60 protein-coding genes, 2 tRNA genes, 1 pseudogene and 1 riboswitch (1 of these 64 cut by a window edge) are annotated in these 55,345 nt (G+C 70.2%); of the genes and pseudogenes, 34 read left to right on the top strand and 29 right to left on the bottom strand.

What is annotated here, in order from left to right; translation table 11 throughout:
* Positions 1 to 226 (bottom strand): annotated as a pseudogene (locus tag G569_RS52030) (IS110 family transposase); the annotation flags it as partial.
* 1,002 nt (positions 227 to 1,228) lie between these two features.
* Positions 1,229 to 1,801, bottom strand: coding sequence for a TetR/AcrR family transcriptional regulator (locus G569_RS0127625; protein WP_028065837.1), 573 nt, complete (start codon positions 1,799 to 1,801; stop codon positions 1,229 to 1,231).
* Positions 1,802 to 1,931: 130 nt separating this feature from the next.
* On the opposite strand from G569_RS0127625, the gene G569_RS0127630 reads away from it, so the two are divergent.
* The 4 genes from G569_RS0127630 (at position 1,932) to G569_RS66100 (ending at position 5,404) form a co-directional block, all read left to right on the top strand.
* Positions 1,932 to 2,795 (top strand): alpha/beta fold hydrolase, encoded by an 864-nt coding sequence (locus G569_RS0127630; RefSeq protein ID WP_053227062.1) that lies wholly within the window; start codon positions 1,932 to 1,934, stop codon positions 2,793 to 2,795.
* Between the two features lie 93 nt (positions 2,796 to 2,888).
* Positions 2,889 to 3,770 (top strand): alpha/beta fold hydrolase, encoded by an 882-nt coding sequence (locus G569_RS0127635; protein WP_053227063.1) that lies wholly within the window; start codon positions 2,889 to 2,891, stop codon positions 3,768 to 3,770.
* A gap of 25 nt (positions 3,771 to 3,795) precedes the next feature.
* A complete protein-coding gene (locus G569_RS0127640; RefSeq protein ID WP_028065840.1) occupies positions 3,796 to 4,791 on the top strand; it encodes an NADP-dependent oxidoreductase in 996 nt (331 codons plus the stop codon).
* 490 nt (positions 4,792 to 5,281) lie between these two features.
* Entirely contained in the window at positions 5,282 to 5,404 is a 123-nt protein-coding gene (locus G569_RS66100) for a hypothetical protein (protein WP_306765235.1), read from the top strand.
* Between the two features lie 146 nt (positions 5,405 to 5,550).
* Here the strand turns inward: G569_RS66100 and G569_RS63060 are convergent, their stop codons facing one another.
* From G569_RS63060 to G569_RS52035, 7 genes are all read right to left on the bottom strand, one after another.
* Entirely contained in the window at positions 5,551 to 5,727 is a 177-nt protein-coding gene (locus tag G569_RS63060; protein WP_157592357.1) for a hypothetical protein, read from the bottom strand.
* Between the two features lie 31 nt (positions 5,728 to 5,758).
* Positions 5,759 to 7,273 (bottom strand): tyrosine-type recombinase/integrase, encoded by a 1,515-nt coding sequence (locus G569_RS0127655; protein ID WP_157592358.1) that lies wholly within the window; start codon positions 7,271 to 7,273, stop codon positions 5,759 to 5,761.
* Positions 7,250 to 7,323: transfer RNA gene (locus G569_RS0127660), tRNA-Arg, on the bottom strand. The genes G569_RS0127655 and G569_RS0127660 overlap by 24 nt, the downstream gene beginning before the upstream one ends.
* Positions 7,324 to 7,369: 46 nt before the next feature.
* Entirely contained in the window at positions 7,370 to 8,881 is a 1,512-nt protein-coding gene (locus tag G569_RS0127665; protein ID WP_157592359.1) for a carboxypeptidase-like regulatory domain-containing protein, read from the bottom strand.
* Positions 8,882 to 8,952: 71 nt separating this feature from the next.
* Positions 8,953 to 10,407, bottom strand: coding sequence for a MopE-related protein (locus G569_RS0127670; protein WP_028065844.1), 1,455 nt, complete (start codon positions 10,405 to 10,407; stop codon positions 8,953 to 8,955).
* A gap of 15 nt (positions 10,408 to 10,422) precedes the next feature.
* Positions 10,423 to 11,694: an Ig-like domain-containing protein gene (locus G569_RS0127675; protein WP_028065845.1), complete on the bottom strand. Its 1,272-nt coding sequence runs from the start codon at positions 11,692 to 11,694 to the stop codon at positions 10,423 to 10,425.
* Positions 11,695 to 11,743: 49 nt separating this feature from the next.
* Complete coding sequence (locus G569_RS52035; protein ID WP_157592360.1) at positions 11,744 to 12,412, bottom strand: NUDIX hydrolase; 669 nt, start codon at positions 12,410 to 12,412, stop codon at positions 11,744 to 11,746.
* Between the two features lie 18 nt (positions 12,413 to 12,430).
* Between G569_RS52035 and G569_RS0127685 the strand changes: the two genes are divergently transcribed.
* Positions 12,431 to 12,808, top strand: a complete 378-nt coding sequence (locus G569_RS0127685) for a DUF1801 domain-containing protein (RefSeq protein ID WP_037499629.1) — start codon at positions 12,431 to 12,433, stop codon at positions 12,806 to 12,808.
* Here the strand turns inward: G569_RS0127685 and G569_RS52040 are convergent.
* On the bottom strand, positions 12,786 to 13,814 hold the full coding sequence (locus G569_RS52040) for a threonine aldolase family protein (RefSeq protein ID WP_037499632.1): 1,029 nt from the start codon (positions 13,812 to 13,814) through the stop codon (positions 12,786 to 12,788). The two genes, G569_RS0127685 and G569_RS52040, sit on opposite strands and share 23 nt — an antisense overlap.
* An 18-nt stretch (positions 13,815 to 13,832) precedes the next feature.
* Here G569_RS52040 and G569_RS59065 point away from each other — a divergent pair, with 18 nt between their 5' ends.
* Entirely contained in the window at positions 13,833 to 14,534 is a 702-nt protein-coding gene (locus tag G569_RS59065; RefSeq protein WP_157592361.1) for an aminoacyl-tRNA hydrolase, read from the top strand.
* Positions 14,535 to 14,739: 205 nt separating this feature from the next.
* On the opposite strand, the gene G569_RS52050 is transcribed toward G569_RS59065, so the two are convergent.
* Positions 14,740 to 15,294 (bottom strand): TlpA family protein disulfide reductase, encoded by a 555-nt coding sequence (locus G569_RS52050; protein ID WP_169542258.1) that lies wholly within the window; start codon positions 15,292 to 15,294, stop codon positions 14,740 to 14,742.
* 36 nt (positions 15,295 to 15,330) lie between these two features.
* Positions 15,331 to 16,467: a PucR family transcriptional regulator gene (locus G569_RS0127705; RefSeq protein WP_157592362.1), complete on the bottom strand. Its 1,137-nt coding sequence runs from the start codon at positions 16,465 to 16,467 to the stop codon at positions 15,331 to 15,333.
* An 86-nt stretch (positions 16,468 to 16,553) separates the two neighbouring features.
* Between G569_RS0127705 and G569_RS52055 the strand changes: the two genes are divergently transcribed.
* Complete coding sequence (locus G569_RS52055; RefSeq protein WP_037499635.1) at positions 16,554 to 17,933, top strand: flavin monoamine oxidase family protein; 1,380 nt, start codon at positions 16,554 to 16,556, stop codon at positions 17,931 to 17,933.
* 69 nt (positions 17,934 to 18,002) lie between these two features.
* Positions 18,003 to 18,935: a class I SAM-dependent methyltransferase gene (locus tag G569_RS59070; protein WP_211233099.1), complete on the top strand. Its 933-nt coding sequence runs from the start codon at positions 18,003 to 18,005 to the stop codon at positions 18,933 to 18,935.
* A 44-nt stretch (positions 18,936 to 18,979) separates the two neighbouring features.
* Here G569_RS59070 and G569_RS0127720 read toward each other — a convergent pair.
* Positions 18,980 to 19,053, bottom strand: a tRNA-Pro gene (locus G569_RS0127720).
* A gap of 81 nt (positions 19,054 to 19,134) precedes the next feature.
* Positions 19,135 to 19,209, top strand: a riboswitch (cyclic di-GMP riboswitch).
* Positions 19,210 to 19,313: 104 nt separating this feature from the next.
* Between G569_RS0127720 and G569_RS59075 the strand changes: the two genes are divergently transcribed.
* Genes G569_RS59075 through G569_RS0127740 form a run of 4 tightly spaced genes read left to right on the top strand, consistent with a single transcriptional unit; the run spans position 19,314 to position 22,170 of the window.
* Entirely contained in the window at positions 19,314 to 19,955 is a 642-nt protein-coding gene (locus G569_RS59075; protein ID WP_053227066.1) for a CAP domain-containing protein, read from the top strand.
* A gap of 18 nt (positions 19,956 to 19,973) precedes the next feature.
* Positions 19,974 to 21,185, top strand: coding sequence for a DUF1015 domain-containing protein (locus G569_RS0127730; RefSeq protein ID WP_028065848.1), 1,212 nt, complete (start codon positions 19,974 to 19,976; stop codon positions 21,183 to 21,185).
* 29 nt (positions 21,186 to 21,214) lie between these two features.
* The gene (locus tag G569_RS0127735) at positions 21,215 to 21,607 is read left to right on the top strand and encodes an OsmC family protein (RefSeq protein WP_028065849.1); all 393 of its coding nucleotides are present in this window, start codon (positions 21,215 to 21,217) and stop codon (positions 21,605 to 21,607) included.
* A gap of 53 nt (positions 21,608 to 21,660) precedes the next feature.
* Positions 21,661 to 22,170, top strand: a complete 510-nt coding sequence (locus tag G569_RS0127740; RefSeq protein ID WP_084285666.1) for an NUDIX hydrolase — start codon at positions 21,661 to 21,663, stop codon at positions 22,168 to 22,170.
* Between the two features lie 130 nt (positions 22,171 to 22,300).
* Here G569_RS0127740 and G569_RS0127745 read toward each other — a convergent pair whose 3' ends face one another.
* Positions 22,301 to 22,753, bottom strand: a complete 453-nt coding sequence (locus G569_RS0127745) for a Rossmann-fold NAD(P)-binding domain-containing protein (protein WP_028065851.1) — start codon at positions 22,751 to 22,753, stop codon at positions 22,301 to 22,303.
* The gene (locus G569_RS0127750) at positions 22,738 to 22,992 is read right to left on the bottom strand and encodes a hypothetical protein (RefSeq protein ID WP_028065852.1); all 255 of its coding nucleotides are present in this window, start codon (positions 22,990 to 22,992) and stop codon (positions 22,738 to 22,740) included. Before G569_RS0127750 ends, G569_RS0127745 begins: the two co-directional genes overlap by 16 nt.
* Before the next feature lie 140 nt (positions 22,993 to 23,132).
* On the opposite strand from G569_RS0127750, the gene G569_RS59080 reads away from it, so the two are divergent.
* The gene (locus G569_RS59080) at positions 23,133 to 24,686 is read left to right on the top strand and encodes a S8 family peptidase (protein WP_157592363.1); all 1,554 of its coding nucleotides are present in this window, start codon (positions 23,133 to 23,135) and stop codon (positions 24,684 to 24,686) included.
* On the opposite strand, the gene G569_RS0127760 is transcribed toward G569_RS59080, so the two are convergent.
* From G569_RS0127760 to G569_RS0127780, 5 genes are all read right to left on the bottom strand, one after another.
* Positions 24,683 to 25,201 (bottom strand): YbhB/YbcL family Raf kinase inhibitor-like protein, encoded by a 519-nt coding sequence (locus tag G569_RS0127760; protein WP_053227068.1) that lies wholly within the window; start codon positions 25,199 to 25,201, stop codon positions 24,683 to 24,685. The genes G569_RS59080 and G569_RS0127760 overlap by 4 nt on opposite strands.
* A 17-nt stretch (positions 25,202 to 25,218) precedes the next feature.
* On the bottom strand, positions 25,219 to 26,229 hold the full coding sequence (gene trxB / locus G569_RS52075; protein ID WP_053227069.1) for a thioredoxin-disulfide reductase: 1,011 nt from the start codon (positions 26,227 to 26,229) through the stop codon (positions 25,219 to 25,221).
* Positions 26,230 to 26,243: 14 nt separating this feature from the next.
* Positions 26,244 to 27,353, bottom strand: a complete 1,110-nt coding sequence (locus G569_RS0127770) for a lysylphosphatidylglycerol synthase transmembrane domain-containing protein (protein ID WP_028065854.1) — start codon at positions 27,351 to 27,353, stop codon at positions 26,244 to 26,246.
* On the bottom strand, positions 27,350 to 28,279 hold the full coding sequence (locus G569_RS0127775; protein WP_245602567.1) for a phosphatase PAP2 family protein: 930 nt from the start codon (positions 28,277 to 28,279) through the stop codon (positions 27,350 to 27,352). The genes G569_RS0127770 and G569_RS0127775 overlap by 4 nt, the downstream gene beginning before the upstream one ends.
* 83 nt (positions 28,280 to 28,362) lie before the next feature.
* Positions 28,363 to 29,103, bottom strand: coding sequence for a gamma-glutamyl-gamma-aminobutyrate hydrolase family protein (locus G569_RS0127780; RefSeq protein WP_028065856.1), 741 nt, complete (start codon positions 29,101 to 29,103; stop codon positions 28,363 to 28,365).
* Positions 29,104 to 29,140: 37 nt separating this feature from the next.
* Here G569_RS0127780 and G569_RS0127785 point away from each other — a divergent pair, with 37 nt between their 5' ends.
* The 15 genes from G569_RS0127785 to G569_RS0127860 all read left to right on the top strand — a co-directional run bounded on the left by G569_RS0127785 (position 29,141) and on the right by G569_RS0127860 (position 42,730).
* Positions 29,141 to 29,923 carry an enoyl-CoA hydratase-related protein gene (locus G569_RS0127785; RefSeq protein WP_028065857.1) on the top strand — a complete coding sequence of 261 codons (783 nt, stop codon included), beginning with the start codon at positions 29,141 to 29,143 and terminating at the stop codon, positions 29,921 to 29,923.
* A gap of 50 nt (positions 29,924 to 29,973) precedes the next feature.
* On the top strand, positions 29,974 to 30,870 hold the full coding sequence (coxB, locus tag G569_RS52080; RefSeq protein WP_169542259.1) for a cytochrome c oxidase subunit II: 897 nt from the start codon (positions 29,974 to 29,976) through the stop codon (positions 30,868 to 30,870).
* Between the two features lie 14 nt (positions 30,871 to 30,884).
* Positions 30,885 to 32,594, top strand: a complete 1,710-nt coding sequence (gene ctaD, locus G569_RS52085) for a cytochrome c oxidase subunit I (protein ID WP_245602568.1) — start codon at positions 30,885 to 30,887, stop codon at positions 32,592 to 32,594.
* Positions 32,594 to 33,484 carry a heme o synthase gene (locus G569_RS52090; RefSeq protein WP_037499640.1) on the top strand — a complete coding sequence of 297 codons (891 nt, stop codon included), beginning with the start codon at positions 32,594 to 32,596 and terminating at the stop codon, positions 33,482 to 33,484. Before ctaD (G569_RS52085) ends, G569_RS52090 begins: the two co-directional genes overlap by 1 nt.
* A 120-nt stretch (positions 33,485 to 33,604) precedes the next feature.
* Complete coding sequence (locus tag G569_RS0127810) at positions 33,605 to 33,847, top strand: hypothetical protein (protein WP_028065858.1); 243 nt, start codon at positions 33,605 to 33,607, stop codon at positions 33,845 to 33,847.
* Between the two features lie 22 nt (positions 33,848 to 33,869).
* On the top strand, positions 33,870 to 35,297 hold the full coding sequence (locus G569_RS59085; RefSeq protein WP_053227071.1) for a PP2C family protein-serine/threonine phosphatase: 1,428 nt from the start codon (positions 33,870 to 33,872) through the stop codon (positions 35,295 to 35,297).
* A complete protein-coding gene (locus G569_RS0127820) occupies positions 35,294 to 36,181 on the top strand; it encodes an STAS domain-containing protein (protein ID WP_028065859.1) in 888 nt (295 codons plus the stop codon). The genes G569_RS59085 and G569_RS0127820 overlap by 4 nt, the downstream gene beginning before the upstream one ends.
* Before the next feature lie 55 nt (positions 36,182 to 36,236).
* Complete coding sequence (locus tag G569_RS0127825; RefSeq protein WP_028065860.1) at positions 36,237 to 36,593, top strand: STAS domain-containing protein; 357 nt, start codon at positions 36,237 to 36,239, stop codon at positions 36,591 to 36,593.
* Complete coding sequence (locus G569_RS0127830) at positions 36,586 to 37,008, top strand: ATP-binding protein (RefSeq protein WP_157592364.1); 423 nt, start codon at positions 36,586 to 36,588, stop codon at positions 37,006 to 37,008. Before G569_RS0127825 ends, G569_RS0127830 begins: the two co-directional genes overlap by 8 nt.
* Positions 37,001 to 37,600 carry a SpoIIE family protein phosphatase gene (locus G569_RS0127835; RefSeq protein WP_053227072.1) on the top strand — a complete coding sequence of 200 codons (600 nt, stop codon included), beginning with the start codon at positions 37,001 to 37,003 and terminating at the stop codon, positions 37,598 to 37,600. Before G569_RS0127830 ends, G569_RS0127835 begins: the two co-directional genes overlap by 8 nt.
* Before the next feature lie 97 nt (positions 37,601 to 37,697).
* On the top strand, positions 37,698 to 38,108 hold the full coding sequence (locus G569_RS52100; RefSeq protein WP_053227073.1) for a helix-turn-helix transcriptional regulator: 411 nt from the start codon (positions 37,698 to 37,700) through the stop codon (positions 38,106 to 38,108).
* 231 nt (positions 38,109 to 38,339) lie between these two features.
* A complete protein-coding gene (coxB, locus tag G569_RS0127845) occupies positions 38,340 to 39,353 on the top strand; it encodes a cytochrome c oxidase subunit II (protein ID WP_028065863.1) in 1,014 nt (337 codons plus the stop codon).
* The gene (gene ctaD / locus G569_RS0127850) at positions 39,353 to 41,290 is read left to right on the top strand and encodes a cytochrome c oxidase subunit I (RefSeq protein WP_028065864.1); all 1,938 of its coding nucleotides are present in this window, start codon (positions 39,353 to 39,355) and stop codon (positions 41,288 to 41,290) included. Before coxB (G569_RS0127845) ends, ctaD (G569_RS0127850) begins: the two co-directional genes overlap by 1 nt.
* A gap of 3 nt (positions 41,291 to 41,293) precedes the next feature.
* Positions 41,294 to 42,112, top strand: coding sequence for a hypothetical protein (locus tag G569_RS0127855; RefSeq protein ID WP_028065865.1), 819 nt, complete (start codon positions 41,294 to 41,296; stop codon positions 42,110 to 42,112).
* Complete coding sequence (locus tag G569_RS0127860) at positions 42,113 to 42,730, top strand: cytochrome c oxidase subunit 3 (protein WP_028065866.1); 618 nt, start codon at positions 42,113 to 42,115, stop codon at positions 42,728 to 42,730.
* 89 nt (positions 42,731 to 42,819) lie between these two features.
* Here G569_RS0127860 and G569_RS52105 read toward each other — a convergent pair whose 3' ends face one another.
* Both G569_RS52105 and G569_RS0127875 read right to left on the bottom strand, forming a co-directional pair.
* Entirely contained in the window at positions 42,820 to 43,332 is a 513-nt protein-coding gene (locus G569_RS52105; protein WP_211233100.1) for an eCIS core domain-containing protein, read from the bottom strand.
* 90 nt (positions 43,333 to 43,422) lie between these two features.
* Positions 43,423 to 44,160, bottom strand: a complete 738-nt coding sequence (locus G569_RS0127875) for a c-type cytochrome (protein ID WP_028065867.1) — start codon at positions 44,158 to 44,160, stop codon at positions 43,423 to 43,425.
* 57 nt (positions 44,161 to 44,217) lie between these two features.
* Between G569_RS0127875 and G569_RS52110 the strand changes: the two genes are divergently transcribed.
* The gene (locus G569_RS52110) at positions 44,218 to 45,405 is read left to right on the top strand and encodes an MFS transporter (protein WP_053227075.1); all 1,188 of its coding nucleotides are present in this window, start codon (positions 44,218 to 44,220) and stop codon (positions 45,403 to 45,405) included.
* On the opposite strand, the gene G569_RS66105 is transcribed toward G569_RS52110, so the two are convergent.
* Positions 45,392 to 47,152 carry a glycosyltransferase gene (locus tag G569_RS66105; RefSeq protein WP_028065868.1) on the bottom strand — a complete coding sequence of 587 codons (1,761 nt, stop codon included), beginning with the start codon at positions 47,150 to 47,152 and terminating at the stop codon, positions 45,392 to 45,394. The two genes, G569_RS52110 and G569_RS66105, sit on opposite strands and share 14 nt — an antisense overlap.
* Before the next feature lie 48 nt (positions 47,153 to 47,200).
* Between G569_RS66105 and G569_RS0127890 the strand changes: the two genes are divergently transcribed.
* Genes G569_RS0127890 through G569_RS0127900 form a run of 3 tightly spaced genes read left to right on the top strand, consistent with a single transcriptional unit; the run spans position 47,201 to position 50,035 of the window.
* Positions 47,201 to 47,470 carry a hypothetical protein gene (locus tag G569_RS0127890; protein ID WP_037499645.1) on the top strand — a complete coding sequence of 90 codons (270 nt, stop codon included), beginning with the start codon at positions 47,201 to 47,203 and terminating at the stop codon, positions 47,468 to 47,470.
* A 14-nt stretch (positions 47,471 to 47,484) separates the two neighbouring features.
* On the top strand, positions 47,485 to 47,883 hold the full coding sequence (locus G569_RS0127895; protein ID WP_028065870.1) for a hypothetical protein: 399 nt from the start codon (positions 47,485 to 47,487) through the stop codon (positions 47,881 to 47,883).
* Positions 47,884 to 47,935: 52 nt separating this feature from the next.
* On the top strand, positions 47,936 to 50,035 hold the full coding sequence (locus G569_RS0127900) for a diguanylate cyclase (protein ID WP_028065871.1): 2,100 nt from the start codon (positions 47,936 to 47,938) through the stop codon (positions 50,033 to 50,035).
* Here the strand turns inward: G569_RS0127900 and G569_RS0127905 are convergent.
* The 6 genes from G569_RS0127905 to G569_RS0127930 form a co-directional block, all read right to left on the bottom strand.
* Positions 49,989 to 50,663 carry a hypothetical protein gene (locus G569_RS0127905; RefSeq protein ID WP_028065872.1) on the bottom strand — a complete coding sequence of 225 codons (675 nt, stop codon included), beginning with the start codon at positions 50,661 to 50,663 and terminating at the stop codon, positions 49,989 to 49,991. The two genes, G569_RS0127900 and G569_RS0127905, sit on opposite strands and share 47 nt — an antisense overlap.
* A 65-nt stretch (positions 50,664 to 50,728) precedes the next feature.
* A complete protein-coding gene (locus G569_RS0127910) occupies positions 50,729 to 50,932 on the bottom strand; it encodes a cold-shock protein (RefSeq protein WP_028065873.1) in 204 nt (67 codons plus the stop codon).
* Between the two features lie 147 nt (positions 50,933 to 51,079).
* Positions 51,080 to 51,490 carry an HIT family protein gene (locus G569_RS0127915; protein ID WP_028065874.1) on the bottom strand — a complete coding sequence of 137 codons (411 nt, stop codon included), beginning with the start codon at positions 51,488 to 51,490 and terminating at the stop codon, positions 51,080 to 51,082.
* Positions 51,483 to 51,860: an SRPBCC family protein gene (locus G569_RS64060; protein WP_053227076.1), complete on the bottom strand. Its 378-nt coding sequence runs from the start codon at positions 51,858 to 51,860 to the stop codon at positions 51,483 to 51,485. The genes G569_RS0127915 and G569_RS64060 overlap by 8 nt, the downstream gene beginning before the upstream one ends.
* Positions 51,857 to 52,546: a type 1 glutamine amidotransferase gene (locus tag G569_RS52120; RefSeq protein WP_053227077.1), complete on the bottom strand. Its 690-nt coding sequence runs from the start codon at positions 52,544 to 52,546 to the stop codon at positions 51,857 to 51,859. The genes G569_RS64060 and G569_RS52120 overlap by 4 nt, the downstream gene beginning before the upstream one ends.
* Positions 52,546 to 53,796, bottom strand: coding sequence for a sulfatase family protein (locus tag G569_RS0127930; protein ID WP_037499651.1), 1,251 nt, complete (start codon positions 53,794 to 53,796; stop codon positions 52,546 to 52,548). Before G569_RS0127930 ends, G569_RS52120 begins: the two co-directional genes overlap by 1 nt.
* A gap of 15 nt (positions 53,797 to 53,811) precedes the next feature.
* Between G569_RS0127930 and G569_RS0127935 the strand changes: the two genes are divergently transcribed.
* Positions 53,812 to 54,513 carry a Stf0 family sulfotransferase gene (locus tag G569_RS0127935; protein WP_053227078.1) on the top strand — a complete coding sequence of 234 codons (702 nt, stop codon included), beginning with the start codon at positions 53,812 to 53,814 and terminating at the stop codon, positions 54,511 to 54,513.
* Positions 54,514 to 54,542: 29 nt separating this feature from the next.
* On the top strand, positions 54,543 to 55,345 hold the 5' portion of the coding sequence (cysD, locus tag G569_RS0127940) for a sulfate adenylyltransferase subunit CysD (protein WP_084285678.1). It continues 37 nt past the right edge of the window; only the first 803 of its 840 coding nucleotides appear in the window; the start codon lies at positions 54,543 to 54,545; its stop codon lies beyond the right edge, outside the window.

Raw genomic sequence — 55,345 nt, forward strand, 5'->3', positions numbered from 1 at the left:
CGTTGCGCAGGTGATGCGCGTTGAGCAGCCAGCACTCGAAGCGGTCTTCCAGCGCCTGAAAGACGGTCTTCCAATACACGCCGGTCGCCTCCATCCCGACCAGCGTGACCCCGAACTGCGCCAGCCACTCGGCGAGCGCCGCTAGGCCGGTCAGCGTCGCGCTGAACGTCTGCGTCTGCTGGTCGACTCGCCGCCGCCCTGTGCCGGGCACGCGCACGGTCGCCACGACATTGTCACGGTGCACATCAAGACCCGCGCACCGCTGTACCACCACATCCATCGCCCGCTCCTTTCAGGACGCCGGATACCGATCGCCCGGAGGAGACCTCCCAGCATGAGTCTGGCCTACGCGCTCGAAGCAGCAATCAACACTTCCACAGGTCCCCACGCCACGCTGTCGCACGGGCTCTCCGCGCACCAAGCCTCGACGGCGTCAACCCGGGCACAGGGATTCTCACTCCTCAACACCGGCCGCGCGCGGCCACGACAGCTGTCGCATAAGTCCCCTCGGCGACCCGCAGGCCCGTTTCGCTGCGACTGATCTGCCTCGAGAGGTGCTCGAAGGCGCTTAGAACGCGATTGTGGACGTCGCCAATTTCGGCGCTGGCGTCGTGATCGACTTGTGCGACAGCCCCCCACAGAAGCACCACTCTGCTCGTCGCTTCAGCACTGTGCTTGCAGGTATAGACGCCCCGGACTGACGCCCACCGTGGACGAAGTTGGTAGGGGCGCGAGCGACGGAGGCCCCGGTCGCCACAAGCAAGCGTCTGGCCCGAGCTCACGACGGGACCTTCGAGATCCGGATGGGCGACGAGGTGCACGCCGTCGGGCCCGGCGGATTCGCCTTCGGACTCGCGGAAGAAGCACTCCATCCCGCCGGGCGCGAATCCCAGAAGGATCCGGCTCGGGGCCTCGCGGTGTTGCGGAAGTTGTGCAACGTGCCGCGGGGCACTCCGGAGCAAAGCAGCGCTCGACAGCCAAGCGTGCGTACAACGCCTGTTGGCCGCAGGGTGCCCGGGCGGCGTCAGCCGGCGCCGAGGCGATCGCCGGAGCCGAGCCAATTCGAGGCCGTTGGGCGCGTCGACCGGAAGGTCGACGAAGTCCTCGGGCTCAAGCTGTCGGCTGTCGCGTCGATGGTGTCGGCAGCAGCGCCTCTCTGGCCGCCGTAGCGGCGGCCGCGGTCCCTGCTCGGGCAGACGTGGGTTGCAGGCGGGCGTTCTGTAAGCGATCACGCGCGGTCGTCGAGCAGCTTCAGGGCGGTCTCGACGCCGCGGGCGAGGAGTTGGTCTGAGAGGTCGCGGTCGGTCAGCGCTCTGGCGACTTGCAGGGTGCCGATCATGAACCCGAAGAGCGTGAGGGCGTCGATTCGAGACGCGTCGGTCGGGTGGAGGCGTGCGGCGATGTCGTCGGCGGTGCCGAGCAGTTCGTCGGTGAAGACCTGCCTGGTGGCGGCGGGGCGGCGGACGACCTCGTCGAGCAGCGCGGCCGACGGGCAGCCGTCGGCGAGCTGGTCGCGGTGCTCGGGGGACAGGTAAAAGCGGATGATCGCTTCGAGTCCCGCGCGATCAGACGGCTGGGTGTCGAAGGTGTGGCGTTGGGCGCGTAGCTGGTCGGCGAGGACGTTCGCGACGAGATCCTCCTTGGACGTGAAGTGCGCGTAGAAGGCGCCGTTGGTCAGGCCGGCGTCGGACATCACGGCCGCGACGCCGGCGCCGTCGATGCCGTCTTGTTTGAAGCGCCGCCCGGCCGCTTCGAGGATGCGTTGCCTGGTGGCCTGCTTTTGGTCCTTGGCGTAGCGCATAGCGCCCTCTCTTGTCGTGCTGCTCTCGATCGCGTCGTGGGGACACGGTTCGCGTCCCCGCTATTGCATTATGGTCGTACGATTGTATTATGATCGTAATTCAAAGCCCACGCATCAAGGAAAGAACGCCATGACGACGGTCCACGAACCCACCGCTGCGCCCTCGAACCCGACATGGAAGACCGCCCCGACGCACACCCTCACCGCGGGCGGCGTGCAGTTCGCCTACCGTCAACTCGGCCCGAGCACGGGCGTGCCGGTGGTCTTCCTCACCCACCTGGCCGCCGTCCTTGACAACTGGGACCCGCGCATCGTCGACGGCATCGCCGCCAAGCATCGGGTCATCACCTTCGACAACCGCGGGGTCGGCGCCTCGAGCGGGTCAACGCCGACGACGATCGAGCAAATGGCACGCGACGCCGTGACCTTCATCCGTGCCCTCGGCTTCGATGAGGTCGACCTGTTCGGGTTCTCGATGGGCGGCATGATCGCCCAGGTGATCGCGCAGCAGCAGCCGCTGCTCGTGCGCAAGATGATCCTCGCCGGAACCGGCCCCGCGGGCGGCGAGGGCATCGAGAAGGTGACCCGCATCTCCTACCTCGACACCGCGCGCGGATTGCTCACCCGCCGCGACCCCAAGGAGTTCCTGTTCTTCACCAGGACGCCGAACGGGCGCGGCGCCGCGAAGAAGTTCCTGGCACGACTGGAGGAACGTACGGACGACCGCGACAAGGCCATCTCCGTCGGCTCGTTCCGCGCCCAGCTCAAGGCCATCCACCGATGGGGTTGGCAACAGCCCGCCGACCTCGCGAGCATCCGTCAGCCGGTGCTCGTCATGAATGGCGACAGCGACAAGATGGTGCCCACCAAGAACAGCGTCGACCTCGACCGGCGACTCCCCAACAGCGAGCTCGTCCTCTATCCCGATGCCGGGCATGGCGGGGTGTTCCAGTTTCACGAGGACTTCGTCAAGCGGGCGCTCGAGTTCCTCTAAGAGCCGCACACCCTCGCCCGGACCGGCCTCCGCAGGCCGTCCGCGCCGCCGCCGACCCATCGGCGGCCTTCCACGACCTGCGAAAGGCTGAAGATGACACCGACCACCCCCCTGAAGAGCGGCGCCCACCCCGCGGCCGCGACCACGACCTGGCGAACCGCGCCGACCCGCACGATCAGCGTCGGCGGCACGCCATTCGCCTACCGCGAGCTCGGTCCCCGCACCGGCGTGCCGCTCGTCTTCCTACACCACTTCACCGCCGTCCTGGACGACTGGGACCCGCGGGTCATCGACGGCATCGCCGCCAAGCGACACGTGATCGCATTCGACAACCGCGGCATCGGCGCGACGGGCGGATCGGTGCCGCACACCATCGATGAGATGGCCGCCGACGCCGTCGCCTTCATCCGCGCCCTCGGCTACGACCAGGTCGACCTCCTCGGCTTCTCACTCGGCGGCGGCGTCGCTCAGGTGATCACACTCGAGCACCCCCAACTCGTCCGCAGAGTCATTCTGGCCGGCACGGGCCCCGCCGGCGGGGGCGGCATCGAGAAGATCACGAGGATCGCGGCCACCGCCTACATCAAGGCCGCGCTCACCCTGCGTGATCCCCGGCACTACCTGTTCTTCGCCAGGACGCCGGACGGCAAGCGCGCCGCAACCGACTACATGGCCCGTCTGAAGGAGCGCACCAACGACCGCGACAAGCGGATCTCCCTGCAGGCCAGGCGCGCACAGCTCAAGGCGATCCGCGCGGCCGGCCTGCAGCCGCCCCACGACCTCGAGAAGATCACCCAGCCGGTCTTCGTAGCCAACGGCGACAACGACGTCATGGTCGCCAGCAGCCACTCCGTCGACATCGCCCGCCGGATCCCGAACGCGAAGCTGACGATCTATCCGGACTCCGGTCACGGCGGGGTCTTCCAGTATCACCGCGAGTTCGTCCCCGCGGTCCTCGAGTTCCTCGAGAGCTGATGCCTACCCCAACCCCAACGACACCATGAACGCTTACCTCGTCAAGAAGTACAAGAGCCCGATGGAGGCCGGCGCCGCACCGGAACCGACGGTCGGCGACCACGACGTGCTCGTCGACATCCACGCGGCCGGCGTCAACATGCTCGACGCGAAGATCCGCGACGGGGACTTCAAGCTCATCCTCCCGTACAAGACCCCGTTCACCCTCGGGCACGACCTCGCCGGTGTCGTCACTCGCGTCGGCCCCGCCGTGACGCGCTTCACCGTCGGCGACGCGGTCTACGGGCGACCGCGCGACGGCCGCATCGGCACCTTCGCCGAGCACATCGCCGTCCACGAGGACGATCTCGCGATCAAGCCCGCGAGCCTCTCCATGGCCGAGGCGGCCTCGGTGCCACTGGCCGCCCTGACCGCCTGGCAGGCGCTCGTCGAGCGAGCAAACCTGCAGCCGGGCCAGAAGGTGCTCATCCACGCCGGCTCCGGGGGCGTCGGCACATACGCGATCCAACTGGCCAAGCACCTCGGGGCGACGGTCGCCACGACGACGGGCACCAGCAACCTCGAATGGGTCCGCGACCTCGGCGCCGACGTCGTCATCGACTACCGCACGCAGGACTTCGAGACGCTCGTGCACGACTACGACGTCGTCCTGGACTCGCAGGGCGGAGACACGCTCGCCAAGTCGCTCCGCGTCCTAAAGCCCGGAGGCATCGCGATCGGCATCGCCGGTCCTCCGGACCCGGACTTCGCACGCAGACAAGGACTCCACCTGGCACTGCGGCTGGTCCTGGCCCTGCTGAGCCTGAAGACGCGCCGGGCCGCGCGGCGCCGCGGCGTGCGGTACTCGTTCCTGTTCATGCGCGCCAGCGGTGCGCAGCTCGACGAGATCACCACGCTCATCGACTCAGGAGTCCTCCGCTCCATCGTCGACCGCACGTACCCCTTCCACGAGGCCCCACAGGCCCTCGCCCACGTCGAAGGCGGCCGCGCCAAGGGCAAAGTCGTCATCACCATGGTCTGACGCGCCACGCGTTCGGCTGCCAAGCGCCCCGCCGACTCGATCCCAACGTGCGCGAAGTAATCGTCCGCGAGCGAGCTTGGAACGGTCGAGCAACTCGGCGCGTACCTCCTGCATCGCATGGCTCGGCGCGCGGTGCCGTGAGGTGCGGGCCGACGGCGGCATCGTCGCGCCACCGCGCCCGGCGCGCCTCGTGACTAAGCTCGGCCTCGTCGCACGACGTCGAGCGATGCCCCGGACAGGCGCACCACATTGGAGGCGAGGGCTGCGACATCACCTGCGCGACCATGCCGCTCGACCTGCGCCCGACACTCTGGGGTCCCCGCATTCGTCTCGTCGCCCGACTGCGAATCCGCCCCACCTGGCTGGGATGAGGGCCCTGCCGACCGGGATCTGCTCACGAGGCTCGCCAGAGCAATCAACGGCGGCTGCGAGGTCGTGCGCTAGAGGCTCGTGCACCCAGACGTGGTGCAGCAGGACCCTCGCGCTGCGGATGATCTCGCACTCCTGCAACCTCTCCTACGACGAACGAATCGGCTTCGAGTTCCTCGACCCCGGCGACCTGCTGATCTTCGGCCCACCTGACGCGATACGAGACGGCGCCGGGGTCGCCTGACCCGGTGGCCGAGCAGCTGCTGACGAGATGGACGCTGGAAATCTCCGTCCCAATGGCGGACGAGAGTGTCGGTTGTCGACGGATTCGAGACTCTGCTGCGTCGTCAGAGGAGGTGGCTCGCGGACGCGAACAGGCCCGCGGACTACTCACATGCGAAGAAGTCTGCGCAGGTCGCTGACGAGGTCGTCGAGGTCGTCCGGGTCGCACGCGTCCAGGTCTTCGTCGGCGACAGCAGCCATGGCATCCGGATGCCGGCGCTCGAACTCGGCGACCTTCTCTGGATGCGAGAGCTCGAGCTCCTTCAGGAGTTCGGCGACTGCCATGTCATCTCGTCGGTCGTTGATCATGCGGCGGTCAGCGTGACGTGACGGTCGGCTCGGAGAGCGCCGACGCCAGGTAGGCGCCGGCCAGATCGGCATCGTCGGCTTTCGCCTTGTGGTGCACGTAGCGTCGGGTGGTCTTGACGTCGGTGTGGCCGGCGTAGTCCTGGACCTTCGTGATGTCCCACACGTTCACGGCCCACGTGCACCAAGAGTGGCGGAGATCGTGGATACGGATCGGCTGTTGCGCGTTGCCGCGCCGATCCTTCTCGGCTCGACGATGGCCAAGGCCGGCGCGGACGAGGGCTGCGTAGAACACTTCTCGGGCGCGCTTGTCGGTCACGCGACCGCCGATCGCAGTCGAGAACACGTAGTCGTCATCGCGCGTGAATCGCGCGCGGGTCCCGAGCGCCGCGAGACGCTGTGACAACGTCGGCACAAGTGGCGTCGATCGGGCTCGCTTGCCCTTCGTCGTCGATCGGCGGCCTTCCGAGAAGCCCGTCTCCGCGCGGATCATCGCTCCCGCGAAGTCGACGTTGCGCCACGGCAAGTCCCGGAGCTCCCCCAGGCGGAGGCCGGCGTAGAAGGCCGTCGACAGGAACGCCCCGAAGAGCTCGCGCTCCGAATCATCGAGCTTGTCGATCGCATCTTTCTTGCGCTCGCCCACGGGGCGGTCGTCCTCCTGCAGGAGAACGGCGCGGTAGACGGCTTCGAACTCCACCGGATCCAGGACATTGAAGATCTGGGAATCCGGGACCGATACCCGTTCGGCGTCCGCGGACGGGTTCGCCAGGATCATCTTGCGGCGCTTGGCGAGCTTGAAGACGCCGTGGAGCAGGATCAGGATCTTCTGCGCCGTCCGCGGCGAGGGCTTGGTGCTCAGCAAGTGGCGCCGGAAGGCATCGATGTCGTCGGTCGTGAACGTGTCGCGGCGCTCGGCCTGGATCTCCGTGAACCGCCGCCCGCCGCGCTGAAGGACCGCCTGCTCACGCACCATCGTCGTCAGCGGCGTGTCCTTGCCGAACCACGGCAGGAACTCCGCGTTGGCGACGTTGCGCGCATCGCGCAGCGTCCCGTACTCGCGACGCTTCTCGATCTCGAGGTACTCCAGCCACGCGTCTACGGCGTCACCGAACGTCGGACCATCAGGCTCAGGCTCGAGCTCGGCCGCCATCGATGCCCATGCCACCCGTGCGCCGTCGAGCAGTGCTTCGAGCGTTTCCTCGGCCATCGCCGGCGTCAAGTGCCCAGGCGGGCAGGGACCGGGCGCGGTTCGCCAGATGATCGCGCCGCGCGGCGTCCGCCGGCCGCTGTCCTTGACGTGCGCCGGACCAAGCACGGTCGTGCGTCGGCTGCCGGTCTCGTCCCACCAGCTCGCGTAGTACCGGCAACGGTTGCCCTTGCCCCGCACCTGGAGGTGGCCGCTGATCGGTGGGCGTGTCGAGGCGGGAGCCATGGACACGTTAAGAGTAAGACTTAAGAGTACGAATCGGACGTCAGCGCCAAGATTTGGCTCTGCGCCTAGCGCCCCCGGTTGGATTCGAACCAACGACCTGCGGATTAGAAGTCCGCTGCTCTATCCAGCTGAGCTACAGGGGCCGAGAGGGTGAGCTTAGTCGGGCGGCCCCTACCGATGTGGGGGGTTTCAGGGGCGCACGCGGATGCGAACCTCGCGCGATCTGCCCGCCGCGTAGGGGAAGTCCTCGTCGGAGCGCAGGACCGCGCGGAAGCGGTAGGTGGCCGCGGAGAAGGTGCGGGTGAAGCGGTAGGAAGCGCTGAACTTGCCGTTCTTGAGCGTCGGGCTGGCGAAGGTGAGCCAGTGGCCGCCGCCGAAGGCCTGGAGGTCGACGCGGGTGCGGGCGCCCTTGGGGGTGCCCGGGACGGTTCCGGTGAACGTCACCGAGCGGTGGTTGCGGGTGGAGGTGCGGTTGGCGCGCAGGCGCACGGGGGCGGCGACGCTCACGCGCAGCACTCCGACGGAGGCGGCGCCGTCGACCGTCGCGGTCGCCTGGATCTCACGGGACGGGCCGCTCGGGAGGCGGACGGAGAAGTTGCCGTTCTTGTCGGTCGCGACGGTCTTGAATGTCGCGAACGCGGCGTCGGGCAGCAGGAGGCGGGTGTCGAGCCGCACCGGCACGCCGGGCATCGCGGCGCCCGCGCCGTCGCGAACGGTGCCACTCACGGTGGGCGGGTTCTCGTAGCGCCCGGAGATGCTTGTCTTCGACGTGCCCTTGAACCCGACCGTCAGCACGCCGCGGCGGATCGCGGCCGGGGGCGATCCCGTGAAGCCGAACGTCCACAGCGGCACCGGAGCGGTGCGGGTGCGGTTGCCGCCGGCGTCCGTCGCCTCGAGCTCGAGCACGCCTGTGCCGCGCTCGAGGGCCTCGCGCGGCATTGGAACGTTGAGGGTGCTCGTCAGCGGGCACGGTCCCGGAACCGGGTAGGGCGGCGCGCACGTGCCGTCCACATCGGTCTTCTGCGCGACGACCTGCCCGTCGAGCAGGGCGGTGATCGACTTCACGCCGGAGCCCTTGTCGGCGGCGACGACGGCCAGCGTCAACGTCGCGGGACGGGCGGGCGGGGGCGCGTCCACGCCAAGGCTGTAGGACTGGATCGTCGGGGGCGCGGAGTCGACCAAATCCGCCTCGAAGCCGCGGAGAGCGACGGTCGGGCCGGTCGCGGGTGCACAGGCCGCCACGTCGATGCACGTGAGGGTCACGGTGGCCCATTGCCCGCCGTGGGTCTCATACGCGGCCGCGCTCCAGTCGGCCGGGCCCGCCTGCTCGCGGAGGCCGTCCTTGTCGGTCTGGAGCGAGTAGTACTGGCCGGCGGTGAGGCGGACGCGACGTTCGAGGCGGACGCGGTCGATCGTCACCGCCTCGGGGGCGAGGAACAGCCAGGCGAGCGAGGAGCCGGACGGGACGCCCTTGCTCAGGTCCGTGCCGAACACGCCGTCGGCGCCGCACGTGGTCAACGCGGGCGCGGCCGCCTCCGGGAAGGCGCTCGCCATCCACCCGCCGCGGACGAGGTCCGTCGCCCCCACCTTCCCCGTGGGGCAACTGCGGATCGTGTAGTGACCGTCGTCGGCCGAGGCGATTCCCGCACCGGCGAGCGCGGACATCAGCACCGCCAGCGTGACCATCATCGACCGAACCATCCCGCGAGCGAATCTAGCCCACGGCGGCTATGCCCCACCCGACTTTCGTTCAGTCAGGTGGGGCTCACCGCTCAGCAGGCGACGGGGGACTTCGCGCCCGGCGGCAGGCACTTGGTCGCGATCAGGGGCTTCTTGGCCGCCCTCACGGTCAGCACCTTCACGGCGTTGATCGCGCCGGGCTTGCTCACCGTCACGGTCACGACGCTTCCGGCCTTCAACGGCTTCTTGATGAACTTGGCCAGGCTGACGGTGCCGAAGGCGTTCGGCTTCGTGAAGCCCTTGCCCTTCAAGCCGGACGGGCAGCCGCTTCCCTTGCACACGACCGAGACGGTCGCGCCGAACGGGACGTTCTTGACCTGCAGGGTCGTGAACTTGGTCGAGCCCTTCTTGGCGCTCGCGAAGAACGCGACGGTCACGAGGACCTGCTCGGGCGCGGCCTGTGGCGTCGCCTGGACGATCGGGGGCACGGTGGCATCCACGCCGTCGCAGTTCTCGTCCACCCCGTTGCCGGGGATGTCGGTGGCGCCCGGGTGGATCGCGGGGTTGCTGTCGTTGCAGTCGATGTTGGCGTTGAAGCCGTCGCCGTCGGCGTCGGGGACGGCGATCGTCCAGGTGCGAACGGCGGGTGTGGCATCGACGTTGCCGGCGCGGTCGATCGCGCGGGCGGCGAACGTGTGCCTGCCGGGCGCCAGGCCGTCGAGCGACACCGGGCTCGCGCACGCGGCGAACGGCGCGCCGTCGAGGCTGCACTCGAAGGTCGCACCGGTCGGCTCGCTGGACACCGGCTTGAAGCTCTCCGACGTCACCGTCTGCAGCGCGCCCTCGCCGGGACCGGCGGACGGGTCGAACGTGGTGTCGGGGGCGACGGTGTCGACCACCCAGCTGAAGGACGCGGCGGGCTCGCTCGGATTGCCGTTCGGGCTCAGCGCCGTGACCTGGAACGTGTGGCCGCCCTGTCCCAGCCCACTCAGGGTCACGGAGCCGTTATGCGCCGCGAAGGTGCACGGGCGGGACGCGCCGTCGAGCTTGCACTGCACGCTCGTGCCGACGTTGCTCGAGTAGCTGAAGGTGGCGGACGTCGAGGCCGAGAACGCCGGCGGCTTGGTTGCGATCGAAGCGTCGACGATCTCGTGGAACACTGCGATCGGCGTGTATGTGACATCGGGCAGGGTGGGGAACGGGATGTTGCTGAAGTTGCACTGCGGGTCGGTGCCGCACCCGCCCGCGTTGCCCGCCCAGCCGACGAAGCGCCAGCCGGGCTCGGGCGTGGCCTTCAGGTTCAGCACGGTCCGCAGGAGGCAGAGCCCGGTGCAGGGCGGCACGTAGCCGTTGGATGATCCGCAGACGGTCGTGGTGCCGTTGGCCGGCGGCGAACCGCTGCACACGTAGTTGCCGGGGTCTTCGATCTTGCCGGCGCCTTGCAGCGACGGCGAGATGGTCATCGATCCGGCGAGCGCGGGGCCCGCGAAGACGGCCGACGCGACCAGCACGCCGAGCATGGTCACGAACGTCGAGCGCAGACGCATCCTGTTTGGCTCCATTCAGCAGGCGACGGGCTTGGCCGAGCCTTCGGGCTGGCAAAGCGTGGTGACGAGCGGGGCCTTCCGGGCCCGGATCGTCAGGACCTTCACGGCGGAAGTGGCACCGGGCTTGGAGACGATCACGGTGATCTCCGTCCCGACCTTGAGTTGCTTCTTGAGCACCGGCGACAGCAGCAGGCGGCCGGCGGTGCGCTTGTGCTTGCGGTAGAGCTTGCGCGCGCAGCCCGAGGGACACTTCACCGTCACCGTCGCCCCAGCGGGGACGTTCTTGACGACGAAGCCGGAGAGCTTGGTCGCGGCGCTCGTGGAGGAGAAGCTGAAGCCGATCGCGATCTCGATCTGCGGCGGCGCGTCACCGGAGAACGCCTCGGCGACCGGGGCGGCGCCCGCGGGTGCGGGTGCGGCGGTGCTGTCAGGGGCCGGGACCGTGAACACGCTCTGAGCGGGCGTCGGGTCGACGTTGCCCGTGAGGTCCCGCGCCCGCGCCTCGAACGTGTAGGTCCCGGGCGAGAGACCGGCGACCGTGTGGCTCGCCTCGCCCGTGCAGGGCACGAAGTCGGCGGGCACGATCCGGCACTCGAACGTCGCGTTCTCGGACGCCTGGAGCTCCCAGGTCAAAGACGTGTCGCCGTCCGGGCCGGAGACGATCGTGGTCTCGGGCGGTGTCCCGTCGATCTTGATGTCGCGCGCCTGCTGGGCGAAGTTGCCAGCGGCGTCGGCGGCGCGCACGGTGAAGGTCCACAAGCCCTCGGCCTGGCCGCTGAGGACGAACGCCTTCGCGCTGGTGCAGGGACCGAAGACCGGCGGCGTGTCCATCGGCTGCACGCTGCAGCGGATGTCGCTGACACCGCTGCCGCCGTCGGAGGCGTCGAAGTTCCAGCTCTGCGTCGTGCCGGGGAAGAAGCGCTGCTTGTCCGGCCCGTTCAGCGACAAGGTCGGCTTGGTGTTGTCGATGACGACGTCGAGCGTCGCGGACGTCGTGTTGCCGTCGGCGTCGAAGGCGGTCGCCTTGATCGGGGCCGGGCCGTCCGGCAGCAGGCCGGTGAGCAGGACGCCGGTGTAGGGCGCGACGTTGTCGGTGTAGCGGAGGATCCCGCGGACGCGGAACTCGACCTTCGTGACGGCGACGTCGTCGGACGCGTCGGCGGTCACCGTGAGCGGGCCGGCCACGGCGGACGCCGTGGGGGCGGTGAAGGTCACGGTCGGAGGGGCCGCGAGCGCGCTGGCCGGGAGGACCAGGAGGACGGCGATCGCGGCAAGGATGGTTCGCACGGATACAGCCAAGCCCGTGCGCCTTGGTGGGCGCTTGGCGAATCCTTGGTCAGGCGCGGCGGTACAGACGGCCGGGGCGGCCGGGGCCTTCCGAACGCAGCGATCCGGTGTCCTCCAGCAGCCCGGTCGCGCGCACGTCGCGGCGGAAGTTGGCCGCGTCGACCTCCTCCCCGCGCAGCGCCTCATACAGCTGCTGCGCCTGGCGCAACGTGAACGGCTCGGTCAGCAGCGCCAGCGCCTTGCGCACGAACCAGACCTTGTCGGCGACGCGCGCATGCAGGCGCCATAAGCCGTCGTCGACGATGACTGCGTGGTCGAGCGCGAGCTCGGGCAGCTGGTCGAGCGGGTGCCAGGAGGCATCGCGATCGACGGGACGGTCCTCCGGCAGCGTCTCCGGGCGCACCAGCGCCATGTAGGCGATGGTGGGCAGCCAGCCGCGCGGGTCGCGGTTCGGGTCGGCGTAGGTGCGCAGCTGCTCGAGGTGCACGGAGCCGACCCCGGTCTTCTCGCGCAGCTTGCGTTCCGCGGTCTGCTCGGGCGCCTCGCTGGCCCCGACGAACCCGCCGGGAAGCGCGAACATCCCGCGCTGCGGCTCCTCCAGCCGGCGCGCGAGCAGCACGCACAGCCGTCCGTCGAGCAGCGTGAAGACCACCGGGTCGGCGGTCAGGCCGATCGGGGCGTCGTATCCGGCCGTGTTCGTGGCTCGCATCCCGGCCATCAGGTTACGATCGCCCACGTGGACTTCATCGAAGCCTTGGAGGAACCGCGCCGCAGCGAGATCGCCGAGCTGCACGAGCTGATCCGCGACGTCGCCCCCGAGCTCGAGGTCCAGGCCACGGACCGCATGATCGGCTACGGCCCCTATCACTACCGCTACGCGTCCGGGCGAGAAGGCGACAGCTACCTGCTCGGGCTCGCCCCGAACAAGGCCGCGATCTCGATCTATGTGCAGTGCACCAAGGACGGCGCTTACCTCGCCGAGTCCTACGCGGACCGGCTGGGCAAGGCGAACGTCGGCAAGGCGTGCGTGCGCTTCAAGCGGCCGTCGGACCTCGATCTCGGCGAGCTGCGCGCGCTGCTCGCCGAGGCCGTCAGGCTCGGGCCGCCGGCGTAGCGACGACGGCGAGGACGGCTTCGACGAACGCGTCGACGTCCTCCTCGGTCGTGTCCCAGGAGCACATCCAGCGGACCTCGCCGGTGTGCTCGTCCCAGACGTAGAACTTGAAGTCCTTCTGGAGCTGCTCGGCGGCGCCGGGCGGGAGGATCGCGAACACGCCGTTGGCCTCGACGGCCTGGGTGATCGTCAACGCCTCCTCCACACCGGCCGCCAGCCGCGCGGCCATCGCGTTGGCGTGCCCCGCCGCGCGGCGCCACACGTCGCCCTCGAACAGGGCGAGCAGCTGAGCTGAGACGTAGCGCATCTTCGACGCCAGCTGCATCGACTGCTTGCGCAGGTAGAGGAGCGAAGGCGTGAGCTCCGGGTTGCGAACGACGACCGCCTCGGCCGCGAGCAGGCCGATCTTGGTGCCGCCGAGGCTCAGCACATCGGCCTCGCGGGCGACGTCGCCGAGACCCACGTCGAGCGCCGCGGCCGCGTTGGCCAGGCGGGAGCCGTCGATGTGGAAGAGCAGGTCGTGCGAGCGGGCGTGCGCGGCGAGCGTGGCGAGCTCCTCGAGCGAGTAGCGGGTGCCGAGCTCGGTGGACTGCGTGACGCTGACCACGCCGGGCTGGACGACGTGCTCGTCGCCGATCCGGACGATCCGCCGGTCCACGAGCTCCGGCGTGAGCTTGCCGTCGGGGGTCGGCACGGTGAGGAGCTTGATGCCGCCCATGACCTCGGGCGCGCCGCCCTCGTCGACGTTGAGGTGCGCGCTCTCGGCGCAGATCACGCCCTGCCAGGGCTTGAGCATCGAGCGCAGGCCGACGACGTTGGCGCCGGTGCCGTTGAACACCGGAAAGGCGGTGGCGTCGTCGCCGAAGTGCTGCTTGACCACCGTCTGCAGGCGCGCGGTGGTCTCGTCGGCGCCGTAGGAGACGGCGTGGCCGTGGTTGACTGCGGCGATGGCGTCCAGCGCCTCGGGCAGGATGGGGGCGTAGTTGTCGCTGGCAAAGGCACGCATCGGCGCACGACGATAGCCATGGACCCCTTCCGTATGTACATCGTGGTTCGCCGCGGCGCCTTCGCGTCGATCGACGAGGGCGGCCGGCTGGCGGGTCTGGCAGCCGTTCGCGTGTTGGATGAGTTCGGCGCCGACCCCGAATGGCTCGCGCGGCCGGGCAAGGTCGTCCTGCGCGCCCGCTCGCCCTCGCAGTGGGCGCGGGTGCTGGAGGAGCCGCACGCGGCGGCCTCGGACGGCGTCGTCGCGCTTCCCCCACGGCGGCGCTCCGAGCGCGGCGACGCGCTGACGAAGATCCAGGCGATGTCCACCGAGCTCGAGCCGCCGCCGGAGGATGTCCGCGCGCGGCTCGTCTACGCGCTCAACCCGGCCGTGACGATGAGCTCGGGCAAGACGCTGGCACAGATCGCCCACGCCGCGGTCATGGCCGCCGGCCTCGGTCTCGACGTCTCACGCGCGCGTGTGATCGCGCCCGAGCGCTTCGACCTCCCCGGCTGCGTCGCCGAGGTCCGCGACGCCGGCCTGACCGAGGTCCCGCCCGGCACGATCACCGTTCGCGTCCTAGTGCGCGAGGGACAGGCCGAGCCAGACGATGACCAGCGAGACGAGGAAGATCGCGCCCTGGAGCCAGTGGGCGGCGCTGCTCCGGAGGTGCCAGAGGATCAGCGCCCCGGCGAGGACGACGAGGGCGAGCTTGACGTGCAGCGTCCCGTTGTCCCATAGCGAGTAGTCCGACGCCATCCACGCGCCGGTCACGATCAGCACCCCGAGCGCGACCAGCGACGCCCAGCCGAAGCGCCGCGCCACGGCCCGCAGCCCGTCCACGTCGCGGCCGCGCAGACCGGGCACCACGGCGACGGCCAGGACCAGCTGGCCGCCGACGAACGTCGCCATCGCCAGCACGTGGAGGTAGCGCAGGAGCACGCGCTCAGTCTGACGACTGGCGTATGGCGGCGAGACCCAGCGTGAGGGCTTCCGGGCTCAGCTCGCCGATGACGTGCTCGACGATCCGTCCGCGCGCGTCGATGAAGTACGTCGCCGGCAGGCCCGTGGCGCGATAGCGGTCGGCCGCCACCTCGTCGGGATCGCTCACGGTGGGGTAGGTGACGCCGTACTCGTGCAGGAACGCGCGCGCGTCGGCCTCGGTGTCCTTCGTGTCGACGCCGAGGACCAGCACGCCCTCGTCCGCGAGGCGCTTCCACCGCTTCTCGAGCATCGGCGTCTCGTTGCGGCAGTACTCACACCAGGACGCCCAGAAGTTCAGGACCACCGGCGTGCCGCGCAGTTCGCCCAACGAGATCCGCCCGTCCTCGGCCGCGCGTCGGACGTGCGGCGCGCGCTGCTGCACCTCCAGGCTGAAGGCCGGCGCGGGCGTGGATTCGGCGTCGCTTGTTCCGCCCACCACGCTGTAGGCGAGGAGCACGAGGAGCGCGATCCCGGTCGCGAGCGCCACGCCTGTCCGGCGATGGGTGGACGCGTTCACGCGTTCTCTCATCTCCCGGAGCGAGGCGCATGAAACTCACTTGAGGATTCGCTCCAGGCGGATCGCGGCCTGGAGCTCGGCCTGCCGCGTCCGGACCGGACGGCCGAGGAGCTCCTCGATCCGGTTCAGGCGGTAGGCGACGGTGCGGTCGTTGACCCTCAGCTGCGCGGCCGCCGCCGAGGCGTTGAAGCCGCTGGCGAAGTAGGCGCTGAGGGTCTCGCGGAGCTTGGCCCCGTCGCGGCCGCTGCCGAGCGCGGCCAGCTCGCCGGCGATGAACGCCCGCGCCGCGTCCTCGTCGGCCAGCAGCACGCTCTCCAGGGCCACGTCGTCGAAGTGCGTCACGGGGGCGCCGGTGGCCACGCCGATCCGGTGCGCGGCGCGCGCCTGACCGTGGCTGTCGCGGAAGCCGTCCGGACCGTCCGCTGGCCGCCCGAACGCCAGGCCGCCGGGCCAGGGCCGGATCGCCGCGCGCAACGCCCGGTCCTCACCGCCGCCCAACCAGCCCCAGACCGTCTGGCCGGTCGCGGCGACGACCAGCAGCCGGACGCGGAGCTCGTCGGCCAGCCGTGCGAGCTCGGGCTCCGCGCCTGGGCCCCAGGCGATCGCGGCACGGTGGGTCCCGGTGAGCTCGTAGCCGAGGTCGCCGCTGTGGACGTCGCCGCCGTCGAGCAGGTCGCGCACGAGCTGCACACGGCGCTGCTCGCGAGAGCGCACGAGCCGGTCGCGCTCGCGCGTGTATTCCTCCGTCACGTACGGGATGACCGCGTCGACGTAGGCGAAGCTGTAGTGCGTGCAGACGCGCAGGACCTCGGCGCGGATGCTCTCGTCGAGCTCGCCGGCGGCGTCGAGGATGGCGTCCCAGGCGACGGCCTGGCCGATCCGGTACGTCTGCAGGAGCGCGGCGAGCGGGACCCCGGCCTGAGCGGACGTGCGGGCCTCCTCGATCGCGTCGGCGGGCGGGCCCGACGGGAGCGGCCGCTCGCCGAGTCGCTCCATGGCCGCGCGCAGGTTCGCGTAGCTGCTCTCCCGCATCGCCGCCGCCATGTCCGGGTCCTCCCCCACGCCGGACTCGCTCACCTCCTGCGCGAAGCGCTCGAGCATGGTCGCCACCAGCTCGTCCTCGCGGCGGCGAACCGCCCGGGCGACGGCGTCCACGGCACCCTGGACGTTCACGATCGACAACTTTCGCAGGCCATCGGCGCCGTGATCGACGGATCTCGTGGAGCGCGCCGGCCGCATGCTCGGCGACGCTGGTAAGCATGCGAACCTTCGATGCCGATGTGGTCGTCGTCGGAGCCGGTCTGGCCGGCCTCGCGGCGGCGCGGACATTGACCGACGCCGGGCGCTCGGTGATCGTCCTCGAGGCCCGCGACCGCGTGGGCGGCCGGTTGCTCAACCACGAGCTCGCCGGCGGCGGGATCGTCGAGGTCGGCGGCCAGTGGGTCGGGCCGACCCAGCTGCGCGTCAACGAGTGGATCCGCGACCTCGGGCTCGAGCTCTTCGAGACCTACGACGAGGGGTTCAACCAGTTCGAGTACCGCGGCCGGCGCTCCCGCTACCGGGGCGCGATCCCGAAGCTGAACCCGGTCGTGCTCGCCGACGTCGCGCAGGCGCAGGCGCGGCTGGACCGCATGGCCTCCTCGGTGCCGCTCGACGCGCCTTGGCGAGCGCCGAAGGCCGAGCAGTGGGATGCCATGACGGTCGCGACGTGGATGCGACGCCACACCCGCACCGGCGGGGCGCGCGGCTTCTTGACGTTGTTGTGCGAAGCCGTGTGGGCCGCCGAACCGGCCGACCTCTCCCTGCTCCACTTCCTGTTCTACATCCACGCCGCCGGCGGTCTCGACCTCCTGATCTCCACCGACGGGGGCGCGCAGCAGCACCGCGTCGTCGGCGGCTCGCAGCGGATCGCGTCGCGAGCGGCCGAGCGCCTCCAGGACGGCGTCGTGCTCGACGCCCCGGTCAGGAAGATCGTCGACACCGGCGAGGCGGTGACGGTGGTCGGAGATGACGTGGTGGCGCGGGCCGCGCGGGTGATCGTCGCGATCCCGCCCACCCTCGCCGGGCGCATCCACTACGAGCCCGGGCTCCCCGGATGGCGCGATCAGCTCACCCAGCGGGTCCCGCAGGGCTCGGTCATCAAGTGCATGGCCGTCTACGACGAGCCGTTCTGGCGCGCCGAGGGCCTGTCGGGCCAGGTCACCAGCACGGACGGCCCGGTCAAGGTCGTCTTCGACAACACGCCGTCCACGGGCGGCGTGGGGGTCCTGCTCGGGTTCCTTGAGGGCGCCCAGGCCCGCTCGCTCGGGCGCGTCCCGTCCGAGCAGCGTCGCGACGCGGTCATCGCCTGCTTCGCCCGCTTCTTCGGCCCCCGCGCGGCTGAGCCGGTCGAGTACGTGGAGCGCTCCTGGGCCGAGGAGGTCTACACGCGCGGGTGCTACGCGGGCTACCTGACCCCTGGGACGTGGACGTCGCTCGGCTTCGCGCTGCGCGAGCCGTGCGGACGCATCCACTGGGCCGGCACGGAGACCGCCGAGGTCTGGAACGGCTACATGGACGGCGCGATCAGCTCCGGCGAACGCGCCGCCCGCGCCATCCTGAGCACTGGCACGCGCCGGGAAACCATGGGACTAGCCTGAAGGCCAGGGCGCAACTCCGGAACCTCTCATTAGCGTGCGCGCAGTTCTCTGAGAGGGAAAGGTGTGAACGTGACTCGCCCAGCCGTGCCGCAGGAAGACGTCGGGGGTCTGCTCAAGCGGGCGATCGAACCCGACGCCGACGGGCTGTTCCGGACCCTGCCCGAGACCGAGGAGCTGCGCGCCGAGAAGCGCGCGGTCCAGGACTTCTACGACGAGACCGGCTGGCAGCAGGACGAGGCGGGCGTGTTCGCCGACACCGCCCTGTTCGTCGACCCGCGCCCGCGCGTCGAGGCCTACATGGCGCGTTGCCGCGCCCGCGTGAAGGGCCACCTGCCCGCGGGCGGCCGCCACCTGCTGGACGTCGCGTGCGGTCCCGTGCACTTCCCCGAGTACCAGGCGTACTCGAGCGGCTTCGACACGCGGGTGTGCATCGACCTCTCGAGCGTCGCCCTGCGCGCCGCCCGCCGCAACCTCGGCGACCACGGCGCCTACATCCAGGGCGACATCACCGCGATGCCCTTCAAGGACGACACGATGGACGCCGTCGTCTCCATGCACGCGCTCTACCACGTGCCCAAGGACGAGCAGGCCAACGCGTTCCGCGAGATCCACCGCGTCCTCAAGCCCGGCGGGACGGCCGTCGTCGTCTACTACTGGCAGACGCCCTCGTGGCGCGACCTGCCGCCGCTCTCACGCCTCGCCGTCCTCCCCGTGCGCGTCGTCCAGAAGGGCCTGCGCAAGCTGCGCCCAGTGCAGGCCTCAGAGAGCGAGAACCAGCTCTACTACTTCGCCCACACCCGCCAGTGGTTCGAGCAGCAGGACTGGCCCTTCGAGGCCCAGATCCTCTCCTGGAGCGCCGTCAACACGGACACGCTGCGCCGTTTCATCCCGCGCGGGCGGATCGCGCAGCCGATCCTCGCCGGCCTGTACCGGCTCGAGGAGAAGCTCCCGCGGCTGCTCGGGCGCTACGGGCGCTACCCGATGATCGTCATCCGCAAGTAGCTCGCTGACCGGGCCGGAGCGCGCCGCTCCGGCCCCGATCCACATCGGGGCGCCGGGATTTGAACCCGGGACCTCGTGCTCCCAAAGCACGCGCGCTACCAAGCTGCGCCACGCCCCGTCTGGACCAGTATCGCAGTGCCTCACCCCCTGGAGTGAAGGTTTCGGCGTGCCTGCCGATGACAGGGGCACAGGTTCCACTTCCCGATAAGGGCAAACCGTCCGCGAGGACGGGGCGCAAAGCCACGGGGCTCACCGAGCTAGCCGGGTTGCCGAAGGAGAACGTGCCAAGGAATGGCATGTCGGGTCGAACGGAATCGCCATAGACCCGACACACCCGCGATCGACACGGAGGTCGCCGCCGTGCCCGCACGAAACCTGATGACTCGCTTCCTGCCCGTTGCCGCGATCGCGGCCGGCCTGCTCGTCGCCTCGCCGGCGGCGGACGCGAAGAACAAGAAGAAGGACAAGCCGGTGATCGCGAAGATCGCGCTCGGCGACAAGCGGGCGAAGAAGGCGCACGCGTCGGCGAAGGAGCCGAAGGCGAAGACCTCGCAGGTCACGTGCCAGAACACGACCGTGCTGCCGACGGCGCAGAACCTGGAGCTGGTGCGGGCGGCGATCCTCTGCCTGCACAACCAGATCCGCGCGCAGAACAACCTGCCGCTGCTCAAGGACAACGCGAAGCTGCGCAAGGCCGCGGTGGGGCACTCGGCGGACATGGTGGGCGAGGGCTTCTTCGACCACACGAGCCCGAACGGCGACTCGTTCGTGGACCGCATCCTCGACGCCGGCTACGCCAAGCGCAACGACGGCTGGACGCTGGGCGAGAACCTGGCCTGGGGCACGGGCGACCTGAGCTCCGCGCAGGGCGTCATGGACGCATGGATGAACTCCGCCGGCCACAAGGCGAACATCCTCAAGCGGGCCTATAAGGAAGTCGGCATCGGGATCAAGCTCGGCGTCCCGAGCGACGACGGCGTCGGCGCCACCATCACCACCGATTTCGGCGCGAAGTTGTAGCTCTAGACTCGGCTGGAGATGGCCGACGTCGAACCCCTGAACGCCCTTCACTACGACCTGTCGAAGGTCGGAGGCCTCCAGCCGGTGGCCGCCCCGCCCTACGACGTGATCGACGCGGCCCAGCGAGCCGAGCTCCTGGGCCGTTCGCCGTACAACGTCGTCGAGATCGACCTGCCGCAGAACGGCTCAGACATCTATGGGCACGCGGCGGAGATCCTCACCCGCTGGAACGACGAGGGGATCGTCGTACGTGATTCCGAGCCGGCCCTGTGGGCGCTCGCCCAGGACTACACCGGACCGGACGGGACGCAGCGCACCCGCCACGGGGTGTTCGCGCGCGTGAAGGTCACCGACTACGGCCCCGGCCGCATCCGCCCGCATGAGCGGACCCACCCGGGCCCGAAGGAGGACCGGCTGCGGCTCACGCGCGCCACGCGCGCGAACCTGTCGCCGATCTTCAGCCTGTTCGACGATCCGGACAACGCGGCCTGGAACGCGGTGGCGGCGTTCACGACCGACGAGCCGTGGGGCACCGTCACCGACGAGGACGGCACCACCCACAAGCTGTGGCGGATCGACGACGCGAACGCGATCGAGGCCTACAAGGCCGCGCTCGCCGGCACGGAGCTGCTGATCGCCGACGGCCACCACCGGTACGAGACCGCGCGGGTCTACCACCAGGAGAACGCGAAGGCCGACTATGTGCTGATGTGCCTGGTCGCGCTGCAGGACTCCGGCCTGACGGTCTTCCCCACCCACCGTCTCGTCCAGGGCGACAAAGTCGCGCTCAACGCCGCGATCGAGCGCGACTGGACCACCGAGCCGCAGGACACGCTCTCGATCGGCTACTACGCCGACGGGACCGAGAAGACGCTCTATCTCAAGGACTGGGCGCTCGCGGACGCGGCACTCGAGGGCAAGCCCGAGCCCTACCGCCGGCTCGACACCGCCGTGCTCGAGGCGCTGATCCTCAAGGGCGCGCTCGGCATGTCCGAGGACGACATCTCGCACTTCAACGGCCTCAACTACGCGCGCACGCCCGAGGAGGCGAAGGCCAAGGTGGACGCCGGCTCCTTCGACGCCGCGTTCCTGATGACCGCGACCCCCGTCGAGCGGGTACGTGACGTCGCGGCGGCTGGGGAGAACATGCCGCCGAAGTCGACCTACTTTTTCCCGAAGGTGCTGACGGGGATGGTGTTCAATCCCCTGGAGGAGACATGGCCCTCATAAACCGATCCCAGCAAGCCGTATCCGGGGCGATGCGGGCGATCGCGCGCAAGCGCGAGCGCTACACGCATGACGTGAAGGCCGGCCGGCACACGATCACCGTCGACGAGCCGGAGAAGCAGGGCGGGCAGGACATGGGTCCGAGCCCGCAGGAGCTGCTGGCGGCCAGCCTCGCGTCCTGCACGGCGGTGACGATGGAGATGTACGCCGAGCGCAAGGGCTGGAACGTCGACGGGCTGGAGGTCGACTGCCGCTACTCCCCCGCCGAGCGCGGCTGCCCCACCCGCTTCGAGCTGATCATGCGCATGCCCGCCCACCTGAGCGAGGAGCAGGTCGAGCGGCTGCAGGTGATCGCGGCCAAGTGCCCGGTGCACCGCACCCTCGAAGGCGAGGTCGCCTTCGACGAGCGGGTCGAGCTGAACTGACGAGTCGGGAGGATCTGGCCGCCAGGCTCCTCACGCCCGAGGAGTCGCTGGCGATGGAGGTCCACGGCGGCCGGACCGACTCCGCCGTGCTCGTTCCGCTGTTCACGAACGGGGACGGGCGCGTGCACGCGGTCTTCACCAAGCGCCGCCACGACCTCAAGCGCCACGCGGGCGAGATCTCGTTCCCGGGCGGGCGCCGCGACGAGGGCGAGACGCTGGTCGACACGGCGCTGCGCGAGGCCCACGAGGAGGTCGGCCTGCCGCCGCGCGCGGTCGAACTGGTCGGCGCGCTGGCGCCCGTCGGCACGTTCGTCACCAACTACGCGATCTATCCGTTCGTCGGGCTGATCGAGCCCGGCTTCGAGTGGATCGTGCAGGAGGCGGAGGTCGCGCAGGTGCTCGAGTTCGCGCTCGACGACCTCCAGGCGGGTCACAGCCTCAAGCGGATGGTGCGCCGCGGGATGGCGTTCAAGACCGACGTCTACGAGGTCGACGGCCACCTGGTCTGGGGCGCGACCGCCCGCATCCTGGGCGATCTGCTGTTCAGGCTAGGGGCTCGTTGACGAATGGTCGGTCCGACCGATGTGGTGCAGCCGCCAGTGGCTCGCGACGCACGCGCTCGCGATGCGGCTCTCCGGGCCGTGAGCAGCGCGAAGCGCCGCGGATGCGCCGCAGCGGGCGCACCGTTATTCGTCAACGGGCTCCGAGGAGCCGGTCCACAGCCGCGACCGCTGCGCTGATCCAGTCGTCCGCGAGCGGGTCGCCGTCGAGCACCTCGAGCGGGATCTGCCAGGTCTCGGCGGACGCGCGGGCGATCGCCTCGCCCTCGGGCAGCATGCCTTCGTAGACCACGCCCCGCACCGGGGTGTCGACCAGCTTCTCCCAGAACATCCGCAGCCGGCCGGCGTGCAGGTCGGCGTCCTCGATCGTCCCCGTCAGCCAGCAGACGACGGTGACGCCGTGCAGGGCGTCCATCAGCGTCGCGATCCGGTCGGGGTCGCCGACGTAGGCCTCGGCCCCGGTCGCGGCGATCTCGGCCGCGTGGGCGCCGCGCGTGGTCCCGCGCACGGCGTGGCCGGCGGCACGGAGCTCGCGGGCCAGCGCTCGCCCGCGCTCGCCGCACGGGACGATCAGGACCCGCGCCACTCGTTCTCGATGTCCTCGAGCGTGCGCTCGGGCTTGCCGCGGCGGCGCCGGATCTCGTTCTGCGCCTCGATCATCTGCGCGACGTCGTCGATCTCGTTCTCGGCCTCGACCTGCGGTGAGCGGGTGGGTTTCCAGTCGAGGATGTCCAGCGCGGAGCGCTTGGAGAACACGCCCAGCAGGATCGTCGTCGCGAGCAGCGCGAACACGATCAGGCAGGACACGACGGTGAAGACATCCACCCGCCGAGTGTAGGCTCGAGGGGAGGCGCCGCTCCGATTGCGGCGCTCGCGTGTTGCCTGCCCCTGTGACCCGAGCTTTCGCCGCAGCCGTTGCCGCCTTGCTGTTCCTCGCGCCCTCCGCGGTCGCGCAGGATCTGCCGATGAAGCTTCCGGGTGCGGTCACAGCCTCCGCTGCGCGTGCGGATCCTGACACCTGGATCGTCGGTGCCCGCGCCGGGAGGACGGCCACCGCGATCGCCCAGCGCTTCCACGCCCGCCAGTTCGGCTTCCCGCAGACCGGCAGCTACACGGTCGCGCGCGGCCAGGCGCGGGCGTTCGCGGCGGAGCTGAAGGCGCACAAGCTCCTGTACTACGCGGAGCCGAACGTGCTGCGGCGCACGCTGCGCGCGATTCCGGACGACCCGCTCTCGGGCCCGCCCAACGACTGGCGCAGGATCGTCGCCGACCCGGCGCTCACGCCGCCGCCGGTCACCCCGACGAGCCCGGCGATCGCGCTCGTGGACGCCGCGGCCGACATGACCCACCCCGAGTGGACGGGCGACCCGAACGTGGCCACGCTGCCCGGCACGCCGGTCACGGACTCGCACGGCACGGCGACGATGTCGGTCGCGGTCGCGCCGCAGAACGGGATCGGCATCCTCGGCGTGTGGCCGGGCGCGCGGGCGCTCAACGTCCCGCTGGCGACCGTCCCGGGGACCGATGGCGAGATCAGCTGCGACGCCTCGGGCGACGGCATCGCCAAGGCCGTCCAGAACGGCGCGTCGGTGATCAACATGAGCTACAGCTCGCCGTCGCGGTGCGCGGCGGAGTGGGTGCAGATCTACTTCGCGATCGCCAAGGGGATCATCCCGGTCGCGGCCGCCGGCAACGAGTTCGAGGAGGGCAACCCGATCGAGTTCCCCGCCTCGCTCCCCCACGTCGTCACCGTCGCCGCGACGACCCGCGACGACAAGAGCGCGGAGTTCTCCAACGCCAACGCCGCGATCGATCTGAGCGCACCGGGTGTGGACATCATGACCGCGGTCCCGCTCGCCCTCCCGGACCCCGACAAGGCCCAGGACGGCTACTCCGTGCAGAGCGGGACGAGCTTCAGCGCGCCGATGGTCTCGGCCGCGATCGCGTGGGTGCGCGCCGCGCGGCCCGACCTCACACCCGACCGCGTCGTCCAGGCGATCCGGCTGGGCGCGCGTGACGTCGAGAAGCCCGGTTGGGACCCGCTGACCGGCTTCGGCGTCCTCAACGTCGGCAACTCGCTCGATCTGCCCGAGAGCAAGCTGCCGATCCACGACCCGCTCGAGCCCAACGACAACATCGTGTGGGTGGACGGGACCGCGTTCGGCAAGCCCGCCCCCGCGGTGTGGAACGGCGGGACGCCTGCCCGCGTCAACGGCCTGCTCGACAACCAGGAGGACCCAATCGACGTCTACCGGATCGTGATCCCGGGTCAGAAGACGGCCAAGATCTCCGTGATCCCGCGCTTCGGCGACCCGCAGGTGGAGGTCTTCACCTCCTCGGCGATCTCGGTCAATGACGAGGACCGCCGCGTCGCCTACGGGCACAAGGCCGGAGCGAAGAAGACCGAGCGCGTCTCCGTCCGCAACGGCGGCAAGAGCAAGCACTCGTACTACATCGCGATCAGGCCCCAGGGCAACTCGCGCTACCAGGAGCGCGAGTACACCCTGCGCGTCGGTTAACCCGCTCGTTGGTAGGTGCCGGTGAAGGTGCCGCGCGCGAGCGCGCCCTTCAACTGCGCCTGGACCGCCTCCGGCGAGGCCCCCGGCTCGAGCGTCAGGCCCTTGTTGAGGGCGTAGAGGCTGAACGCGTAGTGGTGGGCGTCGTCGCCCTTGGGTGGGCACGGCGGCGTCCAGCCGACCTTGCCGGCCGAGTTCTTGCCTTCCTTCAGGCCGGCCGGGAACTCGCCGTTGGGGGCGAGGCCGCCGCCGGGGGCGGCGGAGATGCCCCACGCCGTCCAGTGGGTGAAGGTGCCGTTCGGCGCGTCCGGGTCCTGGACGACCAGCACGAGCTCGATCGCGCCTTCGGGCAGCCCGCGATACGCGAGCGTGGGCTTGGCGCCCGCCCCGTCACACGTGAGCTCCTTCGGGATCGCGCCGCCGTCCTTGAAGTTCGGCGACGTGAACTGGATCGTGTCCGGAGCTGTGGGGAGCGGTTCCTCGGGCTTGTCGTCGCCGCCGCAGCCCGCGAGGGCCACGGCGGCACAGACGGCGGCTAGAGCTTTGCCGGCGCCCACTGCGCTTCCGCCAGGTCGCCCGTGCCCTCAAGGGCGGCCGGCGTAGGGACCGCGGGGTTGTCGCGCAGGTACCACTCGGCGTCGAGCGCGGCCATACAGCCGGAGCCCGCCGCGGTGACGGCCTGGCGGTAGGTGCTGTCGCACAGGTCGCCGGCGCCGAAGACGCCTGGGACGTTGGTGCGGGTGGACTTGCCCTCGGTCTGGACGTAGCCCTCGGCGTCGGTACCGACGACGCCCTGGACGATCTCGGACTGCGGCTCGTGGCCGATCGCGATGAACGCGCCCGCCATCGGCAGGTCCTCGGTCTCGCCGGTCTCGGTGTTGCGCAGGCGCGCCTTGCAGAGGACGCCGCTCTCGTCGGGCAGGAACTCGTCGACCGTGAACGGGGTCTTGAACTCGATGTTCTCGGTCGCGCGGGCGCGCTCGAGCATGATCTTCGACGCGCGGAACTCGTCGCGGCGGTGCACGATCACGACCTTCGAGGAGAACTTGGCGAGGAAGATGGCCTCCTCCATCGCCGAGTCGCCGCCGCCGACGATGATCGTCGCGCGGTCCTTGTAGAAGGCGGCGTCGCAGGTCGCGCAGTAGGAGACGCCGCGGCCGCCGAGCTCCTCCTCGCCGGGCACGCCGAGCTTCTTGTGCTCCGCGCCCATCGCGAGGATCACCGCGCGCGCCTTGAACTCCTCGTCCTCGATCCAGACGGTGTGCGGCTCGCCGTCCTTGCCGGGCTCGAACTTCGTGGCGTTGTCGGTGATGAACCGCGTGCCGAAGCGCTCCGCCTGGTCGCGCAGGTCCTGCATCATCTCCGGACCCATGATCCCCTTCGGATACCCGGGGAAGTTCTCGACATCGGTGGTCTGCTGGAGCAGGCCGCCCCACAAGAAGCCCTCGATGACCAACGGGTTCAGATTGGCTCTAGCCGTGTACAGCGCCGCCGTGTAACCGGCCGGCCCTGAGCCGATGATGATCACGTTCTCGACGTCTGCCATGGTTGCCTTTCCGCTCACGCTTTACTTTGTATAGTAGCGCCGCGCTCGCGTTCGTTACGCCACTCCTCGACACGCGTCCGCAGCCGGAAGAACGCGATCACACCGGGCACCAGCGGCAGCCAGAACGTGAACGCCCGGAAGACGAGCACGGCCACCACGGCGAGCCCGGCGTCGATCCCGAACGCCGCGAACGCTCCGATCATGCCACCTTCCACCCCGCCCACTCCACCGGGGATCGGCAACAGGTTCCCGAGCATGCCGACGAAGAACGCCTGGATGAGGACCGCGACCGGAGGCGCGTCGCCGAACGCCTGGAACGCGGCCCAGAGGACGGCGATCTGGAAGAACCAGAACAGGATCGCGCCGAGCAGCGCGGGGTTGCGGGAGCGGATGTGGCGCAGCGCGTCGTGGAGGCCGGCGGACGTCGCGGCGGGGACGGTCGCCAGCTTCTTGGTCACGCGCCCGATCTGCCCGGTCCGCCTGGCGAAGCCGTCGAGGCGACGCTGGAGGTCGGTCGGGACGAGCAGGATCAGGCTCGTCAGCCCCATCAGGATCAGCGCGATCACGGCCGGGACCGCGGTCATCGTCAGCGGCGCCTCGCCGGGGAAGATCCCGAACTCGAGGCCGAAGCCGCAGATCACGACCGCCGCGGCGTACGGGAAGTAGGTCAGCACGAGGAAGCTGATCGTCTTGTCGGCGACCTCGCGCTTGCGCATCCCGGCCGCGCGCAGCGCCCACGCCTGCAGGACCAGCCCGCCCGCGCCCCCGGCGGCGAAGATCCGGCTCGCCGCGAGGCCCGCCATCGTGATCAGGTAGCTCTCGCGCCGGCCGATCCGCTCGACGTGCCCGAAGACCCCGCGGAACAGCTCGACGTAGCCGCCGAACATGCCGAACGTGAGCGCGAACGCGAGCACGATCCAGCCCGGCGAGCCGTCCTCGATCCGGTTCCAGGTGTCCTCGAGGCCCGCGAGGCGCGGCAGCAGCAGGTAGAGCGCGAGGATCATCGCGGCCAGGAACCCGCACAGCGTCAGGATCGTCCGGCCGTTGAGCTCGAGGCCGCGGTCGTCGTCTTCCTCGTCGCCGGGCGGCTGCGCGTCCACCAGCTGCTCCGGCGCTTTGGTCACGCTTGCGCCTTGGCCTCGAGTGCCTGGAGTACTCGCGTGAGTGAGCGCGAGACCGGGATGAGCCGCGGCTGGGCGCGCTGGATCGTCTCCGCGAGCGCGAGCCCGGCCGCGAGGTCGACGACGTAATGCTCACCGAGGTAGACGAGCGCCATGCCGAGCGTGGCGGCGTAGGTCCACCCCAGCGCGCCCGCGACCTTGCCGGTGTCGCTGAGCACGTGCGCGGCCGTCACGGACGTGGCGAAGTGAAGCGAAGGCATGGCGGCCAGCGGATTCCCCCCGAGGACACCGTAGAGCGGCCCCCAGCTCTGCTTCCAGAACTGCTGTCCGTATTCGACCATCATGCGCCGCAGCTCCGGCGTGCGCCCGTCCTCCATCAGCCCCTGCTGCGCGGCGTACCACGGCGGGGCGGTGGGGATCGCCCAGTAGCCGATCACGCCGAGGTCGAACGTGGCGTAGACCCGCGCCGCCGCCGCCGGGAACTGGTCGCGGTGCTTGAACAGCACGTACGCGACGGTCCCGTGCGGGAACGCGAACCAGACCCAGTGCGACCAGACGAGCACCTTCTCCCACGTCCGGAAGCGGTCGGGGTGCGCGAGCCGCCGCTGCAGCCGCAGCGTGGGCGTCGTGCCGCGCCCGATGAACCGGTCCGCCTTGACGGGGTACTCCACGCGCACCCGCGCCATCAGCTTCTCGGGGTCGTCGTTGGGCATCTTGTACGTGACCAGGTACGCGTACATCTGCAGCGCGCACATCCCAACGTCCCGCGCGCGCGAGCGCGGGAACACGGCCAGGGCGAAGGGCGTCGCTGCGGCGGCGGTGATCACAACGGGGGGCTTTAGGCGGAGCCGGCGGCGGAGCAACGGCGCCGCTAGGCCGGCGGCGAGCACCGTGCAGGCGGCCGCGCGGATGGCGGTCGAGCGGGGCACGGAGCGGCGAATATATCGGCGCGGGCGGACGGGGCAGGTTCGGGCAGCCCCCGTACGGGGTTATGGACCGCTGGTGAGAGCGGTCATCCGACGGACGCCGGGACCCGCGCGGCTTCGGCCGTGAACGCGCGGACGACGCGGGAGCGCGGGTCGACCTCCGGGTGCCATTGGACACCCAGGGCCCATCGCGACTCCGGCACCTCGATCGCCTCGACGAGGTTGTCGAGCACGCTCCACCCCGAGGCGACGACGCCCTCGCCCAGCGCGGAGACCGCCTGGTGATGGTGGGACTTCGTTGCGTGACGGATCTCACCGCAGGCGCGGGCGGCGAGCGAGTTCGGCTCGAGCAGGACGTCGTGGTCGGCGTTGTCGAAGGAGCCGAGGGCGCGGCGGTGGTCGGTGTGGCCGACGTCGTCGGGGAGGTGCTGGACGAGCGTCCCGCCGAGCGCGACGTTGATCAGCTGCATACCGCGGCAGATGCCCAGCACCGGCAGGTCGCGCTCGAGCGCGCGCAGCGTCAAGGCGATCTCCGCGTGGTCGCGGTCCGGGCGGGTGTTGATCGTCTTCGGGTGGCGTTCGTCGCCGTATGTCTTCGGGTCGATGTCCGCGCCGCCGGCCAGGACGAGGCCGTCGAGGCCCTCGAGCACGTCGTCCGGGTGGTCGGCGATCCAGGCGTCCGGCGGGACCATCAGCGCGACGGCGCCCGCCCGCTGCAGGGCGTCGACGTACGCCCGCGAGAGCAGGAAGGCCTCGCGATCCCATACCGTCCACCGGGCTCGTTCCAGCGCGGCACACAGTCCGATCCGTGGTCTGCGAGCGTGCATTCTCCTGGAACTACCCACCTTCACGAGGATCAAGACGATGACAGTTCAGACCGAGCGCCACGGCGCGGTGATGACCATCAGGCTCGACCGCCCGGAGTCGATGAACGCCGTCAACCTCGAGCTCGGCAACGACCTGCTCCAGGCGCTCGGCGAGGCCGCGAACGACGACGAGGTCCGCTCCGTCCTGCTGACCGGCAACGGTCGCGCGTTCTCCTCGGGCGCCGACCTGCGCTCCGGCTTCGAGCCGACCGAGAGCGGACATCCGAACGTCCAGAAGGCCCTGCTCGAGCGCTTTCACCCCATCATCCTCGCCCTCCGCGAGATGCCGAAGCCGGTGGTCGCGGCCGTGAACGGCGCCGCGGCGGGCATCGGCTGCTCCTTCGCGCTGGCATGCGACCTCATCATCGCGGGCGAGTCGGCGTATTTCCTGCTGGCGTTCGTGAACATCGGCCTCGTTCCCGACGGCGGCTCCTCGTTCCTCATCCCCGAGCGGGTCGGGTTCGCCCGCGCGGCGGAGATGGCGATGCTCGGCGAGCGCATCCCCGCGGCGAAGGCGGTCGAGTGGGGGCTGATCAACCGCGCCGTCAGTGACGAGACGCTCATGGAGGACGCGGCGGCGCTCGCCGACCGGCTCGCGAAGGGCCCGACGCGCTCCTACGCCGGCACCAAGCGCCAGCTCAACGCCTGGCAGTTCTCCCGCATGCAGGCGCAGTTGGAGCTCGAGGCGGGCATCCAGCAGGAGATGGCGCAATCGCGCGACTTCGTGGAAGGAGTGGCGGCGTTCGTGGAGAAGCGTGAGGCCCGGTTCGACGGTCGCTGAGCTGACCGCGCGGCGAAGGCGTCCACTTGCTCCATATACTCCCGGCCCTCGTGCCTGAAGGACGATTCCGCCGGCTCCTGCTCGCGCTGCCCGCAGCGCTTGTCGCAGCCCTACTTGCCGCCCCAGCCGCCAACGCCGGCCTGCTGTTCCCTGAAGCGGGCGGCTCGCCGAACGCCGACAGCATCAAGACGCTGTACATCATGGTCTTCGTGCTCGCGCTGTTCATCTTCGCGGGCGTCGAGGGCACGCTCCTGTACTCGCTCTGGAAGTACCGCGCCCGCAAGGGCCGCCAGGCGGCGCAGATCCACGGCAACACGAAGCTCGAGGTCGGCTGGACCGTGGGCGCGGCCGTGATCCTCATCTTCATCACCTTCTTCACGTTCCTCAAGCTCGGCGCGATCAAGGATCCGAAGCCGTCCGTCGTCGACGCCAACGGCAACGCGGTCGCGATGACCGACAACATCCAGGTCGCTTCGACCGACATGCCCGCGGTCAAGGGCCCGACGCTGAAGATCGCCGTCAACGGCCAGCAGTACGTGTGGCGCTACAGCTACCCCGGCAACGACCGGCTGCTCGTCTACACGGACATGGTCGTCCCGGTCGGCATGACCGTCCTGCTCGACATCACCGCCGACGACGTCGTCCACTCATGGTGGATCCCGAAGCTCGGCGGCAAGATGGACGCCGTCCCCGGCTACACGAACAAGACCTGGTTCCAGATCCCGCCGAGCGCCCTCAAGGACGGGCAGAAGCAGGTGGTCTTCACGGGCCAGTGCGCCGAGCTGTGCGGCCGCAACCACGCGAACATGTACGGGCGCGTGATCGGGATGCGCATGGCGGACTACAAGAAGTGGTACGCGCAGAAGGTCCAGGAGGTCAAGACGGCCCGGACCGACGTCGCGAAGCAGCAGAAGGCCTTGCAGGCCGAACAGACCGAAGGCCAGTAAGAGGGATCTGAACCTTGGCAGCCACGACCGAACCGACCAGCACCGGACTGCGAGCGCGCCCGCGCCCGCAGATCATCGCCCACCGCGCAGAGCGCGAGGCCGGCGGCTGGACCTCGTGGATCACCACGACCGATCACAAGAAGATCGGGATCATGTACCTGGCCACCGTGCTGGTGTTCTTCGTGCTGGGCGGGGTCGAGGCCCTGCTCATGCGCACCCAGCTCGCGGTGCCGGACAACACGCTGCTCACGCCTGAGCGGTACAACCAGATCCTCACCATGCACGGGACGACGATGGTCTTCCTCGTCGTCGTGCCGGTGTGGGCGGGCTTCGCGAACTACCTGCTGCCGCTGATGATCGGCGCGCGCGACGTCGCGTTCCCGCGCCTGAACGCGTGGTCGTACTGGATGTACCTGTTCGGCGGCCTGGCGCTGTACGCCTCGATGTTCTTCTCGCCGCCCGAGGCCGGCTGGTTCTCCTACGTGCCGCTCTCGCTGAAGCAGTACAGCGCGACCAACGGCCAGGAGGCCTGGATCTACATGGTCCACCTCACCGGCCTGAGCTCGATCATCGGCGCGATCAACTTCATCGCCACGATCCACAACATGCGCGCGCCCGGCATGGGCTGGGGCCGCATGCCGCTGTTCGTGTGGACGATCCTGATCTACGCGTACCTGATCATCGTCGCCCTCACGTCGCTGGCCGCGACCGTGACGATGCTGCTGCTGGACCGCAACTTCGGCACGACGTTCTTCGATCCGAGCCAGGGAGGATCGGCGCTGCTCTGGCAGCACCTCTTCTGGTTCTTCGGACACCCAGAGGTGTACATCCTCGTCCTACCGGCGTTCGGCGTCTTCTCGGAGATCCTGCCGGTCTTCGCCCGCAAGCCGATCTTCGGCTACAAGGCGATCGCGGCGGCCACCGCCGGCATCGCCTTCCTCGGCATGCTCGTGTGGGCGCACCACATGTTCGCGACGCCGATGTCGACCGTCGTGCTCGCGTTCTTCATGCTCTCGAGCTTCATCATCGCCGTCCCGACGGGCGTGAAGATCTTCAACTGGATCGCGACGCTGTGGCGCGGCACGGTCGAGTGGACGGTTCCGCTCCTGTACTGCGTCGGCGGCATCTTCACCTTCACGATGGGCGGCATCACCGGCATCTTCCTGGCGGTCTTCCCGATCGACTGGCAGCTGACGGACACGTACTTCGTCGTCGCCCACTTCCACTACACGGCGTTCGGCGCCTCCGCCTTCGCGATGCTCGCGGCGCTCTACTTCTGGTTCCCGAAGATCACAGGCCGGATGTTGAGCGAGAGCCTCGGCAAGGTCGGCTTCGTGCTGATGTTCGTCGGCTTCCACCTGACGTTCCTGATCCAGCACTCCGCCGGCCTGAGCGGCATGCCGCGCCGCATCTACGAGTACTCGGACACGAGCTGGACGGCGTACAACTTCATCTCCACGGTCGGCGCGTTCATGATCGCGCTCAGCGTGGCCGTCACGGTCATCGGCATCGTGCACGCGCTCAAGAAGGGCGCGCTCGCCGGTCCCGACCCGTGGAAGGCCAACACGCTCGAGTGGTTCACCCCGTCGCCGCCGCCGGAGAACAACTTCGACGTGATCCCGCGCGTGCGCTCGGTCGAGCCCATGAAGGACATCCGCCGCGAGATCGAGCAGCGGACGGGCGTCGAGCAGCGCTACCGCACCGGGCAGCCCTTGCAGCGCTGATGGAAGCGTCGCAAGCAGCACTGCCGGTCTCCGGCGTCAAGCAGGTCGTCGCCGACTACGTCACGCTCACGAAGCCGAAGGTGCAGCTGCTGCTGCTCCTGACGACGATCACGACGATGTACGTCGCCGGCGACCCGTCGCCCGGCCTCGTCGCGATCACGGTCATCGGCGGCTTCCTGAGCGCCGGCGGGGCGGGCGCGTTCAACCACTTCTACGACCGCGACATCGACGCGGCGATGGGCCGGACGGCCTCGCGCCCGGTCCCGAGCGGGCGGATCTCGCCGCGCGCGGCGCTCATCTACGCGTTCGTGCTGCAGGCACTCTCGTTCCTGATCCTCGCGACCGCCGCGAACCTGCTGGCCGCGTTCCTGGCCCTCGCCGGGTTCGTCTGGTACACGCTGGTCTACACGGTCTGGCTCAAGCGCCGCTCGCCGCAGAACATCGTGATCGGCGGCGCCGCGGGCGCCGTCCCGCCGCTCGTCGGCTGGGCCGCCGCGACCGGCAGCGTCGCCCCCGCCGCGCTGTACCTGTTCGCGATCGTCTTCTACTGGACGCCCCCGCACTTCTGGGCGCTCTCGCTGCTCATGAAGGACGAGTACGCCCGCGTGAACGTGCCGATGATGCCGGTCGTCCACGGCGAGAAGGAGACGCGGCGGCAGATCGTCCTCTACACGTTCCTGCTGGTCGTCCTGACGCTGCTCCCGGTCGTGTTCGGCTTCTTCGACGCGATCTACGCCGTCTTCGCCGTCGGCCTGGGCGCGGCGTTCATCACGCTCTCCCTGCGCCTTCAGCGCCGGGCGGACCGCAAGAGCGCCCTGCGCACGTATCTGTTCTCCCTCGGATACCTCGCGGTGCTCTTCGTCGCGATGGTCCTCGACGCACAGCTGTAGACTGGCCGCCCGAATGGATCGCAAGCTCGCACGCCGCAACCTCCGCACCGCCTACTTCGCCGCGATCATCGGGCTGCTGATGTTCGCCCTCACCTTCGTCGCCGCGTTCGTCTACAACTCATGAGCCAGATCGACGACATCGACGGCTCCGCTCCTCCCGTCGGGGAGGAGATCCACATGCCGGCCGCGAGCATCATCCCGCTGGTCAACGCCGCGGCGCTCGCGCTGGCGATCGTGTGCATCACGCTCTCGTGGGTGCTCGTCGCCCTGTTCGGGTTCATCTTCCTCGTGTCGACGATCAAGTGGATCGCGGACACGCGTCGCGACATCGCCGCGCTTCCGCTGGATCACAGCAGCCACTAAACCCATAAGGTTCGCCCCGATCGTGGGGACCGGGGACGTCACCAACGGCCTGGCTGCGCGCTATTCGGCGGCGTTCGCCGCGTATCTCGGCGACCGGTCGGAGGTGACGCTCGGCGCCGCTTACGACCTCGGGCGCGAGGCGGTGCAGGCGAAGCTGAGCGTGCTCGACCTCGCCGAGGCCCACCACGAGGCGCTGCGCGAGGCCGAGGCGACCGATCTCGACACGCTGGTCGCCGGCGCGGCGTTCCTGCGCGAGAGCCTGTCGACGTTCGAGACCGTGCACCGCGGCTACCTCGAGGTCCAGGAGGTCGCGCGGATCGAGCACGAGCACGTCGAGCAGTTGCGCGCGCTCGCCGACGCGTCGGTGGCGATCAACTCCAGCATGACCGTGGAGGAGATCCTGCAGCTGACCGCCGACGCGGCCCGCTCGATCATCCACGCCGCCCGAGCGACCGTCGCGATCCTCGCGCCGGACCCGCGCCTGCGACCGCTCACGGCCACCTCTCCCGCCCGCCTCGGCGGCGGTGAGGCGCATCCCGCCCGGGTCAGCGTCACCCTTACGGGCCGCGGGAAGGAGCTCGGGGCGCTCGAGGTCGTCGACGCCCACGACCGGACGTTCACGGCGCGCGACGAGGCCGCGCTGACCCAGCTGGCCCAGCTCTCCAGCGTCGCGATCACCAACGCGCAGCTCTACGAGCGCGAGCGCACGATCGCCCGCACGCTCCAGCGCTCGCTCCGGCCGGGCGCGCTCCCGGCGGTGCATGGGCTCAGCGCGGCGGTGCGCTTCCGGCCCGCGGGCGAGGGGATCGAGCTCGGCGGCGACTTCTACGACCTCTTCCTGGCCGGTGACGGGGCCTGGACGGCGCTGATCGGCGACGTCCAGGGCAAAGGGCCGGACGCGGCCGCGGTGACGGCCCTGGCGCGCCACACCATGCGCGCCGCCGCGGCCTACGAGAGCCGCCCGTCCGGCGTGCTCGGGCTGCTGCACAAGGCGCTGCGCGACCAGGCCGGCGACGAGGGCCGCTTCTGCACCGTCTGTTACGCCCACATGCGGGTCGGATACGACCAGATCGAGCTCGAGCTGGCCTGCGGCGGCCACCCGCTCCCGCTGGTCGTGCACCCCGACGGCCGCGTCACGCCCGTGGGCCGGCTCGGGACGCTGCTCGGCTCGGACATCGACCCGCTGCTCACCGACGTCGCGGTCACGCTCGGCCGCGGCGAGGTGCTCGTCTTCTACACGGACGGCGTCACGGAGGTCCGGCGGCGCCGCCAGGAAGTCTTCGGCCACCGAGAGCTCGTGGCCCTGCTCGAGACCTGCGCAGGGCTGCCGCCGGACGCGGTGGCCGATCGCGTGGAGACGGCCGTGCTGGCCGCCTCGGAAGGGAGGCTTCGCGATGACATGGCGATCCTCGCCTTCGGCCCCACACCCCAACCCCAAGGAGACCGATGACTGACGAGATGGACGCGGTCACGACCGGCCAGCAGGAGGCCCGCGACGATCTCCTCCGCGAACTGGTCGCGCATCTCCGCGCCAACCGAACCGACCTGCGCCAGGAATGGGCGCGGCGGATCAGCGAGGCGCGACTGCTGACCGCGCTGACGGAGGAGGAGATCTTCTCCGAGGCGACCTCGGTGTACGACAACTACGTCGAGGTGCTCGAGACGGGCTCGGTCGAGGCCCTGCAGGACTACGCCCGCAACCTCTCCGAGCGCATCATCCCCCGCGGCGTCGAGACCGACGAGGTCCTCGGCATCGTGCTCCTGCTGCGCGACGTGCTCGCGCGCTCGCTGTTCAAGAAGTACCCGGACGACTTCAACCGCGTCCTGGACGCCTACGAGCCGGCGGCGAACCGGATCGCCAACACCGTCGCGATCAACTTCGTCACCGAGCGCGAGCGCATCATCCGCCAGCAGCAGGAGGCGATCCGCGAGCTCTCCACGCCGGTCCTCCAGGTCCGCGAGCGGCTCCTGATCCTCCCGATCATCGGCGTGCTCGACGGCCAGCGCGCCCGCCAGCTCACCGAGCAGCTCCTGCGCGGGATCCGCACCAACCGCGCCCGCGTGGTCGTGATCGACATCACGGGTGTGCCGGCGATCGACTCGACGGTGGCCAACCACCTCGTGCAGACCGTCGACGCGTCGCGGCTGATGGGCGCCTCGGTGATCATCACGGGCCTCTCCTCCGAGATCGCCCAGACGCTGGTCACGCTCGGCGTGGACCTCTCCAAGGTCAACGCGGTCGGCGACCTCCAGGGCGGCATCGAGGAGGCCGAGCGGCTGCTGGGCTACACGGTGATCTCGGGAGCCGTCGACAAGGCCGACGACCGGGTCTAGCGATGCACCCGATCGCATCCCCGCCGGATCGCCGCGGCCACGACCGGGCGAACTGATGGCCGTCCCCATCCTCAAGCAGGGCCCGTTCCTGATCGCGTCGATCCAGTCGGCGCTGACGGACACGGACGTCCTGCTGCTGCGCGACGACGTGATGGCGCAGGTGACGCGCCACCGCTCGCGCGGGATCATCGTCGACGTCACCTCCCTGGACGTGATGGACTCGTTCGTCTCGCGCTCGCTGCGCGGGATCGCGATGATGACGCGCCTCCGAGGCGCCGAGACCGTGATCGTCGGCATCCAACCCGAGGTCGCCTTCGCGATGGTGCAGCTCGGGATGAGCTTCGAGGACGTGCAGACCGCGTTGGATCTCGAAGAAGGGCTCGCGCTCCTGCAGGCGGGTGACCTTGGCTGACGCCGCGGCCGAACGGATCGCGATCGAGTCCGACGCCGACGTCGTGACCGCGCGCCAGCGCGCGCGCTCGCTGGCGATCGGACTGGACATGCCGAGCACCGACCAGACGCTGCTGGCCACGGCGATCTCCGAGATCGCCCGCAACATCACGACCTACGCGGACGGCGGGCGCGGCGAGGTGCTCATCGACCTCGTGCGCGACGCGCGCGGGCGGCGCGGCGTGCGGGTGATCGCGCGCGACGAGGGACCGGGGATCGACGACCTCGAGCGGGCGCTGACCGACGGCTACACGACCGGCGGCGGACTCGGACTCGGGCTGCCGGGGGCGCGCAGGCTGGTGGACGAGTTCGACATCGACACCGGGCCGGGGCGCGGAACGACGGTGACGCTGATCAAGTGGGCGCAGCGTGCCTGAGGACTGGCCGGCATCGCTGGACCTCGGGATCGCCGCGGAGACCCACGAGGGCGAGACGCGCTCGGGCGACGTCGGCGTGTTCGTCCCGACGGCGAACGGGGCCCTGGCAGGCGTCATCGACGGCCTGGGACACGGCCCCGAGGCGGCGGACGCGGCCGAGCGGTGCGCGGACGTGGTGCGTGCGAACGCCGGGGCGGGCGCGCAGGACCTGATGCAGGCCTGCCACGAGGCGCTGCTGGAGACGCGCGGCGCCGTCATGACCGTCGCGTGGTTCGATCTCGGACGTTCCGAGCTCTCATGGGCGGGCGTGGGCAACGTCGATGCGCGGCTCGTGCGCTCAGGGCCGGAGCTGCGCGAGGAGGTCGCGCTCGTCTTCGGCGGCGTGCTCGGCTACCGGATGCCGCGCGTACGACCCGCCACGATGGCGCTCAGCCGCGGCGATCTGCTCGTGATGATCACCGACGGGATCGACGCCGCGATCTCCCCCGCGCTCGCCGGCGGGGGCTCCGCGCAGGCGCTCGCGAGTCGGATTCTGGACGTGCATTCAAAAGGAAGCGATGACGCACTAGCGGTGGTGATCCGTTATCGGTAGTGTCGCCATGTAACCGGTTGCATAGCGCCTATGCGCCAGTTGTGGCACATAGGCGGTCAATGTTCATCCTCGGACGATTTACACGCGTAACAGTTAAGTGCCCACGCAACGAGCCTCAACTATTCGCCTGCGCACCTCGCTGTTCCAGGAGGCCGCCGAGATCGTCGACCGTGAATACGCCTCCGACCTCTCGCTGGACGACATCGCCCGCCGCGTCGCGTCATCGCGACGCCAACTGCAACGGGCGTACGCCGAGATCGGCCAGACGACGTTCCGCGACCACCTGACCCGGGTGCGCATGCAGAAGGCCGCCGAGATGCTCGCCACGCGTGCATTGACGGTGCGCGAGGTCGCGCACCGCGTCGGCTACCGCCAACCCGCCCAGTTCGCCAAGGCGTTCCGTCGCTATCAGGGCGTCGCGCCGTCGGACTTCCGCGCCAACGGCCGCGGTGCCGTGCGCCCTGCCGGCACGCAGTTCAGCGCTCGCCCGGCGTACCGCGCTGCGTAATTCCAGGCGGGCATCCCCTCCGCCCCACCCCGGTATTCGAGGCGGGCAGCCCCTCCACCCCACCCCGATCATCCGACCTCGGAACAAGCCGCGCGCACGGGTCGTTTCCTCGCTGACGCTGCACCCGTCGGCGCGCTCGCATAGGATGCCGCCTCCATGGGCCTTGAGGAGAGGACTCAGACTGCCGGGCAACAGCCCGAGCGTCCGCATGCACGCGCCGACTGGAAACAGATGGTCGGTATCGGCATCATCGCCGCCGCGCTCGGCATCGCTGCCGGCCTGCTGATCGACTGGTTCCCGGTCGCAGCATCGAAAGAAGCGAAGCCGATCGACACGCTGTGGGACGTCCTGATCATCTTCTCGGTCCCGGTGTTCGTCGGGGTCACGGTGGTCGTGCTGTTCTCGGTCGTGAAGTTCCGGATGCGCCCGGGTGAGGAGAACCTCGACGGGCCGCCGATCCACGGCAACACCCGCCTGGAGGTCATCTGGACCGCCATCCCGGCGATCCTGCTGGTCGGCCTGTGCACCTACGCGTTCATCGTGCTCGAGGACGTGGAGGCCGCCGACCCGAACCCCGTCCCGGTGCGGGTGGTCGGCGAGCAGTTCGCGTGGACGTTCTACTACCAGCGCGACGGCAAAGAGGTCGCCTCGCCGCAGCTGCACGTCCCGATCAACAAGCAGATCAAGTTCACGCTCCAGTCCAAGGACGTGCTGCACGACTTCTGGGTCCCGGCCTTCCGGATCAAGAAGGACGCCGTGCCGGGGCTCGACGTGACCTACACGGTCACGCCGAACCGGATCGGCTCCTACCCGATCGTCTGCGCGGAGCTCTGCGGCCTCGGCCACGCGGTGATGCGCTCGACCGCCCACGTGGACTCGCAGCAGGACTTCGACGCCTGGCTGTCCAAGCTCGGTCAGCCGACCGCGCCGGCCGCCGGCGGCGGCGGCGGAGGTGCCGCGCCCGCCGAGGACGGCAAGACCGTCTTCACGTCGCAGGACGCCAACTGCGGGGCGTGCCACAAGCTGGCCGACGCCGGCACCAACGGCACGATCGGCCCGGACCTCGACACCGTCCTGAAGGGCAAGGACGAGGCCTTCATCAAGCAATCGATCGAGGATCCGAGCGCGGAGATCGCCCCCGGCTTCCAGGACGGCATCATGCCGCCGAACTTCAAGGACACCCTCGGCCAAGCCAAGGTCGATGCCCTGGTGAAGTACCTTTCTGAAGTGACCAAGGGGGGCTGATGACAGCTCGACTGCGTGCACCCGGTATCCCGCGGGCGTTCCTGTTTCTCATCCTAGGAACGCTGCTTTGCGCCGCGATCATCATCGGCGCGCGGGAGGCCTATGGCTACCCCACGTTCGACGATGGCCTGACGGTCAAGACGCAGAACGGGATCCTGCTGCTGTCGCTGCTGATCGCGCCCCTGTTCTTCCTGATCGGCCTCGGCGCGTTCGACTACTGGTTCTACTGGGCGGCGGGCAAGAAGACCCGCCCCGAGGACCACTCGGGCCACGGCGCGACCTCATGGCGCGACTACTTCCGGGTCAACACCGATCACAAGGTGATCGGGATCCAGTACGTCGTCACCTCGTTCTTCTTCATGCTGGTCGGTGGCCTGCTGGCGATGATGGTCCGCGCCGAGCTGATGGCACCAGGCCGGCAGTTCGTCGACGCGGGCACGTTCAACGGGCTCTTCAGCGTCCACGCGTCGCTGATGATCTTCCTGTTCATCATCCCGGTCTTCGCCGGGCTGGCGAACTTCGTGCTGCCGCTGATGATCGGCGCGCCGGACATGGCGTTCCCGCGGCTGAACGCGCTGTCGTTCTGGATGCTGCCGATCGCCGGCATCATGATGGCGGCGTCGTTCTTCGCGCCCGGCGGCTCGTTCGCGACCGGCTGGACGGCCTACGCGCCGCTCTCCACGAGCGCGCCGATCGGCCAGATGTTCTTCACCATAGGCGTGCAGTTCGCGGGGGCGTCATCGATCGCCACCGCCCTGAACTTCCTCGTGACGATCATCACGATGCGCGCGCCCGGCATGTCGTTCTGGCGCATGCCGCTGCTCGTGTGGGCGAACTTCTCGACCTCGCTGCTGGTCGTGATCGCCACCCCGTTCATCGCCGCGTCGCAGTTCATGGTCCTGCTCGACTACGCGCTGCACTTCAACTTCTTCGTGCCGAGCCGCGACGGCGACGTGCTGATGTACCAGCACATCTTCTGGTTCTACTCGCACCCGGCGGTCTACATCATGATGCTGCCGGGCTTCGGGATCATCTCCGAGGTCCTGAGCGTGAAGTCGCGCAAGCCGATCTTCGGCTACCGGATGATGGCCTTCTCTCTGCTGGCGATCGTGCTGCTGGGCTTCACCGTCTGGGCGCACCACATGTTCGTCTCGGGCATGCAGGACTGGATCCGCATCCCGATGATGGTCACGACCGCGATCATCGCGGTGCCGACCGGCATCAAGATCTTCTCGTGGCTGGCGACGCTCTGGAAGGGCGTGCTGCACCTGGACACGCCGATGCTCTGGGCGCTGGGCTTCCTGACGATGTTCACGCTCGGCGGCATCTCCGGCGTCGTGCTGGCGATGGTGCCGATGGACATCTACGTCTCGGACACCTACTTCATCGTCGCCCACATCCACTACGTGCTCTACGGCGGGTCGCTGTTCACGATCTACGCCGGCGTCTACTACTGGTTCCCGAAGATGACCGGGCGGATGTTCGACGAGCGCCTGGGCAAGCTGCACTTCTGGCTGACGTTCGTGGCCTTCAACGCCACCTTCGCGCCGATGCACCTGATCGGCGTGGAGGGCATGCCGCGGCGCGTCGCCGACTACGCGGAGAAGTTCGCGGGCTGGAACCTGTTCATCTCGCTGAGCTCGTTCGTGCTGGGCCTCTCGACGCTGGTGTTCGTCTACAACATGGTCGCGTCCTGGCGCGGCGGTCCGCGCGCCCCGGCGAACCCGTGGCGGGCGCTCACGCTCGAGTGGCAGGTGTCATCGCCGCCGCCGATCTTCAACTTTGACAACGTGCCCACGGTGGTCGGCGGCCCGTACGAGTACGGCGTTCCCGGCGCGGTGCACGGCATCTTCAAGCCCGCCGAGGAGGCGCGGCCGAAAACACCCGCGGGCGCGACGGGGTCATCCCGCGCAGCCGAGTCGGAGGAGGGGGTCTAGCCAGTGCCGACGGTGCTCATCCTCGCGAACGAGACGATCGCCGGCCGCGCGCTGCTCGATCGCATTCGCGAGCGGTCAGAGGAGGGCGCGCGCTTCTTCGTCGTCGTGCCCCAGACAAAGCCGCGGCACGGCAACGTCATCTACGACGACGTCGTACGCGACTCGGCCCAGGTCCGCGTCGACCTCGCGGTGGAGTTCATCCGCGACCTCGGCGCGGCAGGTGAGGGCGAGGTCGGCGACGCCGACCCGTTCAACGCCGCGATGGACGCGGTCCGCGCCCAGCCGATCGACGAGATCCTCGTCTCCACCCTGCCCGAGACGGCATCCGGCTGGCTGCGACGGGACCTGATCGAGCGTCTCGAGGAGGCCGCGCGCGTCCCGGTCGAGCACGTCGTCGTCGACCTCGCCGCCGAGGGTCTGCCGTTCGGCGTGACGCTCGTCGTGGCCAACCTGACCGTCGCCGCGCCGGAGCTCGTCGAGCGCCTGAAGGCGCTGGCCGAGGAAGGTCCGCGCCGGTTCATCGTCGTCGTCCCGCAGAGCGGCCGCCAGGGCCACCGCGTGCGCGAGGCGCGCCAGCGCGCCCGCCGCCTGCTGGCCGCGCTCGACGACGCTGGGATCGTCGCGGCCGGCATGATCGGCGACCCCGATCCCTACACGGCGATCCTGAACGCCGTCCAGTACTTCCACATCTCCGAGATCGTGATCTCGACGCTGCCCGAGGGCTCGTCGCAGTGGGTCGCGGACAAGCTCGTCGAGCGCGTGCGCGGGGCGACCAACGTCCCGGTGGAGCACATCGAGTCCCAAGTGAAGGCGGAGGCCTAGGTGGCGGCACACGCGGTCGGGGCGCACGAGGCCCACGACGACCACCACCACGGGCCGCCCGAGGCCCACCGTTCCTCGCGGGTAGAGCCCGCGTTCCTCGGGATGCTGCTTTTCATCATCTCGGAGATCATGATCTTCGGGGCCTTCTTCACGGCCTACTTCTTCATCCGGGTGGTCGCCGGCGACGAGTGGCCGCATGCGGGCGACCACCTGCCGAAGCTGATCGCCGGCTTCAACACCGCGATCCTGATCTCGTCGTCCTTCACGATCCACTTCGCGCAGGAGGCGATCAAGAAGAACAACCGGCTCGGCCTGCAGGTCGGGATGGTCCTCACGTGGCTCCTGGGCGCGACGTTCCTCTTCATCCAGATCAACGAGTACGTCCACATCGGCTTCTCGCCGCAGGACAGCGCGCAGGGCTCGATCTTCTACGGGCTGACCGGCCTCCACGGCGCGCACGTGACGATCGGTCTCATGCTGCTGACGTTCATCACGATCCGCTCCTTCCGCGGTCACTACTCGGCGGACGCCTATCGCGGCATGGAAGTGCCCGGCATCTACTGGCACTTCGTCGACGTGATGTGGATCGTCGTGTACTTCACCGTCTACATCATCTGATGGCGCTGAACCCGCTTCGCTCCGAGGGCGAGGCGTTTCGCGTGCTGCTCTACGTCATCGCCGTCTTCCTGGTGGCGATGATCGTGGTGCTAGTCGTAAAGGCGCTCTGACCCGCCGTCGGCGGGGGCGGGGGTCGAGGCCGCCTTCTCCCCCATGACCTCGGCCTCGCGCGTCAGCGCCGGGTCGTCGTCGACCTCCGCGCCGGACTTCAGCGCCATCGTCGGCGCGACGCGGCCCTGCTTCTGTTGGACCACGTGCCAGGCCTCGTGGGGCAGGTGCTTCTCCTGCCCCGGCCCGATGTGGATCTCGGATCCCTGCGCGTACGCAAGCGCTTTGAGCTGGGCCGGCTTGTCCGAGTCGTAGTGCACGCGGACGTCGTCCAGCGACACGCCGGAGAGCGCCTCCACGCCCGACTTGAGGCCGTCCGGCATGCCCGTCCGGTTCCCCTGGCCGGGCTTGCGCGCGATCAGACGGCTGACCGCCTGGTTGCCGGCGCTCTGCTGCAGGGCGAGCATCGTGTGCAGGGACGGCTCCTCAGGCGCCTGTTGGCTCCGGGCGCGCTCGTCCTCGCGCGCGGTTGCATCCGTACGTTCCCTCGACACGACTCCCCCTTGGTTGAGCTCGTCGGCCGATTCTCTGCAGGCCCATCGAAAGCTGTCAAAAGCCCCTGATGATGCACCGTTTTGTGGGAACTACTTGACGGTGAGCTTGCCTTCCATGCCGGCCTGCCGGTGGCCGTCGACCGAGCAGTAGAACGTGTAGTTGCCCGGGGTCAGGTTGGCCGTGAACTGGGACACGCCGCCGCTGGTGACGGTCTCGCCCTTGCCCGTGACGGGACCCTCGATCGCGATGTCGTGGGGCGTCGCCTGCGGGTTCGGGGACTTGATCGTGACCGAGCCGGCGTTGGCGGTCGCGTCGGCGAACTTGTACGCGAGGCCCGCGGGCGCGACCGGGATCTCGAGGGTGCCGTTCTGCTCGGTGGCGGTGCCTTCGGCCTTGCCGCCGCCCACGGAGCCGAGACGGCCCGAGTCCTCGCCCGGTTCGGCGACCGACTGGGCGACGTACGCGGCGACGTCGCGGGCGTCGTCGCCCTTGACGATTCCGGCGGGCATCAGCGGCAAAGTCTTCCCAGTCTTAGGGTCGACTTGAGCGTTACGGTTGGGGTGCGCGATCTGCTGTTCGACCACGCCGGCGAAGGTCGAGTCCTTCATGCCGTCCTTGCGCGCCTGCTGGAACGCCTCGTCGAGGTTGGGCCCCGTCACGCCCTTCGCGCCGGCGCGATTGAGCGTGTGACACGTCCCGCAGTCGGACACGAACAGCTTCTTGCCGTTGACGACGTCCTCACCGCCGTTCTTGAGGTTGCAGCCGGACAACACGGCCGCGCTGACGATCGCGCCAACGATGACACGCCCAAAGCTGCCTCTCTCCATGGCGGGGCATCCTAACTGCGATCGGGGACGAAGGATCCGCCGCCTAGAGTTCGGAGGATGACCGTGACCACCGGGAGGGTCCGGACGACCGCCTTCGTGGTCGTCGGAACGGCCTGGTTCGCGATGATGGCGGGGTCGAACGTGGCCACGCCGCTGTACGCGATCTACGGCCGCGACTTCGGGTTCTCGAAGGCCGTCTTGACGCTCGTGTTCGCCACGTACGCCCTCGTGCTGGCGCCGTCGCTGCTCGTCTTCGGGCAGCTCTCGGACCGGCTGGGGCGCCGGCGGGTGATGGCGGCGGGGTTCGCGACGGCGACCGTGGGGTTGACGCTGTTCGCCGCGGCTTCGAGCCTCGCGTGGCTGTTCGCGGCACGCGCGGTGCAGGGGCTCGCGGTGGGGATGATCAGCGGCGCTGCGGCGGCCGCGCTCGTCGAGCTCGACCCGGCGCCGGAGGAGGATCGCGCCGCGCTCGTCGCCGCGCTCGCCCAGGCGGGCGGGAGCGCGTCGGGACCGTTGCTCGCCGGGATGCTGGCCGAGTGGGCGCCCTGGCGGCTCCATCTCCCCTTCTACGTCTTCATGTGCGCCGGCGTGGTGGCGACCGTCGCGGCGCTGGCGATCCCCGAGCCCGGGCGGGTGACTGGCGGGCGGATCACCGTCACGCGGCCGAGCGTCCCGGCGCCGATCCGCGGGCTGTTCGCGCGGGTCAGCGTGACCGGCGCGGCCGTGTGGGCCGTCGCGGCGTTCTTCCTCTCGGTCGTCCCGTCCTATGCCGCCGAGCTGCTGGACACGTCGAACCTCGCGCTGCTCGGCGCGGTCAGCGCGGTGATGCTGGCGACGTCCTGCGTCGCACAGATCGCCGCCCGCCGGATCTCGGCGCACACGCGGATGCAGGCGGCCGGGCTGCTCCTGCTCGCGATCGGGCTGGCCGCGCTCGTGTTGGCCTTCCCCACCCGCTCACTGCTCGTCCTGCTCGCCGCGGGCCTGTTCGCGGGCGTCGGCCACGGCCTCGCCTTCCTCGGCGGCCAGGCGCAGCTGAACCTCGCCGCGCCGCCGGACCACCGCGGCGCCGTCAACGCGGCCTTCTACACCCTGATCTATTTGGGCGTGGCGACCGCGGTCGTCTCCACGGGCCTGCTGACGCTGCACTTCGCGCTCTCGACCGCGGTGACGGCCTTCGGGATCACGGTCGCCGCGATCTCGCTGGCGACCGCCGCCTGGCACCTTAAAGGGGTCAGGCCCCTTTAGGTTCGGGGAGGTCGGCGAGGTCGCCCTGGGCTGCGGCGATGACCGTCCGGGCGACGCCCTCCCAGGAGTAGCGCGCACGGGTGGCCTCGACCATCGCCTCGCGGGTGCGGGCGCGCAGGTCGTCGGGGGCCTCGAGCCAGCCGGAGAGCGCGTCCGCGAGTTGCGGGACGGCGTCCGGGCCGACTTCGAACGAGAGCCAGGGGTGCGCGGCCTCGGGGACGGCGGCGGAGAGCGTGCGGGCGACCTCCCCCAGGCCCGAATGGTCGGCGACGACCGGCAGCGCGCCGCACGCGGCGGCCTCGGCGGCGACCATCCCGAAGGCCTCGGGGAACGTCGACGTCACCGCCATCGCCTCGGCGGCGGGCAGCAGGTCGGCGAGCTCGGCGTGGTCGAGCCGCCCGGCGAACGCGATCCGCTCGCCCATCCCCGCCGCCGCGGCGCGGTAGGCGTCCGGGTCATCGAGCGCGGCGAAGAAGGCGGCCAGCTGCGGCAGCTCACGGCCGTCCTCGGCCCGTGTCGCGGCCGCCGCCTCGAGGTCGCCGGCGATGAGCTGCGCCGCGAGCCGCTCGAGCCCGTCCCGGAACGCGCCGAACCCGACGATCACCAGCCGCGCCCGCGGCTCGCGCGCGAGCACGCGCGGGAACGCGGCGAGCAGCAACTCGACGCCCTTCGACGCGATCAGCTTGCCCACGAAGACGATCAGTCGGTCGTCCGGCTGGACGGTGTCGAGGGCGGCGACGGCCTCGCGCACGTCGCGGGCGAACGACGACACGGGGGGAGCGAGGTCGTCGGGTTCGACCTCGTCCGCGGGGCCGGAGAGGGGGTCGGCGGCGGCGGCGGCCGCGGGCGTGCCGGCGGCCGGAGCGGCCGCGTCGGCGGGGGCGGCGGCGGCGCGGGCGGGCGCGGCGTCGGCGCGGGCGGGCGCGGCGTCGGCGGGCACGGGCGTGGCGTCGGGCAGAGCGGCCGCGCCGGCGGCGCGGGCGGGGGTGGCGGCGGCGCGGGCGGGCGCGGCGTCGGCGGCGGCGAGCGCGGCGAGGTGGTGTCGGAGGGCGAGCAGGCCCTCACGGGCGGCGACGGGGGTGCGCGGGGCGAAGCGGTCGACGTCGACGCCCGGAGGGCCGAGGCGGGTGCGGCCCGGGAGGGACGGGTCGGCCATCTCGGTCCAGAGGGACTCGGCGGTGTGGCGCGAGCCGACGAGGACGCCGCGCGCCCGCGACAGACCCTCGACCGCGTAGGGGCGGAAGCGCGGGTAGGGCTTGACCGTGTACTCCAACGCGCTGCCGTGGATCTTCACCGCGTACGGGACGTCCTCCAGCGCGCGGGCGAGGATCGCCGGGCCCATCACGAGGTGGTTGGCGAGCGCGACGTCCGGGCGGGCGAGCGAGACGACGTCGCGCACCGCGGCGACGTTCGCGGCCAGGTAGGCCTCGATCTCGGCCTCGGTCAGGTCGTCGAACGGGCGCGCCTGGATGCCGTCGTAGACGTCGGCGACGTAGACCGGCAACACGCCGCCGATGTCCGGCCGATAGACCGTGGCGCGCGGGGACTCGACGCGGGACTCGACCACGAGCGGGCCCGAGTCCCACGCACCCGCCGCCTCGACCCACTCGAGCGCGAAGGGCGAACGCTCCTGGGCGAGCATGTGCACCTCGTGGCCCGCGCGCACCAAGGCCGCGCCGAGCTCGGCGTTGTAGACGTTCGAGCCCGTGCCGAGCAGCAGGTAGCCGTGAAAGATGAGGACGCGCAAGGGGACGACAGCCTAGCCCCGCCGCAGCCGCTGCTAGGGTTCCCGCGCATGTCCGAGCGCCAGCTCTATCGCCTGCGCGCGCCCTCTTCTGGCCGCGAGGTGCTCCTTCCCGCCGAGCCCGACAAGGTCTACACGGACCAAGACACGGGCGAGCCCCTCGAGGTCGTGGGGAAGGTGCTGCCGCTGCATCCGTCGAAGTCCAGCCTGCCATGGGCGGTCGACACGCTGAGGTTCTGCAACTGGTGCGATCAACCCGCACAGAAGGACCTCAACGACTGCCCGACGTGCGGCCGCCGAATGGCCGCGCTGCCCAGCTGAGAGGAGGTGGCGCTTTGCGCCTCGCCCCCAAGCGGCTCATCGCCGTACCGTTCATCTTGCTCGCGTTCGCCGTCACCGCCTGCGGCAGTGCCACCGTCGCCTACAAGCAGGCGCCGGGAGAGCCGGTCGACCTGAGCGTTCCCGGCAACGGCGACGCGCTCGCCCCGGCGGCGACGCCGACGGCCACCGCCAGCGCCACGGAGACACCTGACGCCGGCACGGCGCAGGTCACGCCCACCCCGGCCGCCAACAGCGGCGCGGCGACGACGCAGACGACGCCGCAGGACAACACCGGCGGCGGGACCGAGGCCCCGGCCGGCCAGGACTCCGCCACGAACGACCAGCCGCCGCCCGCCGGCAGCGACGCGCAGCAGTTCGAGGACTTCTGCGCCGAGAACCCAGGCGCCTGCTGATCGGTAGCCTCCCCCTCAAGGGGGGTGTGGTCCGGTCGATCATCCAGGTGACATGCGTTCGCTCAATCGTCTCGCCGAGGAGGCCGCACGCTCGGCCCACGTCGAGCCGATCCGCGACGCGCTGAAGACCGCGGCACTCGAGCTCCTGGGCGCGGGCTTCGTCCGGCTGCTCGACATCGCCCAGGACCGGGCGGGGGCCTCCGACAGGTCGGCCGATGAGTTCCTGCGCTTCACCGACGGGCCGTCCGGCACCGCGCACGTCATCGCCACGCGCAAGCCGCTCGCGATCGACGACGCGGCCGTCAGCACCGCGATCGTCCCCGGCCGCGCGGCGCTGCACGGCATCGCGTCCGCGCTGTTCGTCCCGGTGATCTGGGCCGACGAGGTTCGCAGCGTCCTGATCGTCGGCTGGCTCGAGCCGCACCCGGTCACCGCGGACGACATCGCCCGCGCCGAGCTGGCCACGAACACCGCCGCCGCCGGCCTCGCCCGGCTCGAGGAGGAGTCGCGCCGCGCCGAGGGCCTGGCCCAGGACCGGGTCGTCGTGCGCGTGGCCAACGCGCTCAACGCGACGCTCGACCTGCAGGAGATCCTGCTCACGCTCGTCCACGAGGCAGCGCTCGCCCTCAACGCCGACTTCACCGGCGTCTTCCTCGGCGACAAGGCCGAGGGCGCCGTCGCGACCGCCGGGTACGGCGTCCCTGAGGGCTGGCACGGCATCCGCGTCGAGGCCGGACAGGGCGTGACGGGCCGCGTGCTCCACACCAACGCCACGGTGGTCCAGCACGACTACACCTCCGACCTGCCCTTGGCCGACACCGCCAAGACCCTGCTCGCCGTCCCGATGTCGTGGAACGGCGAGATGCGTGGCGTGCTCACGGTCGGCTGGGCCTCGCGCCGCCGCGTCAACGACGAGGACCAGCACACGACCGAGGCGATCGCCGGCCTGGCCACGCTCGCCTGCCGCAACGCCGAGGCCTACGAGCACGTCCAGCACGTCGCCCGTACCGACGCGCTCACCGGCGTGCTCAACCACGGCGCGATGCAGGTCCGCATCCGCGAGGAGATCGCCCGCGCCCGCCGCGACGGCACGCCGCTCGGCGCCGTGATCCTCGACCTCGACGACTTCAAGTCCGTCAACGACACCCGGGGCCACGCGGCGGGTGACGAGCTCCTGCGCAAGGTCGCCAACGCGCTGCAGCTCGAGCTGCGCCCGTACGACCAGGTCGCCCGCTACGGCGGCGACGAGTTCGTGCTCCTGCTCCCAGGCTCCGACGAGGAGATGACCGCGCACGTCGCCGAGCGCTGCCGCGACGCGATCGGCGGCAAGTGCTCGATCGGCGTCGCCGCCTGGCACGACGGCCTCGACGCGGACGGGCTGCTCGAGCAGGCCGACCGCGCGCTGATGCTGGCCAAGCGCACCGGCAAGGGCCGCGTCGCCGTCGCCAACCCGGAGGTCGAGCGCGAGCTCGCGCTGCTGCAGTCGCAGGCCGGCTCCCCCGCCGCCGTGCAGGCGCTGGCGGCCGCGATCGAGGAGCGCGACAACTACAAGCGCGAGCACTCCGACGAGGTCGTGCGGCTCAGCCGTGGGGTCGCGATGATGCTCGGCCTGCCCAACGACGACGTCGACCGGATCGCCCACGGCGCCCTGCTGCACGACGTCGGCAAGCTCGCGATGCCCGCCGAGCTGCTCGGCAAGGAAGGCCCGCTCACGCCCGAGGAGTGGGCGATCATGTCCCAGCACCCGATCGCGGGCGAGCGGATCCTGGCGCGCACGAAGGACCTCGCCGGCGTCGCCCCGATCGTCCGCCACGAGCACGAGCACTGGAACGGCACCGGCTATCCGGACGGCCTCGAAGGCCACCGGATCCCGATCGGCTCACGCGTCGTGCACGCCTGCCACGCCTACGTGGCGATGCGCACCGCGCGCCCCTACCGCGACGCGATCTCCCACGAGGAGGTCGTGGTGCAGCTGCGCGCCGAGGCGGGCACCAAGTTCGACCCGGAAGTGATCGAGGTCCTGCTCGACCTACTCGGCCACAACACGCCCGACGTCCCGAACCGGGCGGCCGGCGTGAAGCTGGTCGCGCCGACCCCGCGCGAGCCTAGTTCCCGCCGTTCGGCGCATCCGGGTTGGGTACCGGGCGCGTGACGAGCGTCGCCGAGTAGGTCAGCCGCGCCTTGTAGAGGCAGCGGTACTGCGCGACCTGTTTGAGGGCGGACTGCGCGGTCTGCGTTCCGGTGTCGTCGCACTTGCCCTTGGGCCGCGACGCCCGCCACGACGAATGGTCGGTGAGCAGCGGCGTGAGGGCCGGCGCCCAGGTCGGAACCGTCAGTGCGATGACATAGCCCTTCTTGACGTTCAGCGCGCGGCCGAGTGGGAACTGCACCGTTTGACCGAAGTACGGCGCGAGCTGCTGCATCGGGCTTTGGCTGACCACGCGCGAGTAGAGCGTCTTGCCGGCGCGCAGGATCGTCAACCGCGCGGACGCCGGCCCGCCGAGGCCCTTGTCGAAGAACGAGATCTGCTCCTCGGTCGGCTTGCCGAGCGCGATCGACCACGCCACGATCTTTCCGTCCTCGGGCACGATGAACGCCCCGCGATCGTCGGCGACCTTGATCTGGTAACCGGTGGTGCGCGAGACGGCGAGACACGGGCTCGCCGGGCATGCCGGCGTAGCGTCGGTCCGTCCGACCTCAACGATCTTCGCCGCCGCGGGCGCTGCCGTGACCAGGGCGGCGACCAGCGCGGCGAAACCGATGAAAGGGCGATGGCTCATCGCCCCTATGAAACACGACGAGGTCCCGGGGGATGCGGTTCCCCCGGTTCCCGTCCTCTCCTCACTCAGATCTTCACGACGTTGATCGCCTTCGGACCCTTGTCGCCGTTCTCCTCCTCGAAGGAGACCTTGGCGCCCTCGCTCAGCGAACGGTAGCCGTCGCCGTTGATGCCCGAGAAGTGCACGAAGAGATCACGCCCACCCCCATCGGGCGTGATGAAGCCGAAGCCCTTCTCGTCCGAGAACCACTTGACCGTGCCGGTGCCCACAGAGAACCCCACTTGCAGCCCGGCGTGACTTGTACACGCCGTACATATTTCGACCGGCCGGTGCGCCCGGTCCCAACAGAGGGAGACGCTATACATGGACGTGGCATTACCGCAACCTTAAGCGGCCAGTGCTGGGCGTGGAGATGTCTAAGCGGTGAGCTCTCGTGCCGCGGCCGCGACGTCGTCGCGGTCCCCCGGCGCAGGCTGCCAAGGCAACCGCAGCGTGTCCCCGTCGTAACGCGGGATCACGTGCATGTGGAAGTGAAAGACGGTCTGCCAGGCCTTCGAGCCGCACGAGTTGATCAGGTTCACGCCGTCGGCCGACAGCTTGTCCTTGACCCGTCGCGCCATCGTCTGCGCGGTGCGGGCGACCGCGGCGAGATCCTCCGGATCGATCTCCAGCAGGTCCCGGCTGTGCTCGCGCGGGATCACCAGCAGGTGCCCGCGCGACCCCGGGTTGATGTCCATGAACGCGATCGTGCGCTCGTCCTCATAGACGCGCGTGGAGGGGATGTCCCCCGCGACGATCTTGCAGAAGAGGCAGTCCGGGTCAGACATCGGCCTCGACGAGGCGGCGGATCGCGTCGAGCGTGCCCATGACCTCGGGGTCGGGCGCGTCCCCGCGGACCGTCGCGACGTAGAGCGTCAGGCGCGAGCCCTCGTCGTCGGGATCGACCTGGATCCAGCCGTGGTACGCGCTGCCCTCCGCGCCCCACTCGATGCGGCGCTTGTCGTCGTCGGTCTTGAACCAGGCCTCGCCCTTCTGGGTGTGCCCGTCGTAGCGGGCCTCGACCGTGACCTTGTCGCCGTCGTGCAGGTCGGCGCGGGTCATCTGCGGCACGTAGTGCGGGAGGTTCGAGACGTCGGAGAGCGCGGCGTACACCTTGTCGGCATCCGCGGCGACGTGATGGGTGTGCTCGTGCTTCACAGGCGGGAGGCTACAGAGGCCAGTCCGGAACGCGCGGCGAACCCGTCGAACAGCCGGAACGCGGCCGTCGCGGCCGCGGCCGCGTGCCGGCGGGTCCCCGCGTCCAGCGCCTCTGGCGTTGTCCCCGCCCGCTCGAGATCGCCGTGGTCGTTGACCGCCCAGTCGCCGACGATCGCGGACGTGACCTCGGGGTGGAACTGCACCGCGAGGTGCCGGCAGTGGCAGAACGCCTGCACGCCGAACGCGTTGCTCGCCAGCTCGTAGGCCAGCGGCGGGAGCGTGAAGTGATCCTCGTGCCAGGCCATCCACGGACCGGCGGGGACGCGGTCGGCGTCGTTGGTCTCGACCGTGACCCAGCCCAGCTCGGGCTTGGGCAGGCGGCGCACGCAGCCGCCGAGCGCGGCCGCGAGGGCCTGGGCGCCGAAGCAGATGCCGAGGACCGGGAGCGCGGCGGCGTCGGCGGAGCGCAGCCACTCGATCTCGGCCTCGACCCAGTCCGGCCCGTCGCCGGTCGCCGTGGCGCCCGAGCCGAGCGCGACCACGAAGTCCGGGTCGCGCGGGTCCGGGTAGGCGCCGGTCTCGTCGACGCGCACGACGTCGAGCCCGATCCCGCGCTCGGCAGCCCAATCGCCGAGCAGCCCAGCCGGGGCGTCGGCCTGCGTCTGGAGGACGATCCCGTGCGCCATCAGGCCCTCGTCGTCGGCTCGTCGGGGGAGCGCTGGTCGGCGGTGTTGTACTCGGTGCCGGGCGCGGGGGCGATCGGGCCGTCGAGCAGCGGGTCGCCGGTCTCGACCATCCACGTCTGCAGCTTCTGGCGCAGCTCGTCGGCGATCTCCGGCTCGTCGTCGACGATGTTGTTCGCCTCGTTGGGGTCGAAGACGAGGTCGTAGAGCGCCTCTTCGGGCGCGTCTCGCTCGGCCAGGCCGTGGGCCAGCAGGTAGTCCTTGCTGGGGCTGTCGTCGATGTTGGCGAGCACAGGTCGTTCGTAGCGCCGTATGTACTTGTACCGCTTCGTGCGCACCGCGCGCTGCGGCTCGTAGGCGGCGTGGAAGGTGATCTCCGCGAAGACGGCGTCGTTGACCTCGCTGAGCAGCGACTTCCCGCGCAGCCAGGCCGGCCGCTCGATGCCGAGCAGCTCGCAGATGGTCGGGAAGATGTCGACCTGGGACACGAGCTCGTCGGAGACCTTGCCGCCGGTGAAGCCGCCCGGGCCGCGGATGATCAGCAGCACGCCGATCCCGCGGTCGGTCAGCGTCGCCTTGGCGCCGGGGAACGCGAGCCCGTGGTCGGTGGTGAAGATCACGAGCGTGTTCTCGTCCTCGATCGCGTCCAGGACCGTGCCGACGCCCTGGTCCAGCGCGCGGGCGCTGGCCTTGTAGGCGGCCATGTCGCGGCGCGTCACCGGCGTGTCGGGAAGGTTGGCGGGCGGGAGCGAGTACAGCGCGTCGCGGACCGAGGTCGGCTCGAAGAAGTCGCGGTGGGTCTCGAAGAAGCCGACGCTGAGGAAGTACGGGCCGTCGGCGTTGCGGATCGCGCGCGCCGCGGCCGGCGCGACCTCGGACGCCTGGTTGGAGCGCAGCTCGACGATCTCGTCGTAGCCGATGTCGACCGGGTCAGCGGCCACGTGCTGCTCGCCGATCAGCGTGCTGCGGTACCCGGCGGCGCGCAGGGTGTGGACGAGGTGGTGGTCGTAGTCGGCGAGGCGATAGCCCCGGTGCGCCAACCCCAGCATCCCGTTCGTGTGGCTGTACTCGCCGGTGAGGAGCGCCGCGCGGCTGCCCGAGCAGACGGGCGCGGCGCTGAACGCCTGGCGGAACAGCAGGCCCTGGTCGGCCAGACGCTGGATGTTCGGCGTCGGGACCTGATGCCCGTACGGCTGGATGTGGCGCCCGGTGTCATGCGAATGCAGGTAGACGATGTTCGGACGCAATGTCATGTAATCCTATCGAGTATGTCCGGATTGATCGTGTGCGCGACGCAGCGCAGTGGGAGCACCCTGCTGTGCGAGCTGCTGAAGGCCACGGGGGTCGCCGGTGTCCCCAAGGAGTATTTCCAGCATTTCAAGGACACCGGGATCTCCGACCAGCCGCGCCAGTACCTGGCGGGCGTCGACGACCCGTCCGTGTTGGCGCTCCTGCCGCCGCTCGATCCGGGCGTGCCCGAGGCGGCGTTCGACTTCGAGGCCGTACGCCGGGAGGGCACGACGCCGAACGGCGTGTTCGCCGCCAAGGTCATGTGGAGCCACACGCCGGACCTGTGGCGGCGACTCGACGGGCGGTCGCTGGAGGATGTGTTCGGCCCGCTGCGCTACGTGCAGGTCGTGCGGCGGGACAAGGTGGCGCAGGCGGTCTCGTTGTGGACGGCGATCCAGACGCAGGCGTGGCGGTCGGGGGATGACGTGCGGGCCGAGCCGGTCTATTCGTTCGCCGCGATCAAGCACCTGGTGGGGTGGCTGCAGGCGGGCGAGGACGGGTGGAGCGACTGGTTGCGGTGGCGGAATCCGGACGTCGTCGTCTACGAGGACTTCGCCCGCGATCCGTCGCCCACGATCGAGCACCTGGCCGGTGTACCCGCACCCGACGCCCCGCTGCTCCGGCAGTCCGGGTCGCGATCGCGGGAGTGGGCGTCGCGGTTTGCTCTGGAGGCCGCGTGAACGCGCTCGAGGATGAAGCCGTCTTCGTGATGCGCGAGGTCGCGGCGGAGTTCGAGCGGCCGGTGCTGCTGTTCAGCGGCGGCAAGGACTCGATCGTGCTGCTGCGGCTGGCCGAGAAGGCCTTCCGGCCGGCGAAGTTCCCTTGCCCGATCCTGCACATCGACACCGGCCACAACTTCCCGGAGGTGATCGAGTTCCGCGACCGGCGGGTGGCGGAGCTCGGCGAGCAGCTGATCGTGGCGCGCGTTCAGGACTCGATCGACGCGGGGCGGGCGTTCGAGGACGGGCCGTCGCGCAATCGCCTGCAGACGGTGACGCTGCTCGACGCGCTGCGTGAGGGCAGGTTCGACGCGGCGTTCGGCGGCGCGCGGCGCGACGAGGAGCGTGCGCGGGCGAAGGAGCGCGTCCTCTCGTTCCGCGACGAGCTCGGCCAGTGGGAGCCGCGGGCGCAGCGACCGGAGATCTGGGAGCTCTACAACACCGTCGTCCGGCGCGGCGAGAGCGTGCGGGCGTTCCCGATCTCCAACTGGACGGAGCTCGACGTCTGGCGCTACATCGAGGCCGAAGGGCTCGAGGTGCCGTCGATCTACTACGCCCACGAGCGCGAGGTGTTCGACCGCGACGGGATGCTGTTCGCCGTCTCCGAGTTCACGCCGCCGAACGGCTCCCCGGTCTTCACCGAGCGCGTGCGCTATCGCACGGTGGGCGATCTCACGGTGACGGGCGCGGTCCGCTCCTCGGCGGTCGACATCCCGGCGATCCTGGCCGAGACGGCCGCGTCGACGACCACCGAGCGCGGCGCCACCCGCGCCGACGACCGCACCTCGTCCGC

Source organism: Solirubrobacter soli DSM 22325, assembly GCF_000423665.1.
In the GTDB taxonomy this organism is placed as follows: Bacteria; Actinomycetota; Thermoleophilia; order Solirubrobacterales; family Solirubrobacteraceae; genus Solirubrobacter; species Solirubrobacter soli.

Bases quoted from the DNA above. Each gene is read 5' to 3' on its own strand.
- G569_RS0127625 (WP_028065837.1), bottom strand. From the start codon at position 1,801: ATGCGCTACGCCAAGGACCAAAAGCAGGCCACCAGGCAACGCATCCTC.
- G569_RS0127630 (WP_053227062.1), top strand. From the start codon at position 1,932: ATGACGACGGTCCACGAACCCACCGCTGCGCCCTCGAACCCGACATGG.
- G569_RS0127635 (WP_053227063.1), top strand. From the start codon at position 2,889: ATGACACCGACCACCCCCCTGAAGAGCGGCGCCCACCCCGCGGCCGCG.
- G569_RS0127640 (WP_028065840.1), top strand. From the start codon at position 3,796: ATGAACGCTTACCTCGTCAAGAAGTACAAGAGCCCGATGGAGGCCGGC.
- G569_RS66100 (WP_306765235.1), top strand. From the start codon at position 5,282: ATGATCTCGCACTCCTGCAACCTCTCCTACGACGAACGAATCGGCTTC.
- G569_RS63060 (WP_157592357.1), bottom strand. From the start codon at position 5,727: ATGGCAGTCGCCGAACTCCTGAAGGAGCTCGAGCTCTCGCATCCAGAG.
- G569_RS0127665 (WP_157592359.1), bottom strand. From the start codon at position 8,881: ATGGTTCGGTCGATGATGGTCACGCTGGCGGTGCTGATGTCCGCGCTC.
- G569_RS0127670 (WP_028065844.1), bottom strand. From the start codon at position 10,407: ATGCGTCTGCGCTCGACGTTCGTGACCATGCTCGGCGTGCTGGTCGCG.
- G569_RS52035 (WP_157592360.1), bottom strand. From the start codon at position 12,412: ATGGCCGGGATGCGAGCCACGAACACGGCCGGATACGACGCCCCGATC.
- G569_RS52040 (WP_037499632.1), bottom strand. From the start codon at position 13,814: ATGCGTGCCTTTGCCAGCGACAACTACGCCCCCATCCTGCCCGAGGCG.
- G569_RS59065 (WP_157592361.1), top strand. From the start codon at position 13,833: ATGGACCCCTTCCGTATGTACATCGTGGTTCGCCGCGGCGCCTTCGCG.
- G569_RS52055 (WP_037499635.1), top strand. From the start codon at position 16,554: ATGCGAACCTTCGATGCCGATGTGGTCGTCGTCGGAGCCGGTCTGGCC.
- G569_RS59075 (WP_053227066.1), top strand. From the start codon at position 19,314: ATGACTCGCTTCCTGCCCGTTGCCGCGATCGCGGCCGGCCTGCTCGTC.
- G569_RS0127730 (WP_028065848.1), top strand. From the start codon at position 19,974: ATGGCCGACGTCGAACCCCTGAACGCCCTTCACTACGACCTGTCGAAG.
- G569_RS0127735 (WP_028065849.1), top strand. From the start codon at position 21,215: ATGCGGGCGATCGCGCGCAAGCGCGAGCGCTACACGCATGACGTGAAG.
- G569_RS0127740 (WP_084285666.1), top strand. From the start codon at position 21,661: ATGGAGGTCCACGGCGGCCGGACCGACTCCGCCGTGCTCGTTCCGCTG.
- G569_RS59080 (WP_157592363.1), top strand. From the start codon at position 23,133: ATGAAGCTTCCGGGTGCGGTCACAGCCTCCGCTGCGCGTGCGGATCCT.
- trxB (WP_053227069.1), bottom strand. From the start codon at position 26,229: ATGGCAGACGTCGAGAACGTGATCATCATCGGCTCAGGGCCGGCCGGT.
- G569_RS0127780 (WP_028065856.1), bottom strand. From the start codon at position 29,103: ATGCACGCTCGCAGACCACGGATCGGACTGTGTGCCGCGCTGGAACGA.
- G569_RS0127785 (WP_028065857.1), top strand. From the start codon at position 29,141: ATGACAGTTCAGACCGAGCGCCACGGCGCGGTGATGACCATCAGGCTC.
- G569_RS52090 (WP_037499640.1), top strand. From the start codon at position 32,594: ATGGAAGCGTCGCAAGCAGCACTGCCGGTCTCCGGCGTCAAGCAGGTC.
- G569_RS0127810 (WP_028065858.1), top strand. From the start codon at position 33,605: ATGAGCCAGATCGACGACATCGACGGCTCCGCTCCTCCCGTCGGGGAG.
- G569_RS0127820 (WP_028065859.1), top strand. From the start codon at position 35,294: ATGACTGACGAGATGGACGCGGTCACGACCGGCCAGCAGGAGGCCCGC.
- G569_RS0127825 (WP_028065860.1), top strand. From the start codon at position 36,237: ATGGCCGTCCCCATCCTCAAGCAGGGCCCGTTCCTGATCGCGTCGATC.
- coxB (WP_028065863.1), top strand. From the start codon at position 38,340: ATGGTCGGTATCGGCATCATCGCCGCCGCGCTCGGCATCGCTGCCGGC.
- ctaD (WP_028065864.1), top strand. From the start codon at position 39,353: ATGACAGCTCGACTGCGTGCACCCGGTATCCCGCGGGCGTTCCTGTTT.
- G569_RS0127875 (WP_028065867.1), bottom strand. From the start codon at position 44,160: ATGGAGAGAGGCAGCTTTGGGCGTGTCATCGTTGGCGCGATCGTCAGC.
- G569_RS52110 (WP_053227075.1), top strand. From the start codon at position 44,218: ATGACCGTGACCACCGGGAGGGTCCGGACGACCGCCTTCGTGGTCGTC.
- G569_RS0127890 (WP_037499645.1), top strand. From the start codon at position 47,201: ATGTCCGAGCGCCAGCTCTATCGCCTGCGCGCGCCCTCTTCTGGCCGC.
- G569_RS0127900 (WP_028065871.1), top strand. From the start codon at position 47,936: ATGCGTTCGCTCAATCGTCTCGCCGAGGAGGCCGCACGCTCGGCCCAC.
- G569_RS0127905 (WP_028065872.1), bottom strand. From the start codon at position 50,663: ATGAGCCATCGCCCTTTCATCGGTTTCGCCGCGCTGGTCGCCGCCCTG.
- G569_RS0127915 (WP_028065874.1), bottom strand. From the start codon at position 51,490: ATGTCTGACCCGGACTGCCTCTTCTGCAAGATCGTCGCGGGGGACATC.
- G569_RS52120 (WP_053227077.1), bottom strand. From the start codon at position 52,546: ATGGCGCACGGGATCGTCCTCCAGACGCAGGCCGACGCCCCGGCTGGG.
- G569_RS0127930 (WP_037499651.1), bottom strand. From the start codon at position 53,796: ATGACATTGCGTCCGAACATCGTCTACCTGCATTCGCATGACACCGGG.
- G569_RS0127935 (WP_053227078.1), top strand. From the start codon at position 53,812: ATGTCCGGATTGATCGTGTGCGCGACGCAGCGCAGTGGGAGCACCCTG.